The 53,089-nt window shown below is 69.6% G+C and carries 48 protein-coding genes, 1 tRNA gene and 4 pseudogenes; 37 read left to right on the top strand and 16 right to left on the bottom strand.

Going from position 1 to position 53,089, the window contains the following annotated elements; translation table 11 throughout:
* Positions 1–150 precede the first annotated feature (150 nt).
* The gene (locus PUT80_RS39150) at positions 151–1,170 is read left to right on the top strand and encodes a permease (protein WP_275295131.1); all 1,020 of its coding nucleotides are present in this window, start codon (positions 151–153) and stop codon (positions 1,168–1,170) included.
* Positions 1,167–1,922, top strand: a complete 756-nt coding sequence (locus PUT80_RS39145; RefSeq protein WP_037813572.1) for a TIGR03943 family protein — start codon at positions 1,167–1,169, stop codon at positions 1,920–1,922. Before PUT80_RS39150 ends, PUT80_RS39145 begins: the two co-directional genes overlap by 4 nt.
* 643 nt (positions 1,923–2,565) lie before the next feature.
* Here the strand turns inward: PUT80_RS39145 and PUT80_RS39140 are convergent.
* Both PUT80_RS39140 and PUT80_RS39135 read right to left on the bottom strand, forming a co-directional pair.
* On the bottom strand, positions 2,566–2,979 hold the full coding sequence (locus tag PUT80_RS39140; protein ID WP_162473063.1) for a Fur family transcriptional regulator: 414 nt from the start codon (positions 2,977–2,979) through the stop codon (positions 2,566–2,568).
* Between the two features lie 2 nt (positions 2,980–2,981).
* The gene (locus PUT80_RS39135) at positions 2,982–3,344 is read right to left on the bottom strand and encodes a metalloregulator ArsR/SmtB family transcription factor (protein ID WP_037814175.1); all 363 of its coding nucleotides are present in this window, start codon (positions 3,342–3,344) and stop codon (positions 2,982–2,984) included.
* A gap of 900 nt (positions 3,345–4,244) precedes the next feature.
* Between PUT80_RS39135 and PUT80_RS39130 the strand changes: the two genes are divergently transcribed.
* The 13 genes from PUT80_RS39130 (at position 4,245) to PUT80_RS39070 (ending at position 18,584) form a co-directional block, all read left to right on the top strand.
* Positions 4,245–5,354, top strand: coding sequence for a hypothetical protein (locus tag PUT80_RS39130; RefSeq protein ID WP_275295130.1), 1,110 nt, complete (start codon positions 4,245–4,247; stop codon positions 5,352–5,354).
* Between the two features lie 4 nt (positions 5,355–5,358).
* Positions 5,359–5,997: a class F sortase gene (locus tag PUT80_RS39125; protein ID WP_043837428.1), complete on the top strand. Its 639-nt coding sequence runs from the start codon at positions 5,359–5,361 to the stop codon at positions 5,995–5,997.
* Positions 5,998–6,498: 501 nt separating this feature from the next.
* Complete coding sequence (locus PUT80_RS39120; protein WP_043837430.1) at positions 6,499–7,158, top strand: class F sortase; 660 nt, start codon at positions 6,499–6,501, stop codon at positions 7,156–7,158.
* An 85-nt stretch (positions 7,159–7,243) separates the two neighbouring features.
* Positions 7,244–8,632 carry a glycine--tRNA ligase gene (locus PUT80_RS39115; protein ID WP_037813558.1) on the top strand — a complete coding sequence of 463 codons (1,389 nt, stop codon included), beginning with the start codon at positions 7,244–7,246 and terminating at the stop codon, positions 8,630–8,632.
* Positions 8,633–9,088: 456 nt separating this feature from the next.
* Positions 9,089–10,018 (top strand): ABC transporter ATP-binding protein, encoded by a 930-nt coding sequence (locus PUT80_RS39110; protein WP_275295129.1) that lies wholly within the window; start codon positions 9,089–9,091, stop codon positions 10,016–10,018.
* Positions 10,015–10,755 carry an ABC transporter permease gene (locus tag PUT80_RS39105; protein WP_275295128.1) on the top strand — a complete coding sequence of 247 codons (741 nt, stop codon included), beginning with the start codon at positions 10,015–10,017 and terminating at the stop codon, positions 10,753–10,755. The genes PUT80_RS39110 and PUT80_RS39105 overlap by 4 nt, the downstream gene beginning before the upstream one ends.
* A 23-nt stretch (positions 10,756–10,778) precedes the next feature.
* Positions 10,779–12,008, top strand: coding sequence for a sensor histidine kinase (locus tag PUT80_RS39100; protein ID WP_275295127.1), 1,230 nt, complete (start codon positions 10,779–10,781; stop codon positions 12,006–12,008).
* Positions 12,005–12,610, top strand: coding sequence for a response regulator transcription factor (locus PUT80_RS39095; protein WP_037813553.1), 606 nt, complete (start codon positions 12,005–12,007; stop codon positions 12,608–12,610). The genes PUT80_RS39100 and PUT80_RS39095 overlap by 4 nt, the downstream gene beginning before the upstream one ends.
* 52 nt (positions 12,611–12,662) lie before the next feature.
* Positions 12,663–13,319: a YdcF family protein gene (locus tag PUT80_RS39090; protein ID WP_275295126.1), complete on the top strand. Its 657-nt coding sequence runs from the start codon at positions 12,663–12,665 to the stop codon at positions 13,317–13,319.
* 30 nt (positions 13,320–13,349) lie between these two features.
* Positions 13,350–14,648: a deoxyguanosinetriphosphate triphosphohydrolase gene (locus tag PUT80_RS39085; RefSeq protein ID WP_134663000.1), complete on the top strand. Its 1,299-nt coding sequence runs from the start codon at positions 13,350–13,352 to the stop codon at positions 14,646–14,648.
* Positions 14,649–15,054: 406 nt separating this feature from the next.
* Positions 15,055–16,128, top strand: coding sequence for a serpin family protein (locus tag PUT80_RS39080; RefSeq protein WP_037814170.1), 1,074 nt, complete (start codon positions 15,055–15,057; stop codon positions 16,126–16,128).
* Positions 16,129–16,220: 92 nt separating this feature from the next.
* Positions 16,221–17,954 (top strand): glycosyl transferase, encoded by a 1,734-nt coding sequence (locus PUT80_RS39075; protein WP_275295133.1) that lies wholly within the window; start codon positions 16,221–16,223, stop codon positions 17,952–17,954.
* A gap of 63 nt (positions 17,955–18,017) precedes the next feature.
* The gene (locus PUT80_RS39070; RefSeq protein ID WP_275295125.1) at positions 18,018–18,584 is read left to right on the top strand and encodes a carboxymuconolactone decarboxylase family protein; all 567 of its coding nucleotides are present in this window, start codon (positions 18,018–18,020) and stop codon (positions 18,582–18,584) included.
* Between the two features lie 21 nt (positions 18,585–18,605).
* Here PUT80_RS39070 and sigJ read toward each other — a convergent pair whose 3' ends face one another.
* Positions 18,606–19,547: an RNA polymerase sigma factor SigJ gene (gene sigJ / locus PUT80_RS39065; protein ID WP_275295124.1), complete on the bottom strand. Its 942-nt coding sequence runs from the start codon at positions 19,545–19,547 to the stop codon at positions 18,606–18,608.
* Positions 19,548–19,597: 50 nt separating this feature from the next.
* On the opposite strand from sigJ, the gene dnaG reads away from it, so the two are divergent.
* The 3 genes from dnaG to PUT80_RS39050 are packed head-to-tail and all read left to right on the top strand — an operon-like array spanning position 19,598 to position 22,857.
* On the top strand, positions 19,598–21,511 hold the full coding sequence (gene dnaG / locus PUT80_RS39060) for a DNA primase (protein ID WP_275295123.1): 1,914 nt from the start codon (positions 19,598–19,600) through the stop codon (positions 21,509–21,511).
* Between the two features lies 1 nt (position 21,512).
* Positions 21,513–22,037, top strand: a complete 525-nt coding sequence (locus PUT80_RS39055; RefSeq protein WP_051728993.1) for a hypothetical protein — start codon at positions 21,513–21,515, stop codon at positions 22,035–22,037.
* A 52-nt stretch (positions 22,038–22,089) separates the two neighbouring features.
* Entirely contained in the window at positions 22,090–22,857 is a 768-nt protein-coding gene (locus tag PUT80_RS39050) for a trans-aconitate 2-methyltransferase (protein WP_275295122.1), read from the top strand.
* Positions 22,858–23,145: 288 nt separating this feature from the next.
* Here PUT80_RS39050 and PUT80_RS39045 read toward each other — a convergent pair whose 3' ends face one another.
* Positions 23,146–23,325, bottom strand: a complete 180-nt coding sequence (locus PUT80_RS39045) for a hypothetical protein (RefSeq protein WP_037362580.1) — start codon at positions 23,323–23,325, stop codon at positions 23,146–23,148.
* A gap of 164 nt (positions 23,326–23,489) precedes the next feature.
* Here PUT80_RS39045 and PUT80_RS39040 point away from each other — a divergent pair.
* Positions 23,490–23,562, top strand: a tRNA-Asn gene (locus tag PUT80_RS39040).
* 338 nt (positions 23,563–23,900) lie between these two features.
* Here the strand turns inward: PUT80_RS39040 and PUT80_RS39035 are convergent.
* Both PUT80_RS39035 and PUT80_RS39030 read right to left on the bottom strand, forming a co-directional pair.
* On the bottom strand, positions 23,901–24,506 hold the full coding sequence (locus tag PUT80_RS39035) for a response regulator transcription factor (RefSeq protein ID WP_037813532.1): 606 nt from the start codon (positions 24,504–24,506) through the stop codon (positions 23,901–23,903).
* On the bottom strand, positions 24,506–25,717 hold the full coding sequence (locus PUT80_RS39030) for a histidine kinase (RefSeq protein WP_051728992.1): 1,212 nt from the start codon (positions 25,715–25,717) through the stop codon (positions 24,506–24,508). The genes PUT80_RS39035 and PUT80_RS39030 overlap by 1 nt, the downstream gene beginning before the upstream one ends.
* 602 nt (positions 25,718–26,319) lie before the next feature.
* Here PUT80_RS39030 and PUT80_RS39025 point away from each other — a divergent pair.
* From PUT80_RS39025 to PUT80_RS39000, 6 genes are all read left to right on the top strand, one after another.
* Positions 26,320–27,522 carry an iron-containing alcohol dehydrogenase gene (locus PUT80_RS39025; protein WP_275295121.1) on the top strand — a complete coding sequence of 401 codons (1,203 nt, stop codon included), beginning with the start codon at positions 26,320–26,322 and terminating at the stop codon, positions 27,520–27,522.
* A 333-nt stretch (positions 27,523–27,855) separates the two neighbouring features.
* Complete coding sequence (locus PUT80_RS39020; RefSeq protein WP_275295120.1) at positions 27,856–29,217, top strand: glycosyltransferase; 1,362 nt, start codon at positions 27,856–27,858, stop codon at positions 29,215–29,217.
* 58 nt (positions 29,218–29,275) lie between these two features.
* A complete protein-coding gene (locus tag PUT80_RS39015) occupies positions 29,276–29,443 on the top strand; it encodes an LPXTG cell wall anchor domain-containing protein (RefSeq protein ID WP_101438528.1) in 168 nt (55 codons plus the stop codon).
* A 59-nt stretch (positions 29,444–29,502) separates the two neighbouring features.
* Positions 29,503–30,657, top strand: coding sequence for a UDP-N-acetylglucosamine 2-epimerase (non-hydrolyzing) (gene wecB, locus PUT80_RS39010; protein WP_037813530.1), 1,155 nt, complete (start codon positions 29,503–29,505; stop codon positions 30,655–30,657).
* Positions 30,654–31,376 (top strand): class E sortase, encoded by a 723-nt coding sequence (locus tag PUT80_RS39005; protein WP_275295119.1) that lies wholly within the window; start codon positions 30,654–30,656, stop codon positions 31,374–31,376. Before wecB ends, PUT80_RS39005 begins: the two co-directional genes overlap by 4 nt.
* The gene (locus PUT80_RS39000; protein WP_199817681.1) at positions 31,373–31,528 is read left to right on the top strand and encodes a hypothetical protein; all 156 of its coding nucleotides are present in this window, start codon (positions 31,373–31,375) and stop codon (positions 31,526–31,528) included. Before PUT80_RS39005 ends, PUT80_RS39000 begins: the two co-directional genes overlap by 4 nt.
* 104 nt (positions 31,529–31,632) lie before the next feature.
* Here PUT80_RS39000 and PUT80_RS38995 read toward each other — a convergent pair whose 3' ends face one another.
* From PUT80_RS38995 to PUT80_RS38955, 9 genes and pseudogenes are all read right to left on the bottom strand, one after another.
* The gene (locus tag PUT80_RS38995) at positions 31,633–32,004 is read right to left on the bottom strand and encodes a helix-turn-helix transcriptional regulator (protein ID WP_037813528.1); all 372 of its coding nucleotides are present in this window, start codon (positions 32,002–32,004) and stop codon (positions 31,633–31,635) included.
* 46 nt (positions 32,005–32,050) lie between these two features.
* Positions 32,051–32,785 carry a response regulator transcription factor gene (locus PUT80_RS38990; protein ID WP_037813524.1) on the bottom strand — a complete coding sequence of 245 codons (735 nt, stop codon included), beginning with the start codon at positions 32,783–32,785 and terminating at the stop codon, positions 32,051–32,053.
* A 288-nt stretch (positions 32,786–33,073) separates the two neighbouring features.
* Positions 33,074–33,448 (bottom strand): glycosyltransferase, encoded by a 375-nt coding sequence (locus PUT80_RS38985; protein WP_275295132.1) that lies wholly within the window; start codon positions 33,446–33,448, stop codon positions 33,074–33,076.
* Positions 33,445–33,509, bottom strand: a pseudogene (locus PUT80_RS38980) (hypothetical protein); the annotation flags it as partial. The pseudogene PUT80_RS38980 and the gene PUT80_RS38985, both read right to left, overlap by 4 nt.
* Before the next feature lie 143 nt (positions 33,510–33,652).
* Positions 33,653–34,075: pseudogene (locus tag PUT80_RS38975) on the bottom strand (glycosyltransferase); the annotation flags it as partial.
* Positions 34,065–34,555 (bottom strand): annotated as a pseudogene (locus PUT80_RS38970) (M15 family metallopeptidase); the annotation flags it as partial. The pseudogenes PUT80_RS38975 and PUT80_RS38970, both read right to left, overlap by 11 nt.
* A gap of 8 nt (positions 34,556–34,563) precedes the next feature.
* Positions 34,564–35,586 (bottom strand): D-alanine--D-alanine ligase family protein, encoded by a 1,023-nt coding sequence (locus tag PUT80_RS38965; protein ID WP_037813521.1) that lies wholly within the window; start codon positions 35,584–35,586, stop codon positions 34,564–34,566.
* A 19-nt stretch (positions 35,587–35,605) separates the two neighbouring features.
* A pseudogene (locus tag PUT80_RS38960) lies at positions 35,606–35,844 on the bottom strand (NAD(P)-dependent oxidoreductase); the annotation flags it as partial.
* 270 nt (positions 35,845–36,114) lie between these two features.
* Positions 36,115–36,543: a hypothetical protein gene (locus PUT80_RS38955; RefSeq protein ID WP_275295118.1), complete on the bottom strand. Its 429-nt coding sequence runs from the start codon at positions 36,541–36,543 to the stop codon at positions 36,115–36,117.
* Here PUT80_RS38955 and PUT80_RS38950 point away from each other — a divergent pair.
* On the top strand, positions 36,536–36,748 hold the full coding sequence (locus PUT80_RS38950; protein ID WP_037813519.1) for a hypothetical protein: 213 nt from the start codon (positions 36,536–36,538) through the stop codon (positions 36,746–36,748). The genes PUT80_RS38955 and PUT80_RS38950 overlap by 8 nt on opposite strands.
* Positions 36,749–36,779: 31 nt before the next feature.
* Here the strand turns inward: PUT80_RS38950 and murC are convergent, their stop codons facing one another.
* Positions 36,780–38,210 (bottom strand): UDP-N-acetylmuramate--L-alanine ligase, encoded by a 1,431-nt coding sequence (gene murC / locus PUT80_RS38945; protein WP_275295117.1) that lies wholly within the window; start codon positions 38,208–38,210, stop codon positions 36,780–36,782.
* A gap of 457 nt (positions 38,211–38,667) precedes the next feature.
* Here murC and PUT80_RS38940 point away from each other — a divergent pair, with 457 nt between their 5' ends.
* The 11 genes from PUT80_RS38940 to PUT80_RS38890 form a co-directional block, all read left to right on the top strand.
* Positions 38,668–40,449 carry an Ig-like domain-containing protein gene (locus PUT80_RS38940; protein ID WP_158714490.1) on the top strand — a complete coding sequence of 594 codons (1,782 nt, stop codon included), beginning with the start codon at positions 38,668–38,670 and terminating at the stop codon, positions 40,447–40,449.
* A 145-nt stretch (positions 40,450–40,594) separates the two neighbouring features.
* Positions 40,595–42,820 carry a hypothetical protein gene (locus PUT80_RS38935; protein ID WP_275295116.1) on the top strand — a complete coding sequence of 742 codons (2,226 nt, stop codon included), beginning with the start codon at positions 40,595–40,597 and terminating at the stop codon, positions 42,818–42,820.
* Between the two features lie 404 nt (positions 42,821–43,224).
* Positions 43,225–44,430, top strand: a complete 1,206-nt coding sequence (locus tag PUT80_RS38930; protein ID WP_051728987.1) for a histidine kinase — start codon at positions 43,225–43,227, stop codon at positions 44,428–44,430.
* A 196-nt stretch (positions 44,431–44,626) separates the two neighbouring features.
* Positions 44,627–45,493 (top strand): endonuclease/exonuclease/phosphatase family protein, encoded by an 867-nt coding sequence (locus tag PUT80_RS38925; protein WP_158714489.1) that lies wholly within the window; start codon positions 44,627–44,629, stop codon positions 45,491–45,493.
* Positions 45,490–46,749, top strand: coding sequence for an MFS transporter (locus tag PUT80_RS38920; protein ID WP_037813514.1), 1,260 nt, complete (start codon positions 45,490–45,492; stop codon positions 46,747–46,749). Before PUT80_RS38925 ends, PUT80_RS38920 begins: the two co-directional genes overlap by 4 nt.
* Before the next feature lie 392 nt (positions 46,750–47,141).
* A complete protein-coding gene (locus PUT80_RS38915; RefSeq protein ID WP_275295115.1) occupies positions 47,142–48,638 on the top strand; it encodes an aldehyde dehydrogenase family protein in 1,497 nt (498 codons plus the stop codon).
* Between the two features lie 53 nt (positions 48,639–48,691).
* Positions 48,692–49,120, top strand: coding sequence for a helix-turn-helix transcriptional regulator (locus PUT80_RS38910; protein WP_051729830.1), 429 nt, complete (start codon positions 48,692–48,694; stop codon positions 49,118–49,120).
* Between the two features lie 54 nt (positions 49,121–49,174).
* Entirely contained in the window at positions 49,175–49,675 is a 501-nt protein-coding gene (locus PUT80_RS38905; RefSeq protein WP_037820787.1) for a heme-binding protein, read from the top strand.
* A 556-nt stretch (positions 49,676–50,231) separates the two neighbouring features.
* Positions 50,232–50,912 (top strand): HAD family phosphatase, encoded by a 681-nt coding sequence (locus PUT80_RS38900; protein WP_037820786.1) that lies wholly within the window; start codon positions 50,232–50,234, stop codon positions 50,910–50,912.
* A gap of 72 nt (positions 50,913–50,984) precedes the next feature.
* A complete protein-coding gene (locus PUT80_RS38895) occupies positions 50,985–51,926 on the top strand; it encodes a hypothetical protein (protein WP_158714590.1) in 942 nt (313 codons plus the stop codon).
* A gap of 799 nt (positions 51,927–52,725) precedes the next feature.
* Positions 52,726–53,089 (top strand): FAD-binding protein (locus PUT80_RS38890; RefSeq protein WP_275295114.1); only part of this gene is annotated, 364 nt, incomplete at its 3' end.

Here is a 53,089-nt window from a genome sequence, read left to right as displayed (position 1 = left end):
CGCTCTTCCGATCTCATCCCCGCACCGCCGCCCGTTTCCGCCCCTTCCTCCCTCCCAATTGGGTGACATTCACGCAAAACCGGCGCGAGGGGTCCCCTCGCACCACCGGCGGCTGGGGTTCTGTCGGACCCGGCTGGCATCATCGCCTTCGTGGAAACCCTTTCCAACAAGGCCGCCGAGGAACGCCCCCGCACGCGGCGCTTCCGGATCAGCTCCATCGAGATCCTGTGCGCCGTCCTGCTGGTCGCGGTCCTGGCGCAAAACAAGCTCCAAGACCTCTTCGACGTGCCCGCGCTGCGCACCGGATCCACCGTCTTCGTCGCGGTGTGCGTGCAGGCGCTGCCGTTCCTCGTGCTCGGCGTGCTGATCAGCGGCGCGATCGCCGCCTTCGTGCCCGCCCGCGCGCTGGAACGGGTGCTGCCGAAGAAAGCGTCGGCCGCGGTCGGCGTCGCCGGGCTGGCCGGAGTCGCCTTGCCCGGCTGCGAATGCGCGTCGGTTCCCGTCGCGCGCCGGTTGATCGGCCAAGGTGTCGCACCCGCCGCCGCGCTCACCTTCCTGCTCGCCGCGCCCGCGGTGAACCCCGTCGTGCTGGTGGCCACCGCGGTCGCGTTCCCCGGCCGTCCGGAAATGGTGTTCGCGCGGTTCGCCGGCTCGCTCGCCACCGCGATGGTGATGGGCTGGATCTGGGCCCGCTGGGGCAAGCTCTCCTGGATCACCGAACGGGCGCTGCGCCGCTTGCCCGATGTCGAATCGGGACAGCGATGGCGCGTATTCGCCGAAACCGCCCGCACCGACCTCGTGGAAGCAGGCGGATTCCTCGTCCTCGGCGCGCTGATTTCCGCCTCGCTCAACGTTCTCGTGCCCGCGAAGTGGTTTGAAGTGCTGTCCGGGCAGATCATCGTCGGCGTCGTGGTGATGGCGGTCCTGGCCGTGGTCCTCGCATTGTGCAGCGAGGCCGACGCGTTCGTCGCCGCCTCGCTCACCGCCGTGCCGTTGCTGCCGAAGCTGGTGTTCCTGGTGGTCGGCCCGGCCATCGACGTCAAGCTTTTCGCTTTGCAGACCGGCACTTTTGGCCGTTCCTTCGCCGCACGGTTCGCCCCGGTCACCTTCGTGGTGGCGATCGCGTGCGGGACCGTCGCGGGCGTGATCTTCCTCGGAGGCGTCCAATGAGGCGCGAAACGCAGAACGTCCTGCTGATCCTCCTGGGCGGCGCCCTGGTGAAGATCGCGCTCAACGGCGACTACCTGCGCTACGTAAAACCAGCCCAGCAACCATGGATCATCGCTGGCGGCGCAGTGATGCTCGTGCTGGGCGCGACAGCCATCATCCGCGACATCGCAGCCGCACGCGCCGCGGCGAAAGCAGCGAACGAATCCGAAGCAGACACCGAACATCCAGACGCGCACGGCCACCACCATCACCCCGCGCGCTCAGCCTGGTTGCTCGTCGTCCCGGTACTGGCGGTGTTCCTCGTCGCCCCGCCCGCACTCGGCGCGGATTCGGTCACCCGCACCGAAGCACGCCTTCCCGCCAGCGCCGCGACCACCTCGGCAGCCGCGTTCCCGCCGCTCCCCGCCGGAGCAGTGGTGCCGATGGCGATGAACGAGGTCGTCACGCGCGCGGGCTGGGACGCCAACGGCACCATGAACGGACGCACCGTCGAGATCTCCGGTTTCGTCGTGCACACCGGAGGCCAAACCTTGTTGGCCCGCTTGGTAATCAGCTGCTGCGCAGCCGACGCGGCCCCCGTCACCGTGCACCTCAAAGGCGGCGGCGCCGACCGCTTCCCGAGCGACACCTGGCTGCGCGTCGCGGGCCAGATCGTCCCGGGCACCGCGACCCAGGCCAACGGCTACACGCCGGACCTGGTCCCGGTGACAGTCGAACGGATCACCGCGCCGAAGGATCCGTATGAATACTAAGAGGGCCAACGCTGCCGACACGCCCGCCGCACTCGCCTCGGAACGCGGGCCACCGCCTCGACCCGCCCGGTGCGCCTGAGTTTCTTCGGCTGATCCCCGGAGCGTCCTGCTTCGTGCGCTGTTTCAAGCCCGCCGCTTGAGCAGCCCCCGAACGGACCCCGTCCACGATCGGTCCCGAGTTCCTCAGAGTTGCGAAACCCCGCGGCCCGACGGCCTCGCAGCGGCTCCGCTTGCCGGAAGCTGCTCGGACCCTCGACGCCCGCGTCCTCGCCCAGCCCGGAGCGCTTCCGCCGCCGGACACCGGTCGGGTCGCCTGCCCGACGGGCCTGGCCGACGAGAGCTACGGCGCCGAGCGTGGGTCACGTGCGGACGAGAGCCGCGACGCCGACGCAGGCCACGACGCGAGCGCGGTCACCACGCGGACGAGCCCGGCGCCGATAAGGGCCGAGACGCGAGCGTGGGCCACGCTGCAGACGAAGGCTGTGACGCTGACGAGGGCCGCAACGCGAGCGTGGGTCACGACGCGGACAACGCCCGCGGTGCCGACGAGGGCTGCGACGCCTACGAGGGGCCGCGACGCGAGCGTAGGTCACGACACGGACGACGCCCGCGGTGCCGACAAGGGCCGCGACGCGGACGAAGGTCAGCTCGCGTGCTCGGCGCAGGTGCCGGTGATCTCCACGGTGTGGCTGATGTCGGTGAACCCGTGGTCCGCGGCGATCTTCTCCGCCCAGCGTTCCACCGCGGGGCCCTCGACCTCCACCGTGCGCCCGCACACGCGGCACACCAGGTGATGGTGGTGGTGTGACGAGCACCGGCGGTAGATGGCCTCGCCGGAGTCGGTGCGCAGCACGTCGATCTCGCCCGCCTCGGAGAGCGACTGCAGCGTCCGGTAGACGGTGGTCAGGCCGATGCCGTCGCCGCGCTTGCGGAGTTCGTCGTGGAGCTCCTGGGCCGAGCGGAAGTCGTCGACGGTGCTCAGCAGGTCGACCACCGCCGCACGCTGCTTCGTGGAGCGCCGGCCGGGCACCGGGACCGGTTTGGGGGCCGAGGACATCGTCACTTCCCTTCCTGCACGTGGGCGACCGCGTCGACGACGATGTGCGCCAAGTGGTCGTCCACCAGCCGGTAGACGACCTCGCGGCCGCGCCGCTCGCCCTGGACCACGCCCGCGGTCTTGAGAACGCGGAGGTGCTGGCTGATCAACGGCTGGGCGACGTCGAGTTCGTCCACGAGCTCGTGCACGCACCGGTCCGCCTCCCGCAACTGCAGCACGATAGCGATCCGCACCGGAGCGGCGAGCGCCCGGAGCAGTTCGCCGGCGTCGGCGAGCACGCCGGGAGGCATGACCGCAGGCCCGGAACTGGCGGGCCGCCCCGCCGAGCCGCCTGCGTCGACGGGATGCGGCGGGTCCGCGGGCAGTTCTGCCTGACCGTCGGCGGCCGCCTCATCCGCGGCAGCGGAGGTCCCGGTGTTCTCGGTTGCGGTCAGGGCCGGAGCGGCAGGACTGTCTACCCCGGTCTGGTCTGCGGCGGCGGAGGTGCGCTCGGCGGCAGTCGCGGTGTTCTCGGTTGCGCTCGGAGGTGGAGCGGCAGAACTGTCTGCCTCGATGTGGTCTGCGGCAGCGTTCTTCACTGAGGCCTCGGCGTTCCTGGTCGTCGTCGGTCCCGGGGTGTCGGAGTCGCCCGCAGCCGGGCTGTGGTGTTCTGCGAATGCCTCGGTCGTCGCGGAGTGCGGGGCTGCCGGACCGGCTGCGGCTGCGTGGGCTGCTGAGGCCTCACCGCCACCGGTCGATGCCGATACCGGGGCGGCTGAGTCCGCAGCAGACGCTTCTGCCGCACCGGAGTGGTTCACGGCCGAGGTCGCCGCAGCCGGACTTGCGGCACCCGAGTTCGCCGCCGCCGAGCCTGCGGCAATCGAACCTGCGGCACCCGGGCCTGCCGAACCCGGAGACCCGGCCCCCATACCGTCGGACAGGGCGCTCGAAGGTGCCGACGTCATCGCTGCCTCCACTCGCGTCCCGCGTCCGCTCCGTCTCGCCGCGTCCCAGGGCCGGGCGCCGACCAGGGGACGGCGTTTCCGAAGCCGGATGTCATTGCCGATAACCTTCGCCGCCATCGTAGTGTTCCCTTCCCCGGGCGCGGTGATCGCCGGGGCCCGGGGGACCGGCGTTCCGGATTGACCCGATCGGGTGAGTTCGTGAAGATGTGGCTTGTCGGCTTCGCAAGTCGTGACGAACGGTGCAAGGTTGTCTCGGGGGCGATTCGTCGCGTCTCGTACAGTGGCGCATCGCTCGGGGTTGCCGGAGGGCAGTGGGGAGACATGACTCGTTTCGTGACGAAGGCCGCGGTGGCGGCCCTGGTGGCACTGCCGGCGCTGGCCCCGGCCGCCGCGGCGCAGACCCAGGCCGGGCAGGCCGTCGACGAGAAGACCGGTCCGGTGTCGTTCGCCAACGTGGCGTCCGTGCGCCTGGGCGGCGACCCGCAGCACGGCGGCGCGCTGATCACCGAGACCCAGCGGTCCCCGCTCACCCCGGGCCAGTCGCAGCTCGGCACGGACCGCGTGGCGGTGCCGAAGAACGACGGCGAGCGCAATACCTTCGGCCCGAACTACGAGATCGACCTCGGCAAGTACGCGGACAGCTCGGTCAGCCCGTACCCGCAGGGCATCGCGAGCCGCGACCACCAGGTCGTCGCCGCGCTGCAGACCACGCACGTGCCCACCGCCGTCGCGGAGACCAACTACGCGCTGCGCGACAACGGCCGCAAGCAGCTCAAGGCGGTCGGCAACACGATGCTGGTCCTCGAGGGCGCGCGCAGTTCGGTCGACTGCTCCGGCCCCGGCAAGGTCACCGGCACCACCACGGCCGCCCGCGTCTGGGTGCGCGGCGAGGACGACGTGCTGAAGCAGGTCGCGATGCCCGCCACCGGGACGCTCAGCGTCACCGGCCTCAAGATGGGCTCGCCCACCACGGTGCCGCAGAGCGACCCCGGCAAGACGACCTCAGACCTCGTCGTGTCCCGCGTTTCCGCGTTCGACCAGCTGATCAAGCAGGACGGCTGGCGCTCCGGCGACGTCACCGCGCAGGCGGGCTGGCGCGTCGAGATCACCACGCACGCGCGCGACGCCAAGAACACCAAGCTCAGCGACGTGCAGACCACCATGGTGCTCGGCGGCGTCAGCTGCTCGATCCCGAAGAACTTCGTCCCCGCGGCCGGCAACGGCTCGGGCAGCGGGGGCACCGTGCAGCAGCCGACCGTGCCCACCGAGGTCCCGGCCGGCTACCTCGGACCGCAGGCCGCCGCGCCGTCCGACGACCTGCGCCTGCCGCTCGGCTTCGGCCTGCTCGGCGGCGGGCTGCTCTTCGGAGCCGCCGCGATCATGCTCGGCCGGCGCCGTGCGGCGCGGGTCGTCCGCTCCCGCGGCGAATAGGGCCGTGCCGCGCACCGTGCTCACGGTCGCGTCGGCGGTGATCGCCGTCCTGGCGATCGCGGCCGGCGTGATCGTCCTGACCTGGGTGCCCGCGCCGAGCCCGGTCGCCGTCGCCGACCCGCCGCCCGGCTCGCTGCCGGGCGAGGACGGCGCGCCCGCCGAACTGCCCGCGGACGGCCAGGCGATCGGCCTGCAGCGCCCCGGCAGCATCCGGCTGCCCGACGGCTCCGAGGCCCGGCTGAAGCGCACCGAGATCACCCAGAAAGGCATCCTGCCGATCCCGCGCGGCCTCGGCGACGCCGCGTGGTGGGGCGCCCGCCTCGGCGCGCAGCAGGGCGCGGCGGTGCTGTCCGGGCACGTCAACTGGGCAGGCACGAAGGGTCCCTTCGACGACCTGTGGCGCGTCCGCACCGGCGACAACGTCAGCATCGTCGACGCGTCCGGCGGCCGCTGGCTCTACCGCGTCACCGGTGCCACCACGATCCCGAAGGAACAGCTGCCCGCGCAGGCCCCCGGCTGGTTCGCCCAGACCGGCCCGCACCGGCTGGTCCTGGTCACCTGCGGCGGCGACTACGTCGGCGGCACCGAGGGTTACGACGAGAACCGGATCGTCACGGCGGACCTGGTCTCCCGGCCGGACTGAGCCGCCAGACCTGCGGGACCGCGCCGCCAGACCTGCGGGACCGCGCCGCCAGACCTGCGGGACCGCGCCGCCAGACCTGCGGGACCGCGCCGCCAGACCTGCGGGACCGCGCCGCCAGACCTGCGGGACCGGCTGGCCGAGCTTCAGCGACCCCGGTCCGCCCCGCCCAGCACGCCACGACCGCTGCGCCGCCGTCTTGCCAGCCCGCCGCGACCGCGCCGCCTGCACGCTGCGACCGCGCCGCCACCGCCCAGCACGCCGCGCCCGCCCCGCCAGCACGCTGCGGCCGCGCCGCGACTGCGCCGCCCAGCCCGCCGCGACCGCGCCGCCACCGCCCCGCCAGCACGCCGCGACCGCCGCGCGTGACGGGTCCCCTCATCCGCGACCACCCGCGAGCACCAAGATCGCGAACGCATCCGCCGTCCCGGCGAAAGTCCGTGCAACCTCATCCCCGCCCCACCGCATGTCTCCCCAGAGAAACCTCCAGACCAGGGGAGCACGATGCAGGGGACACAGGCACAACCAGCACGCAAACGCGGCGCGGTGATCGTCGTGAGCGCGGTCGTCGCGGTGGCGGCGGTCATCGCCGCCGTGCTGATCTTCTTCACCGGCAACGACAATTCGGCGCAGCCGCCGCAGCAGACCGGCACCGCGCAGGTCGGCGCCGGCCAGCCCGGAAACAGCCAGGCCGGCAACACCCAGCCGGACCCCGGGCAGACCCCCGGCACCGTCAAGCTGCCCGGCGGCGGGCAGGCGAAGCTGATCGCCGAGGAGGTCGGCGCGGACGGCGCGCTGCCGATCCCGAAGAGCCTCGGCGAAGCGGCCTGGTGGGGATCCGGCCTCGGGGCCGCGCAAGGCGTCACGCTGCTGTCCGGGCACGTCAACTGGGCGGGCAAGTCCGGGCCGTTCCAGGAGCTCTGGAAGATGAAGGCGGGACAGGTCGTCACCGTCGCCGACACCGCGGGCAAGGAGTGGGAGTACAAGATCGACGAGGTGCGCACGATCCACAAATCGGACCTGGCCGCCGAATCCGCGAAGCTCTTCGACCCCGACGGCCCGCACCGGCTGGTGCTCGTCACGTGCGGCGGCGACTACGTGGGCGGCCAGGAGGGCTACGACGACAACCGGGTCGTGACAGCCTCGCCGGTCACCCGTTCGTGACCTCCGACCTGCGCGGAGGCTCCCGGGACCGGCCGGATACGCTGGACCTTCCGATAACTGTCCCCGCATGCGTCCGGAGCGTGGAGTGCCCGCCAACAAAATCGAAACCGTCGTCAGTCTGTGCAAGCACCGTGGCTTCGTCTTCCCGTCGGGAGACATCTACGGCGGCACCAGGTCGGCGTGGGACTACGGGCCGCTCGGCGTTGAGCTGAAGGACAACATCAAGCGCCAGTGGTGGAAGACCGTCGTGCAGAGCCGCGAGGACGTGGTCGGCATCGACTCGTCGGTGATCCTGCCGCGCCAGGTCTGGGTCGCCTCGGGCCACGTGAACGTGTTCACCGACCCGCTGATCGAGTGCCTTTCGTGCCACAAGCGGTTCCGGGCCGACCAGCTCGCCGAGGACTTCGAGGCGCGCACCGGCAAGACCACCACCGAGGACGACCTGTCCGAGGTGCCGTGCCCGAACTGCGGCACCCGCGGCAAGTACACCGAGCCGCGCGACTTCAACATGATGCTGAAGACGCACCTCGGCCCGGTCGAGACTGAAGAAGGCCTCGCGTACCTCCGCCCGGAGACCGCGCAGGGCATCTTCGTCAACTTCCTCAACGTGCAGAAGGCCTCGCGCAAGAAGCCGCCGTTCGGCATCGGCCAGATCGGCAAGTCCTTCCGCAACGAGATCACGCCGGGCAACTTCATCTTCCGCACGCGCGAGTTCGAGCAGATGGAGATGGAGTTCTTCGTCGAGCCGGGCGACGACGAGCAGTGGCACCAGTACTGGATCGACGCGCGCACCGACTGGTACAAGGACCTCGGCATCAAGGCCGAGAACCTGCGCCACTTCGAGCACCCGAAGGAAAAGCTCTCGCACTACGCGAAGCGCACCGTCGACATCGAATACCGGTTCGCGTTCAACGCCGGCCAGGAGTGGGGCGAGCTGGAAGGCATCGCCAACCGCACCGACTTCGACCTGACCACGCACTCGAACCACTCGGGCGTGGACCTGTCGTTCTTCGACCAGGCCTCGGGCCAGCGCTACCGGCCGTTCGTGATCGAGCCGGCCGCGGGCGTGGGCCGGTCGATGATGGCGTTCCTCGTCGACGCGTACGACGAGGAAGAGGTGCCGAACGCCAAGGGCGGCACCGACAAGCGCACCGTGCTGCACCTCGACCCGCGGCTCGCGCCGTTCAAGGCCGCGGTGCTGCCGCTGTCGCGCAACGCCGACCTGTCGCCGAAGGCGCGCGACCTGGCCGCGCGGCTGCGCAAGCACTGGAACGTCGACTTCGACGACGCCCAGGCGATCGGCCGCCGCTACCGCCGCCAGGACGAGATCGGCACGCCGTACTGCGTCACGGTCGACTTCGACACGCTCGAGGACAACGCGGTGACCATTCGCGAGCGCGACAGCATGAAGCAGGAGCGGATTTCGATCGACCAGGTCGAGTCGTACCTGGCCGGTCGGCTGCTCGGCTGCTGACCGCCGCGCGACCCGTCCCGGACGGCCCCTTCCCGCACCCGCGGGGAGGGGCCGTTTGGCGTGCGCGATTGCGCACGCGTGGTTTCGGCACGTTGAGCGGATTTCGATTGACCAGACTGAGTCGTACTTGGCCGGTCGTCTGCTGGGCTGCTGACCGCCGCGCAACTGGTTCCGGACGGCCGTTTCCCGCACCCGCGGGGGTGGGCCGTTTGGCGTGCGCGGTTGCGCATGGTTTCGGCACGTTGAGCGGATTTCGATCGACCAGGTCGAGTCGTACCTGGCCGGTCGGCTGCTCGGCTGCTGACCGCCGCGCGACCCGTCCCGGACGGCCCCTTCCCGCACCCGCGGGGGAGGGGCCGTCCGGCGTTTGCCCCCCGGCACCCCTGACACCTGTCACGGTCGGGTCGTGACGCTCGGCCTGCGTACCGGCCGCCCGTGCGCGGCAGGCTTCACCCCATGGACAACACACAGGAAATCGCGGCGGGGGCGGCGATCCGGCTGGGCGGGATCGCCAAGCGCTACGGGGACGTGCGCGCGGTCAGCCACGTCGACCTGACCATCGCGCCGGGGGAAGTGGTGGCGCTGCTCGGGCCCAACGGGGCGGGCAAATCGACCACCGTCGACATGGTTCTGGGGCTCACGAAACCCGACGAGGGCACCGTTTCGGTGTTCGGCCGGACGCCCGCCGACGCGGTGCGCGCGGGGATGATCGGCGCGATGCTGCAGGGCGGCACGCTGCTGGACGACCTGACCGTGCGGGAAACCGTCGGTCTCGTCGCGAAACTGCACCGCCGTCCGATGCCGGTGCGGGACGCGCTGCGTGCCGCCGGGGTCGAGGACATCGCCGATCGGCGGGCCAACAAGCTTTCCGGCGGGCAGAAGCAGCGGGTGCGCTTCGCGGTCGCGCTGGTGTCGAATCCGGATCTGCTCGTGCTGGACGAGCCGACCGCGGCGATGGACGTCGGCAGCAGGCGCGAGTTCTGGAAGTCGATGTACTCGTTCACCGACACCGGCCGCACCGTGCTGTTCGCGACCCATTACCTGGAAGAGGCCGAGGAATTCGCCGACCGGGTCGTGCTGATGCGGGCCGGGGAGATCGTCGCCGACGGGTCCGTCGCGGAGGTCCGCGCGCTCGCCGGCGGGCGCACGATCCGCGCGGTGCTGCCGGCTGGGGTCAGCGATCAGCTCGTCTCGACGCTGCCCGCGGTCACCTCCTTCGAACTGCGCGGCGAGCGCGTCGCACTGTCCAGTTCGGACTCCGACACCACTTTGCGCGCGCTTCTCGCCGCGGTTCCGGCTGTGCGCGACATCGAGATCGGCGCGGTCGGCCTCGAAGGCGCGTTCCTTTCCCTGACCTCCGACGAAACGGAAGAAGCAGTCCGATGAATCCCGCCTACCTGGTCGTCGAAACCCGCAGGCTGTTCCGCTCGCCGCGGTTCCTGATCTTCGTCGTCGCCTTCCCGGTCATCATGTTTCTCTTGCAGGCCACGGTGTTCACCGACAAATCCGCGGCGGACCACGTCGCGGTCGCGGGCGTGCTCATGGTCAACATGATGACCTTCGGCACCTTCGCCGCGGCCACCACGAACGGTGCGCGGCTCGCCATCGAGCGGGCCGGCGGCTGGCAGCGGCAGCTGCGGCTGACCCCGCTGTCCGGCGCGGGCTACCTGGGCGGCAAAGCGCTGTCCGGGATGCTCGCCGGACTGCCCGCGCTGATCCTGGTGCCGGCCATCGCCGCCTTCTCCCAGGGCGTGCACCTCGACCCGGCGGGCTGGCTGCGGGTCTTCCTCGGCATTTTCCTGGGCACCCTTCCGCTGGTGCTGCTCGGACTGCTGCTGGGCCAGTCCGGCACGCCGGAGTCGATGCAGCCGATCAGCATGATCGTCACCCTCGGCGTCGGCTTCCTCGGCGGGCTCTGGATCCCGCTGGAGGGCATGCCGTCCTGGATGCACGACGTCGCGCAGCTCATGCCGACCTACTGGGTCCTCGGACTGGTCCGGCCGGTCGTCGCGAACCAGCTGCTCGTGAGCCTGCCGACGGCGATCGGCGTGCTGGGCGCCTGGACTCTCGTGCTCGGGATTGTCGTGGTCAGGCGATACCGTAAGGACAGTGCCCGGGTTTGACCGGGCGGGGAGGGGAGAACGACGTGTGGCCGCTGGGACGGGAGGTGACGACCGGCGAGCCCGCCGCGCACCGGTTCGGGCTCAACGACCGGTCGTCCTGGTGGGAAGACCCGCTGCCGGACCCGGGGCGCGGTCCGCACAAGGTCGGCTGGCCGCTGTTCTCCGCGGCGTTCCTGCTGCCGTTCCTGATCCCGGCCACCCGGGGCCTGATCGTGGACCCCGGGCCGCTGGGGATCCGGATCCTGCTCGGCGTGCTGCTCTACGCCTACGCGGCTTGTTACGCCTGGTTTCCCGCGATGTTCCGCCAGCCCCGGCGGGCGAAGCTCTGGTTCGGCGCGGGCATGCTGGCGCTGGGCCTGGTGTGCGCGCTGGTCACCGACGCCAGCCCGTACGTCGTGCTCTACGCGACCGCGACGCTGGCCTTCCTGTTCCCGGCCGCCTGGTCGGTGATCTTCAACGGGACGGCGCTGGGACTGCTGGTGCTCGTCCTGTGGCTGCGCGGGGATCTGTCCGAGCATCTCTCCGACGTCATCACGGTCGCCTCGGTGACGTCGGCGATGTTCTTCATGTCCAACCTGATCCGGGTGATCCGCAGGCTGGAGCTGGCGAACCAGGAGATCGGCACGCTCGCGGTCGCCAACGAACGCGAGCGGGTCGCCCGAGATCTGCACGATCTGCTCGGGCACAGCCTCACCACGATCACCGTCAAATCCGGTCTGGCGCGGCGGGTGCTGGAAAGCTCCGGCGACATCGACCGGGCGGTGCAGGAGATCCGCGAGGTCGAGGGGCTCACGCGCTCGGCGCTGTCGGACGTGCGGGCGACGGTGTCGGAGTATCGCGAGGTGTCGCTGCCCGCGGAGATCGCCGGGGCGCGGGCGGCGTTGCGCGCGGCGGAGGTGGACGCCGACCTGCCGCACGCCGTCGACAACGTCCGGGCTGAATTGCAGAGCACGTTCGGTTACGTGCTGCGCGAGGCGATCACCAACGTGCTGCGGCATTCCGGCGCGAAACAGGTGAAAGTGCGGCTGGGGCGCGACTGGCTGGAGATCGAGGACAACGGCCGCGCGACGGGCGACGTCGTGCCGGGCAACGGGTTGCGCGGATTGTCCGAACGGGTGGCCGCGATCGGGGGCACGGTGACGGCGCGGGCGCGGCCCGGGGGAGGATGGGTCGTCCGGGCCGAGGTCCCGGAGCCGAGCCCGGACGGATCCGCCGTCGCGGTGCGGGCCGAACCCGCTGGAGGACTGGCGTGATCCGGGTGCTGCTGGCCGACGACCAGGCGATGGTGCGCGGAGCGCTGGCCACCGTGCTCGGCCTGGAAGCCGACATCGAGGTGGTGGCCCAGGTCGGCACCGGCGACGAGGTGGTGGCCGCGGCGAAGGAAACGGCGCCGGACGTCGCGCTGCTTGACGTGCAGATGCCCGGCATGGACGGCCTCACCGCCGCGGCCGAGCTGAAAACCGCGCTTCCGGCGTGCCGGGTGATCATCTGCACCACCTTCGGCCGCCCCGGCTACCTGGCCAGGGCGATGGCCGCGGGCGCGGCCGGGTTCGTGGTGAAGGACGCGCCGCCGGAACAGCTCGTCGAGGCGGTACGCCGGGTCCACAGTGGACTGCGCGTGGTCGATCCGGCGCTGGCCGCGGAGTCGCTCGCCACGGGAACCAGTCCGCTGACCGCACGGGAACGCGACGTGCTCAGCGCGGCCAAGGACGGCAGTACGGTCGCGGATATCGCGAAGTCTCTTTTCCTGTCGGACGGAACTGTGCGCAACCATCTGTCGTCGGCGATCGGGAAGACGGGTGCGCGCACGCGTGCGGAGGCGGTGCGGCTGTCGGAGGAACGCGGCTGGCTTTAACCCGATGTGACATCGGGGTGCCTTTCCAGCGCCGGACAGCGGCTCTGCGAGGATGGCCGCCATGGAGGCGTGGACAGGTCCTACTGCGGGAAACTGGGTGCGCCGCATCGTTTTCGGTGCGGTGCTGGCCCTCGTCGCGGTCATCGGGGGCACCGCGTTCCGCGTGTGGCAGGTCGCGCGCGAGAACGACCGGACGCCGGCCGACGCGATCGTCGTGCTGGGCGCGGCTCAGTACAACGGCAAGCCCTCGGAAATCTTCACCGCGCGGCTGGAGAAGGCGCGGCAGCTTTACGCCGACGGCGTCTCGAAGACTGTCATCACCGCCGGGGGCAAGAAGACCCGCGACAACTACACGGAGGCGACCGCGGGAGCGCGCTGGCTGACCAAACACGGCGTGCCGGAAGCCGCGACGCTGCCGATCGGCGAGGGCAATGACACCCTGCGCAGCCTGCGCGCGGTCGCCGATCAAGTGAAAGCGCGCGGGTGGCGTTCGGTGGTGCTGGTGAGCGATCCGTGGCATTCCTACCGGTCGCGGACGATGTCCGAGGACCTCGGGCTGGAGGCGTGGACCGCGCCGACGCACAGCGGGCCGATCGTGCAGGAGCGCTCGACGCAGGTCCGCTACATCTTCCGCGAAACCGGGGCGCTGCTGTTCTACGAGCTGACCAAGTCGCCCGCGGACGACCTGTTCGGCACGACGATGGGCTGAATTGTCGGTCCCCGCGCCTAAGCTGACGGGGTGAGTGACGGCTACCGCGAGCACGACCGCGCCCGCGTGCTGGCCGAGGAACCCAAGGGCGCGGCGCTGGCCGGTGCGCGGCCGGACGGGCGCAGCGCGTTCGCCCGCGACCGCGCGCGGGTGCTGCATTCCGCCGCGCTGCGCAGGCTGGCGGGCAAAACGCAGGTGGTCGGGCCGGGGGAGGGCGCGGAGGTCAGCGGCGCGCCGCGGACCCGGCTTACGCATTCGCTGGAGGTCGCGCAGATCGGCCGCGGCATCGCCGAGGAGCTGGGCGCGGACCCGGACCTGGTCGACACCGCGGGGCTGGCGCACGACATCGGGCACCCGCCGTTCGGCCACAACGGCGAACGCGCGCTCGACCAGGCGGCCCAGGCGTGCGGCGGCTTCGAGGGCAACGCGCAGACGCTGCGCATCCTCACGAGGCTCGAACCGAAGGCGGTCGGGCCGGACGGCGGCACGGCGGGGCTCAACCTCACCCGGGCGTGTCTCGACGCCACCACGAAATATCCGTGGCCGCGCCGGTCCGGGGAGCCGAAATACGGCGTGTACCCGGACGACACTCCCGTGTTCGGCTGGATCCGCGAGGGCGCGCCGGGCCTGCGGCGGTGCCTGGAAGCGCAGATCATGGACTGGTCGGACGACGTCGCGTACTCGGTGCACGACGTCGAGGACGGGGTGCTGGCCGGGCGGATCCGGTTGCGGCTGCTGGCCGATCCGGAGGAACGCGCGGCGGTCGCCGAGGCCGCGGCACGGCATTTCTCCACGCTGTCGGTGTCCACTTTGGAGGGTGCGGCGAAAGAGCTGCTCGACCTGCCGGTGGTGGCCGAACTGGTGCGGGCGGAGCCGGACGGTTCCCTGCGCGCCCAGGTCGCGCTGAAGCGGCTCACCAGCGAACTGGTCGGCCGGTTCGCCTCGGCCGCGGTCACCGGCACTCGCGCGGGCTACGGCGAGGGCCCGCTCACCCGGTACGCGGCGCGGCTGGCGGTGCCGGAGCAGGTCGGAGCGGAGGTGGCGCTGCTCAAGGCGCTGGCGCTGCGGTATGTGATGAGCGATCGCCGCAGGCTGGCGATGCAGGACGGGCAACGGGAGGTGATCACCGAGCTGGTGGCGGCGCTCTGCCGCCGCGCGCCCGAGGCCCTGGACCCGCTGCTGGTGCCTGCCTGGAACGCGGCGACGGACGACGCGGCGCGGTTGCGGGTGGTGGTGGACCAGGTAGCGTCGCTCACCGACGCGCAGGCGTACGAATGGCACCGATGGCACACCGGACGGCACGGAACGGCGCCGCCTGCTGAACTGTGAGCTGCGGGAGCGGTGTCGTCTGCCGGACTGTGGGTCGCGGGGCGGTGCTGTCTGCCGAACCATGAGCTGCGTGGAGTGGCGCTGTCTACTGCGCCGTGGGCCGTGGGCCGTGGGCCGGGGGACGGTGCTGTTGGACGAGCAGTGGGCCGCGGAGCGGTGCCGTTTGCCGAGTCGTGAGCTGCGGGAGCGGTGCTCGTTTGCAGGGCTGTGAGTCGCGGAGCGGTGCCGCTTGCCGGGCTGTGAGCCGCGGGGCGGTGCTGTCTGCCAGGCCGTGGGCCGCGGAGCAGGTGTCGTTTGCCGAGTCGTGAGCCGTGGAGCGGTGCTGTTTGCCGAGCCGTGAGCTGCGGAACGGCACCGCCTGACGAACCGTGAGCCGTGGGACCACCCGTTCCGGTACGGTCGCCGCATGGCCCTGGACAGCCACCTCACTTTCACCCTGGCGTTGCACGGTGCGACCGCGCCCCCGGGAAGCGACGCGTGTCTCTCGCCGTACTCGGCGGCGAGTGCGCTCGGCCTCGCCCATCTGGCCGCCCGCGGTCGCACCGCGGACGAACTCCGCGCGGTGCTGGGCGACGACCAGGGCGAGCTGCTGCGCGCCGCGGCCGAGCTGGGCGACGACGTTCAGCTGGCGGTCGCGAACACGCTCTGGGCGGCGGACCGGATCACCGTCGAGGACAGCTTCCGGGCCGAGCTCGTGCGCTGGCCGGGCGGCAAAGCCGAGACCGCACCGTTCGAGACCGACCCCGAGGGTGCGCGCGAGCGGATCAACGCCGACGTGGACCAGACCACTCACGGCCTGATCCCGGAGCTGCTGCCCGAGGGCGCGATCCACCCGCACACACGCGCCAGCCTGGTCAACGCGCTCTACCTGAAGACCGCCTGGCGGCACCCGTTCCCCGACGGCGCCACCGCGGACGCGGATTTCCACACCCCCGACGGCGTGCGCTCGGTGCCGACGATGCACCTGGACGAGTCGGTCGGCTACGCGCACGAAAACGGCTGGCAGGTCGTCCGCCTGACGGCCGAGGGCGGCGTCGAGACGGTGGTCCTGCTGCCGGACGGCGACCTCGAGAGCGCCGAAGCCGCGCTCGACGGGCAGTCGTTGCGCGCGCTCGTGGAAAGCCCGAAGCAGCGCAAGATCCAGCTGTCGCTGCCCAAGATCTCCCTCGACGTGCGCGCCGACCTCGAACGGGCGTTGCAGGGCCTTGGCGTGCGCGAGCTGTTCACCGACGCTGCGGATCTGACCGGTCTCACGCCGGACCGTCCGCTGTGGGTGGACAGCATCCTGCACCAGGCCGTGCTCCGGCTGGACGAACAGGGCCTCGAAGGCGCGGCCGCCACCGCGGTCCAGATGCGCACGATGTCGCTCATCTCCGGCGAGCCGCTCGAGGTCCGGGTCGACCGGCCGTTCCTGCTGCTGGTGCGCCACGCCGAAACCGGCGCGGTGTACTTCTTCGCCCGGGTGGTGCGCCCCGCGTGAGCGTGTTCCGACCCGAAGCAACCCCCGACGCGAAACCCGAAGCACCGCCTCGCGAACCCGGCGCGACCGCGGTCGCCGCCGCCGAACCGCGGATGCGCCGTTCCTGGGCCGACGCCGGGATCATCGGCGCGTACCTGGCATTCTCCGTGCTGCTGTTCGGCGGCCTGTGGGCCGACCTCGGCCAGGGCTACCTGTGGAACAGCGCGTCGGACCAGAACCTGTGGGAATGGTTCTTCGACGTCACCGCGAAATCGGTGCAGCACCTGGAAAACCCGCTCACCAGCGGCTTGCAGAACTACCCGCTCGGCGTGAACATGATGGCCAACACGGCCATGCTGGGCGTCGGCATCCCGCTCACCCCGATCACGCTCGCCTTCGGCCCGACCGTCACCTGGGCGATCGTGCTCACCGGCAGCCTCGCCGGCAGCGCGGCCGCCTGGTACTGGGTGTTCTCGCGGCACCTCGTGCGGTACCGGGTGTCCGCGGCGATCGGCGGCGCGTTCGCCGGTTTCGCGCCGCCGATGATCTCGCACGCCAACGCGCATCCGAACTTCGTCGCGTGGTTCCTGCTGCCGTTCATCGCGCTCAAGGTGATCCAGCTGGCGCAGGGCAAGCGCCCGGTGCGCAACGGGATCTGGCTCGGCGTGCTCACCGCGTACCAGATCTTCCTCGGCGAAGAGCCGTTGCTGATCTTCGCGCTCGGCTTCCTGATCTTCGCGGTTTCCTACTGCGTTTCGCGGCGTCGCGAGGTCAAGGCGATGGTGCGGCCGGTGCTGCTCGGCGGCGGCATCGCGGTGGTGCTGACGCTGGTGGTCGTCGCGTTCCCGTTGTGGTGGCAGTTCTTCGGCCCGGACAGCTACACCGGGCTGGAGCACGGCCAGGTCGGCAACGACACCGCCGCGATGACCCGGTTCGCGACCCAGTCGGTGTCCGGGCAGCCGGAGGCGGCGGCCGCGGTGTCGCTGAACCGCACCGAGGAGAACGCGTTCTTCGGCTGGCCGCTGATCGTGCTGATGGTCGTGGTGACGGTGTGGCTGTGGCGCGAGGTCGTGGCCCGGTCGCTGGCGATCTCGATGTTCCTGATGGCGTGGCTTTCGCTCGGCTCCGAGATCACCGTGCTGCACGAGAACACCGGCGTGCCCGGGCCGTGGAAACTGCTCGCGGACCTGCCGTTGTTCGAATCGCTGCTGGAATCGCGGCTGGCGATGGCGTGCGTGCCCGCCATCGGCGCACTGCTGGCGATCGCGACCGACCGGGTGTTCTCCGCCGCCGCGAAGGGCGACCTGAAGCTGCCGGTACGGCTGATCTGGCTGGGAGCGGTCGCGGCCGTGCTGCTGCCGATCGCGCCGACCCAATTGCTCGTGCAGAAACGCCCGCCGACGCCCGCGTTCTTCGCCGACGGCACCTGGCAGACCTACGTCGCGCCCGGCGGCACCGTCGTGCCGGTGCCGCTGCCGAGTTCGGGGGAGTCCGAGCCGCTGCACTGGCAGATGGACGCCGGCCTGCGGTACGCGATGCCCGAGGGCTACTTCGTCGGACCGCAGGGACCGGACGACAAGCGCGGCCGCTACGGCTCCTACCAGCGGCCGACCTCGACGCTGTTCGACCGCGTCCGCGACTCCAAGCAAGCGCAGGAGATCACCGACGCCGACCGGGACCAGGCGATCGAAGACCTGCGCTACTGGAACGCCAGCGTGCTCGTGCTGATCCCGCGCGAGCACAGCGACGCCTACCGCGCCACCGTCGACCTCCTGCTGCGCAAACCCGCGCAGTTCGTGGACGGCGTGTGGATCTGGGATGTGCGCCCGATCACCGGGCGCCGCTGAGGCTGTCACATCTCGCGCGGCTGTCCCGTTCCTCCTTCGAACCACTCAGAAGGAGGACCCGACATGCCTCGTATCCCGGTCAAACGAGCCACCGACGGCGGCCCGGTGCTCAAGCTCTTCTACCGGATCGCCGGCAAGCGGTACGGCGCGGTTCCGGAGCCGATGGCCGTCGTGGCGCACCACCGCGGGCTGCTGCGGACCAGCATCGCGCACGAACTGATGGCGGAGAAGGCGTCGAAGCACCTGCCCGCCAACGTGCGGGAGCTCGCGGTCTACCGCGTCGCCACGCAGATCGGCTGCTCGTGGTGCGTCGACTTCGGCACCATGCTGCAGCGGCACGAGGGCCTGGACATCGACCGGCTCAAGCACATCGACGAGTACGCGACGTCGCCGCTGTTCACCCGCCAGGAGCGGCTGGCGCTCGCGCTCGCCGACGCGATGTCCGGCCCGGCCGTCACGGTCACCGACGAGCAGATCGCCGAGCTGGCGGCCGAATTCGGCGAGAAGGGCGTGGTCGAGCTGACCTACCAGATCGGCCTGGAGAACTCGCGGGCGCGGATGAACAGCGCGCTCGGCATCGTCGACCAGGGCTTCACCTCGGGCGACGCCTGCCGGGTGCCGATGCCCTGACCGCGCGGCCCGGCCGGAGCGTCACTGCTCCGGCCGGGTGATGCGGGTGAGCTTGTCCGGGTTGACCTGGTCGTAGACGCCGACGATGCGGCCGTCGCGCAGGCTGAACGTCTGGACGCGCTCGTCGAGGGCGAGGTAGCCGTCGGCCGCGGGCAGCTGCGGCAGCCACAGGCCGAGGTCGCCGTTGACGAGCACCGGCCGCCCGTTCGCCATCGTGCCCGGCGCGTATTTCGCCAGCACCCCGAGCACGAAGCGGGCGACCTTGTCCGGTCCGACGATCATCCGGCGGCTGGTGCGCGAGCGGCCGTCGGAATCGCCGATCATGACCACGTCCGGGTGCAGCAGTTCGGTGACCGCGCGGATGTCGCCCGCCAGCAGCGCGACGACGAACTTCTCCAGCACCGCCTGCTGCTGCGCCAGTTCGAGCCGGGCGGGCGGGTCGGAGTCCTCGACCGCGCGGCGGCCGCGGGAGGCGTGCTGGCGCGCGGCCGCCGCGCTGCAGCCCAGGACGTCGGCGATCTCGGCGAACGGCACCGCGAACGCGTCGTGCAGCACGAACGCCACGCGCTGCTCGGGGGTGAGCCGGTCGAGCACCACCATCGCGGCCATCCGCAGGCCGTCGTCGCGCACCGCGGCCTCGAGCGGATCCTCGCTCGCCGGCGCGCCGAACGGCGTGACGATCGGCTCGGGCAGCCATTCGCCCACGTACTTCTCGCGCTGCACGGCCGCCGACCGAAGCCGGTCGAGGCAGATCCGGCCGACCACGGCGGTCAGCCAGCCGCGCAGGTCGCGGATCCCGGCGCGGCCGGCGTCGTCGAGCCCGGACAGCCGCAGCCAGGCCTCCTGCGCCGCGTCCTCGGCGTCCGCGCGGGTGCCGGTGAGCCGGTAGGCCGCTCTGATCAGGTGCGGCCGGTGGACGTCGAACTCGGCGGCGAAGTCCTCCAGCGCGGTCGTGGTGCCCATGTCCCGAGTGTGCCGCACGGCGCGGCGGCGGGGAGAACTATTGTGGTGCCGTGGCAGGACTGATTCGGGAGAGCGATATCGCGGAGGTGCGTGAGCGCAACCGGATCGACGAGGTCGTGGGGGAGTACGTCGCGCTGCGCCGTGCCGGCGGGGGCAGCCTGAAGGGCCTGTGCCCGTTCCACAACGAGAAGACCCCGTCGTTCAACGTGCGCCCCACTCACGGGACCTTCCACTGCTTCGGCTGTGGCGAGGGCGGCGACGTCATCAAGTTCATTCAGAAGATCGACCTCGTGTCGTTCGTGGAGGCGGTCGAGCGGCTCGCCGACCGCGTCGGGATCCGGCTGACCTACGAGGGCGGCGGCGCGTCGGTGCAGCGCGACCGCGGCACGCGGTCCCGGCTGATCGAGGCGCACCGCGCGGCGGCCGAGTTCTACGTCGAGCAGCTCGTCACCGACGAGGCGCGGGCGGCGCGGGACTTCCTGTCCGAGCGCGGTTTCGACGCCGCCGCGGCCAAGCAGTTCGGCTGCGGGTTCGCGCCCGGCGGCTGGGACAAGCTCACCAAGCACCTGCTCAACCGCGGGTTCGAGGTGAAGGAGCTGATCGCGTCCGGCCTGTCGAAGGAGGGCCAGCGCGGCCCGATGGACCGGTTCCACCGGCGGCTGGTGTGGCCGATCCGCGACGTCGGCAACGACGTGGTCGGCTTCGGCGCGCGGCGCCTCTTCGACGACGACCGGATCTCGGCGAAGTACCTCAACACCTCCGAAACGCAGATCTACAAGAAGTCGCAGGTCATGTTCGGCCTCGACCAGGCCAAGCGGGAGATCGCGAAACGGCACCAGGTCGTCGTGGTCGAGGGCTACACCGACGTGATGGCGATGCACGCGGCGGGCGTGCCGACCGCGGTCGCGTCCTCGGGCACCGCGTTCGGCGAGGACCACATGAAGGTCCTGCGTCGGCTGATGATGGACGACGACGCCTTCCGCGGCGAAGTGATCTTCACCTTCGACGGCGACGAGGCGGGCCAGAAAGCGGCGCTCAAGGCGTTCGAGGGCGACCAGACGTTCGCCGGGCAGACCTACATCGCGGTCGCGCCGGACGGGATGGACCCGTGCGAGCTGCGCATCGCGAAGGGCGACGCCGCGGTGCGCGACCTGGTGGCCCGGCGCACGCCGCTGTTCGAGTTCGTGATCAAGAGCATGCTGAAGCAGTTCGACCTGGATTCGGTCGACGGCCAGGTCGCCGCGTTGCAGAAGACCGTGCCGATGGTCGCCGCGATCAAGGACCGGGCGAGCCGGGACGGGTACGCGTCGAAGCTCGCCTGGTGGGTCGGCTGGCAGGACGTCGCGCAGGTGGTCAACCGGGTGCGCGGCGCGGCCGGGGCGGCGGCGCGGCGCGGTCCGGCCGAACCGCAGCAGCGGCGGTCCGCGGCCCGGCAGGAGGCCCCGGCGCCCGAGCCGGACAAGCAGGATCTGCCGCGTCCCGCGTCGAACGACCCCCGGTTCGTCGGACAGCGCGAAGCGCTCAAGGCCGCGCTGCAGCAGCCCGCGATCGCCGGTCCGGAGTACGACTCGCTGCCGGAAGAGGCGTTCACGCACCCGGTGTACGTCGCGGTGCACCTGGCCGTGCTGAAGGCGGGCGGGGCGGCGTCCGGGCTCACCGGGCCCGCGCTGCTGGACGCCGCGTCGGCGCACTGTCCGGAGGGGACGGTCCGCCGCGTGCTCAGCGAACTGGCGGTGGAACCGTTGCGCGCTTTGGGAGAAGTGGACTCGCGCTATATCTCCGGCGTGCTCGCGGGCGTGCAGGAGAACCTCGTCGGCCGGCAGATCGGCGAGATCAAGTCGAAGCTGCAGCGGCTGTCGCCGGTCGAGGCCCCGGACGACTACCGGGCGCTGTTCGGCGACCTGGTCGCGCTGGAGCAGTACCGGAAGTCGCTGCGCGAGCAGGCGGCGAGCGGGTGGGAGTGACGTGGGACTGCTGAACCGGTTCTTCGGCGGCGGCGTGCCCCCGGGATTCCCCGGCACGCTGGACAAGGGCGAGGATCCGGTCGCCGCGGCCGCGGTCGAGGGCGGCGGGCACCTCGTGGTGACGTCGCTGGGCCTCTGGATCCCGTCCGGCGACGGCACGACGCGGCGGGTCGGCTGGCACCTGGTGGGCAAGGCGACGTGGGGCGACGGCGTGTTCACGCTGACCGAATCGGAGGAGACCGGGCGCGCGGGCGCGGTCGCGGTGCTGGCCGACCGCGAGCCGGTGCGGTTCCGGCTGCCGCAGCCGGGGAAGGTGCCGCAGCAGGTGCGCGTGCGCGTCGACGGCTCGGTGCGGGGACGGCACCGGCACGAGTTCCCCGAGGGCGGCGCGTGGTTCGTCCAGCGCAAGGTCCCCGGCCGCGACGGCGTGGAATTGCAGGTCCGCCCCGATCCGGGCACCGACCCGGCGCTGGTCGAGGCGGTCGCGGCTGAGGTCGCGGAGAAGCTGGCCAACCGGGGCGAGTAGCAGTACGCTCGTACTCAGTACGTCTGTACTGTTTACTGGCGGGAGGCTGCTCATGTGGGATCCGGCGAAGTACCTCGACTACTCCGACCTGCGCGGCCGGCCGTTCTATGACCTGATCGGGCGAATCTCGGCGACCGCGCCCCGCCGGGTCGTCGACCTGGGCTGCGGCCCCGGCACGCTGACCCTCGACCTGGCGTTGCGCTGGCCAGACGCGGTGCTGGAAGCGATGGACAGCTCGCCGGAGATGGTCGCCGCGGCCCGCGAACGCGGGGTGGCGGCCGAGGTCGGCGACGTCCGGACATGGACGCCGAAACCGGACACCGACGTGGTCGTCTCGAACGCCGTCCTGCAGTGGGTGCCCGGACACGAAGACCTGCTGCGCCGGTGGGCCGCGGAACTCCCCGCCGGCGCGGTGCTGGCAGTGCAGGTCCCCGGCAACTTCTCGGCCCCCTCGCACGCCCTCAGCCGTCAGCTGGCGGCCTCTCCGGCGTGGGCTACACGCCTCTCGTCGGTGTCTTTGCGAGCCGAAGACGCCGTCGGCGAACCCCGCGACTACGCGAACCTCCTCGCCGACGCCGGATGCCTGGTCGACGCGTGGGAAACCACGTACGTGCAACCACTTTCCGGCCCGCGTGCCGTCCTGGAGTGGATCACCGGAACCGCACTCCGCCCCATCCGCGCCGCCCTGGACGACGAGGACTGGGCGGCTTTCCAGGACGACCTGGCCCCGCTGCTGGACGAGGCCTACCCGCCACGCGCGGACGGGACCACGTGGTTCGAGTTCCGGCGGATCTTCTTCGTGGCCAGGCTTCCCGGCTGATGTGCCGTCCGCGACCACGCTGGCCGTCGGCTGCGGAGACGGCCTGCTGGCTCTCGTGATGCCCGGGGTCACCGGCATCGACAAGCCGAGCCGCCCTCACCCGGATGCGGGACCTGCTGCACCCAGGCGGCGCACCGGTAGTCGTCGGCCTGGCCCGAGACGCGAACGTACCCGCTACCGCGAGGTGCGCACGACAGCTCAGCGGTTGCTGCCAGGAGTGCGGTACCGCAGACACGTGCTGCGCCGGTACTCGCTCACCTGGCAAAAACCGTCCTGAGCTGGGCTTGCTCAGCCGTTCCCGCGCCCGAACCTCTCGCCGAGCTTCGCCCGCGCCACCCCGGCGGCCCCCTGGACCATCGGATGGTCGGCCAGTTTGCGGTAGGTGCGCACGATCTGCTCGTACCGTCCCCGGCCGGCCTTGGTGCCCAGCACGTACCCCAGGCCCACGCCCAGCAGGAACTTCTTCATCAGCGGCCACACCTCTTCCTCAGCAGGCCTTCCGACTGTCCATTGTCCAACACAACCGGCTCCCGTGCGGGCCGCAGAAAACCCACCCCCCTGTGCGAGGCGGGAACGGCATGGGCTAAAGTTCTTCCCGTCAGCCCGGAGAGATCCGGACTGGCGGAGCACGATCCCCTGTAGCTCAACTGGCAGAGCATTCGGCTGTTAACCGGAGGGTTCTTGGTTCGAGTCCAAGCGGGGGAGCTCAAAGCCCAGGTCTGAGACCTGGGCTTTTTTACTGCCCGGAAACAGGGGCGAGTGAGTGTCGATTTCGACAGTCGTCCGGCGGCCAGCCGTCGTGCTGCTGCCCCGGCTGGTTGTCGTGGCCTCCGGCTCGGAGGTGTAGCCCGCATCGGCTCTTGCCGGCGATCATCTGGAGAGAGAGTTGGTGTGCCGAAAGCCGAACTGCTTCGGAAACGCTGGGACTTGCTGACCTCGTACCGCTGCTGAAGTCATCGACGGGCAGGAGCGTGACCATCCGGTTCGCCGTGCTGCGCGGCCTGACAGTCCCGCGAGGCCGCGGCTTCGGCACCGGGCGCGGATCAAAGCCAGCCGTAATGCTGGGCGATCCGTATGGCGTCCGTCGAGTTGCGCGCGCGGAGTTTCGCGATGATCCGCGTGATGTAGTTCCGCACCGTTCCTTCGGCCAGGTGCAGTTGCGTGGCGATCTGCGGGGGAGGAGTGCCCGTCGCGGCCAGCTGGAGGATGCTGCGCTCGCGCGGCGTGAGGGGGTTTTCGCCCGCTGCCAGCGCGGAGGAGACCAGGTCGGGCGAAACGACCCGCTTGCCCGCGTGAACGTCGCGAACGGCTTCGACGAGCTCGGCGGCGGCGACGCCCTTGGGCAGGAAACCGTTCACGCCGAGGGTGAGCGCTTCCCGGACGACGCCGGGCTTGTCGAGCGAGGTCAGCATCAGAATCCGGACCGCGGGGAGCTGAGCCCGGACCCGGGCGGCCACGGCGAGGCCGCTGATGTCGGGCAACCCGATGTCGAGGATCAGCACGTCCGGTTTCAGGCTGTCGGCGAGCTGGGCGGCCTCCTCTCCTCGTTCGGCCACCCCGATCACCTTGATGTCGCGTTCCAGCTGGAGCAACGCGACCAAGGCCTCTCGAAGGACTCGCTGGTCCTCGGCCAGCATTACCCGGATCATCACGCGGTTGCCTCCTGTCGCGACAAGGGTTCTTGGGTGCTGCCCGCACTGAACGGCAAGGCGGGCAATCGTACGTCGAGGGTGAACTTTCCGCTCGCGCGTTCGGCTTTGGCCGAGCCGCCGAGCCGATCGGCCCGATCGGTGATGCTGCGCGGTATCGGACCGGCCGTTTCCCCGTCTGGGCCCGCGCCGTCGTTCTCGAGCCGGAAAACGTACTCGTGGTCTTCTTCCACCAGCGTGATGGTGCATTCGGAGGCCGAAGCGTGTTTGAGGATGTTGGTGGTTCCTTCCCGGACGATCCACCCCAGCGCCTCGGCCGTGATCCCGTCCGGGGACGCGGCGACGCGGAGTTCACAGTGGACTCCGGCCGCCTCGAGAAGCTCAACGGCGCCGCGGAGTTCCCGGTCGAAACTGGTGTTCAGGCCGCCGTGCACGATGCTGCGCAGGTCGTCCAGCGAGTCTTTCGCGATGCGGTTCACCGCGGTGATCTCGGACCGCGACCGCGCCGCGTCGGTTCCGGCCAGCCGTCCGGCGAGTTCGCTGCGCAGCATGATCACGACCAGGCTGTGGCCCAGCCGGTCGTGCAGCTCCTGCGACATCCGGGCGCGTTCCTGCGCCGCGCTGAGGCGGCCGATCTCCGAATGCGCCTTTCGCAGCTCGATCGTCAGCACGGCCATCGTGGACAAGGCGCGAATACTGATTCCGATCGCGATGAATTGGACCAGCAAATTGATGCCGTGATAGATCTGGTCGCCGGTGCTGAGCGGGGCCGGAGCCACGAAGCTGACGATGCCGACGGTCAGCAGCAGGCCGTAGGCCGACCACGCGAGGCGGGGCTCGCGGGCAACGACGAGGCACAGCCAGCCCGTGAGGACGAGCGAGGGAGCCCAGCTTCCCGGAAAGCACAATGCCCTGGCGCAGACCAGGAAAAACTGGACGAGGGCGAGCGTGACGGCGGCCCTGGCGGTGACGGTCGACCGGATCCGGAAGGCGAGGCCGGTCATGCAGACCGCGAGGAACGGGAGATAGCTCGCCCCGATCAGGGCGGCTCCGAGCTCTCCGTGCGTGCGCTTCGCTTGCTGGTACTCGCTCAGCACCGCGGACCACAGGAAGAACGCGCAAATCCCCGATGTCGCCAGCCGGACGCCCGGCCCGTTCGCCCATACGGTCTTGGCGAGGCCGGAAACGGGCTTGAACAGCCTGCTATGCATGAGCGCGGCATCCTCGCGTTCTGCGCGACGGCATGGATTTCCGCGCGGTCGAGCGGGCAGTGGGCGGCAAGCCCGGAGGGACCGCCGTGCCGCGGGACGAATTCGCTCGCTCGGCGACCGGTGGACGTCGCCGTGTCCACCATGAGGTCGCCACGGTCACGCATTCCTCCTGCCCCGGCAGCGGGCCTGCCGAGTCGTGATTCCGCAGCCTGACGAATGCGGATAAGTTCATCCTAGATGCGGGATCAGCTCATACCGGCGCGCTAAACCTACCTGTTCGGGTGATTCGCGGGACCGCGTCCGCCGATCCGCGCCGAAGGCCTTGCGCTCAGCCGCGGCGGGCGCGCCTCGGCGAATCGATTCATTTATTCCCGGCCGGGGCGTGAAAATATCACGGCATTAATCGGTTCGGGCCTGACCCGGTGCGGCGACGGTTTGCCATTCGGTCGCAAACCGTGCCCCATTGTGTGTAGGTCCGCCGCGCTCATCTGGGCATAATTCGATGACAGTGGCCGGGTCGGCAATCCGTCCGGCCCGATTCGGCACGCGATCGGGACGCGGAAATGCGCCACCACCCGCGACGGGAGTCAGGCGAAGGGGTTATGGGACGGGCCAACGATGTGGTGCGGTGGGAATGCGGGACCCGGGTGTACGCGGGCGATGACGTGTGGCGTGCCGTGCCGTCCGGAGCGGCGCTGGGATCGCGTCTCGTGCTCGTGGTGGGCGCTGGGTTCGCCGCGGCGAACTTCCTTCTGGTGGAGACGCTGCGGGTGCATCTGGGCGTCGAGGCCGACCGGGTGCTGTTCGTGCAGTCGCCCTGCACGTTCGCCAAGGTCGAAGAGCTGGCCGGCTCGCTGGAGAGGGCGGCGGCGGACGGAGTGGTGGCGGTCGGCGGTTCCTCGGTGCTGGACGCGACGAAACTCGCTTGCCGCCATCTCGCCGACCGGCGGACCCTGCCGACGGTGCGTGCCCGTGGCGCCCGGCGGGGGGTCGTCCGGTTGCCGCCCGAATCGCCGGCGCAGCTGCATCGGACTTTCGTCCCGACGACGATCGGCGCGGCCGCGGCGGTGCGGCCCTTCGCGTCGGTAGCGCTCCGGGGGCATCCCCGGTTGGTGGAAGGGACGGGACTGACCCCGGACATCGCCGTCGTCGACAGCGCCTTCACCACGTCGCTGCCGCCGCAGGCAATTGTCGAGGGGATCTCCGCGTCGGTCATGCGGGCGGCCGACTGGTATGTCGCGGACGAGGACGCCAACCCGTTGACCGAGGCGGAAACCAGGACCGCCGTGAGCCTGCTCGTGTCCCTCGGCATGCGAGCGGGGAAAGACGGGCTGGACGCGCACGATCGCCTGCTCGCCAGCTGTGCGGACATGGCCCAGTTCGGTCTTCCGCTGGCCGGTCATCAACCGGTCGTCACGGCTTCGCGGGCGGTCTCGGCCGAATTGGCGTTCGAAACGGGCGAGCCGCCGGGCAGCGTGCTGGCGGCGTTGCTGCCTGCCATGTGGCAAGCCGTCGACGACGGCGACGCGTTGCTGGGAAGCAGGGCCAGGCTGCGTCGCGTATGGAGCTGGATCCGCGCCGCGGGTTCGCCGGCGTGGCCCGCGGAACCGGGGCCGGGCTTCGCCGCGATGTTCCGGTCGTGGAGGCTGGGGTCCGGCTTGGCGTGCGACGCCGCGGTCGCGTCCGCGGCGAGCGTGCGCACGCTCCGCTTCTGGGAGGCCGGCGTCCCCGCGCTCGCCGGCCGGTCGGCGCCGGAACTGGCCGGATGGATCGGGAACGCGGTTCAAGCCGAGGTGTGCAGTTGAGCCGCGTCTCGCGGCCATGGGCAGTGTGAATGTTTCACGCGTCCCCTGTTAAAACTGCTATAGCCCGGCGGGGGGGTAAAACGCCGATCTTCTTGATCTGCGTTGACGGCGCTGTCCATACTCTGGGGAGAAAATTCTCGGAATCGTCGAGTGCGAATGGATTGATTGCGTTCTGCGGAGTGGTGCGAGGCAATCACGAGGGGCTGCGGGGAATGTCATGCCGGAAACCAGTCGGATCATTGTCGGCAGTGCGCTCGCCGTGAACCCGGGATCCGGGCTCGCCGAATTCCGGCCCCGTTCCACGCGGTGCGTCACGGAGAGGCTGGTCCGGGCATGCTAGCGACAATTATCGGCGTGTTCACCTTCGTGAGCAGCGGCGTCTTCATCGCTTATGTGTGCGCCATCGTCGTGCCGTTCCTCGGCCGGAAGCGGGCGCCGGCGGGATCCCAAGCCGATTTCTCCTGGCATTTCTTCGTTCCGTGCCGGGACGAGGAAGCGGTGATCGGCGATACCGTCCGGCGGCTGCGGAGGACATTTCCCGAAGCGCACGTGTGGGTCATCGACGACGACTCGCATGACGCCACCGCGCGGATCGTCCGGTCGCTCGCCGCCGGGGAAGACCCGGATCCGTTCGTCCACCTGGTCAGCCGGCGCCCGCCGCACGCGCGCACCGGGAAGGGCGACGCGCTCAACTCCGCCTACCAGCGGCTCGCGACCTGGCTGGGCAGGCACGAGCACTGGGAGAAGGTCATCGTCGGGGTGGTCGACGCCGACGGCGTGCTCGCTCCGGACTGCCTGGACGTGTGCGCGGCGGGCCACCTGTTCGGGGACTCGTCGGTGGGAGCGGTCCAGCTGGAAGTGCGCATGCTGAACCGCTGCACCCCGCCCTCCTCCGGCGGTCGCTGGCAACGCTGGGCGGCGCTGAAGCTGGTGCAGTTGCAGGACATGGAATTCCGCACGGCGATTTCGGCCGTGCAGCATTCCCGTGCGTACGCGGGCACGGTGGCGATGGGCGGCAACGGGCAGTTCACCAGGTTGTCGGCGCTGCGCAGCATCGACCGGGGAACCGGGCAGCCGTGGCGCGGGCTGCTGCTCGAGGATTACGAACTCGGGCTGCACTTGCTGATGGCCGGGTGGCGGACCGCTGCGACGTCGGATTCTTATGTGTCCCAGGAAGGGCTGTACAGCCTCCGGCGATTCGTCACGCAACGCACCCGATGGGGCCAGGGCACGATGCAGTGCGCCCGGTACCTGTCGTCGATCTGGCGGTCTCCGCAGTTCAGCGAACTCGGCGTGATCGAGGCGAGCTACTACCTGATCCAGCCCTGGCTCCAGCTGATCGGCGCCGTCGTCTACCCGGTTCCGGTCGCGCTGCTGCTGGGCGCGGTGATCCGCGACCCGGCGATGCTGGCGGGAGCGGCGTCGATGCGTACCGCATTCCTCCTCCTTCTTTTCGTCGCGATGTCCACCGGGCCTTTCGTGGTGTGGGGAATCATTTACCAATTCCGCTGCGTCGGAAGACCGAATCTGCTCGCCGGCGTCGGCTACGGACTGGCCTTCACGTTGTACGTCGGGTTGTTCTACGTGACTTCGCTGCGTGCGGTGTATCGGATGATGCGAGGCCGGCACGGCTGGGCCAAAACGCGGCGGAACGCCGAATCGTTCAATCAGGAGGAGGTTGCCGTCGAAGCATGAGCAACCGGGGATGCCCGTCGAAAGCCAATAGTCACACACTCGCACCGAAAGGACCTGGATGTACAAGCACGGACGCGTCGGCACGGGCACGGCGGGCGGCCTCGCGGTCACCGGAGCCAGCCTGAGCTGGTGGATCGCACTCGCCGTCGCCCTCGTGGCCTTGGGGACGATGTTCGTCCTGTTCGCCCGGCGGCGACGCAGGATGGCGGAGGAATCCGACAAATGAGCGAAGGTGGCGGGCGCCTGCCGTCACTACGGGCGTCCGCCACTCGCGGAGGGGAAGAAATGACGATGAATCCAGAACTCGTCCTTTTTGCCGGCACCCGGCCGGAAGCGATCAAACTGGCGCCCGTCGCTCTCGCGGCGGGGGAATTCGGGTTCCGGGCCCGGATCGTCGCCACCGGGCAGCACCCGGCCATGGTCGACCAGGCCCTGGCCCCGTTCGGAGTGGCGCCCGACGACCGGATCGTCCTGTCGCGGGCGACCGGCACGCTGAGCGAGCTGTTCACGCGGCTCGTACCCGAAGTGGACCGAGTGCTGGCAGAACGCCGCCCGGCAGCGGTCGTCGTCCAGGGCGACACGGCCACCACCCTGGCGTGCGCGCTGGCCGCGTTCTGGCGGCACATCCCGGTCGTGCATGTCGAGGCGGGCCTGCGCACCGGAGATCTCGAATCGCCGTTTCCCGAGGAAGCCAATCGCCAGCTGGTCTCCCGCATCGCCGCCCTGCACCTCGCTCCCACGCCTGCGGCCGCCGCGGCGTTGCGGGCGGAGGGAATTCCGGACGAGAAGATCGTCGTGACCGGGAACACCGTCGTCGACGCGGCACTGCACATCGCCGGACAGGGCCTGCCGCCCAAGAACGGCGCGGTCGCCGCGGCCTTCGCCGGGCACCGGCCGCGGATCCTGGTGACGATGCACCGGCGGGAGTCGTGGCGAAGCGGCATCGGCGAAGTGCTGGGCGCGGTCATGCAGATCGCCCGCGAGTTCCCCGGCGCGCGGTTTCTGCTTCCGTCGCATCCGAATCCGAAGGTGCGCCAGATCGTGCATCGGATCCTGGGGACGTGCAACGCGGTGACGGTGACCGAGCCGCTGGACTACCCGGACCTGATCTGGGCGCTGTCGAGGTCCACCCTGGTCATCACCGACTCCGGCGGGATTCAGGAGGAGGCGCCGACCTTCGGGGTTCCGGTGCTGGTGGCGCGCGACACGACGGAGCGCCGCGAGGCGGTCGACGCGGGATGGGCGCGCTTGGTCGGCACCGACTTCGCGCAGGTCGTCTCCGCCGCGCGTGCGGTGTTGACCGGGCAGGAAACCGGTCCCGGAACGGCGAATCCGTTCGGCTCCGGCGACGCCGCCTGGCTGACCATGGACGCGATCCGCGGCCGGATCGCCGATCCTGGACGGATGCTGACGGCCGGCGCCGGTCCGGACGCGGCATGACAGTGCGGCGTCTCGCGGAGGAGGCGGAACAACACCCGGGGGACACCCGGGCCGCGCGGCGGCGGGGCAGCGCGCGGTGGCGGATTTTCGGGATCGTCGGGGAAGCGGTCCTCATCCTCGGGCTGGTGATGCTGGGTTTTCTCGGCTATGAGATGTGGGGCAGCGTGGGCGAGCTGAACGCCGCGCAGAGTCAGCTCGGCCAGGAGCGGAAAGCGTTGTGGGACAGCGAGCCCGGTGTCAGCGGCGCACCACGTGCGGTCCCGGAGCCTCCAGCCGACGGCGGTCCGGTCGCGGTCCTCGCGATACCGCGGCTGGGTCTGGAGTGGACGGTCGTCGAGGGGACCGGGTCGAAGGACTTGCGGCACGCGCCGGGGCACTACGCGGGGACGGCGCTGCCCGGCCGGATCGGGAACTTCGCGGTGGCCGGGCATCGGGTGCGCGGCATGTTCTGGGACTTGGACACGATCGAGGCGGGAGACCAGATCACGGTGGAGGACCGGACCCGCCGCTACGTCTACGAGGTCGACGCGAACCGGATCGTCCGCCCGGACGACGTCGGAGTGCTCCTGCCCGTTCCCGGGCAGCCGGGCCAGACCGCGACGGAAGCCCGGCTGACCCTGACGACCTGCAATCCTAAGTGGGATAACTACGAACGGCTGATCGTCGACGCGCACCTGATCGCCAGCGCGGCGAAAGCGGATTCGGAGGGAGCACGATGATCGCGAGCCTCTGGCGGATCCTGCCCGGCCCGGCCTGGGTGCGGGCGGTGCTGCTCGCGGTGCTGGTCGCCGCCGCCTGCGCCGGACTGTGGTTCGGCCTGTATCCCTTGCTGGACGACTGGTTCATGACGACGAGCCCGGTGATGGACTGATCGCGCACCGGTTCCGGCAAGGACAGGCGATTTCCGGCGTCGCCGAAGGAGCGCTGGACGTCGCCGCGGTCCCGTGATCGTGACTGAGCCAGGGCGGTGCGGCTTCAGATGAGTCCTGCTCGGCATCCGATCAGCACCGCATGGGCGCGATCGCGCGCTCCGATCGCTCTGAACAGTGCTTTCAGGCTTGCCTTGACGGTGTTCTCGGACCTGCCGAGCCGGTTGCCGATCTCGGCGTTGGTCATCCCGCCGGCGATCATGCGCAGCTGAAGCAGGGAGGAGTCGGAGATGACGCCCGTCCGCGCCCGCGCTTCGTCGATCGCCGTGGTACGGACGAAAACCTGCAGCGGGCTCACCGGCCTGCTGATCGAGGTCAGTGCGATGCCCTTGGCTTCCAGGTAGTCGCGGGCACGGGCAAGCGCCTCCGGGTCCGCGCCGACAAAAACCGGGCCTTGCCGTCCGGTCTGCTCCGCCATGGTTCAGTTCTCCCGTTCAGACGATGGATTGCGCGGCCGGTGCCGGTCACCGGGCGGCGGAATGCGCGGGCGCCGGTTGCGCCGCCTGGGGGCCGATCAAGTTCTCCAGGTGGCCGAGCGCGACCGCGTGCGCACGGTTGCGGGCGCCCAGCTTCCGGTACACGTTCTTGACGTGGCTGCGCACGGTCTCGGCGGACACGGACTGCGCTTCCGCGATCTCGGCGTTCGTCAACCCGATGCTGATGAAGCCGAGGATCTGCGTTTCACGCAGGGTGAGTTCGTCGCTGTTCCGGCGGCGCGCCCGCGGGATGCGCGGCTCCGGTGTTCCCGGAAGGAATTCGGCGGAGCCGCCCCAGAGGTGGTACTGAACGATCCGTTCGGCGAGCTTGACCGGGCCGACCGCCCGGTCGAGCAGGCAGACGGCGCCGTATTCGGCGAAGGCGCCGACTCGCTCGGGAGTGAGTTCCGCAGAGCTGACCAGGACGATGACGGTCTCCACGGCGGGACTCGAAGTCACGGCCCGGATGAGGTTGCCGCCGACGTCGAGCCGTGCGTCGAGAAGCAGGATGTCGGGCCGCAGCCGGCTGCCGAGCGTCAGCACGCGGTTCCCGTCGTTGATCGCGCCGATCCAGCTGAGCCGGCGCGACCGGTCGACCACCGCTTTGACCCCGAGCTGGAACAGGACGTCTTGATCGGCCGAGCACACGGTGAACGCCGTCTCCTCGGATCGGCGCGTCCGGCCGTTCTGGGTCTTCTGCGCGAGCAGGGGGACCGAAGCCATCAGGTTGTCCTTCCAACGTGCCCGATTCGCCGGGCGAGAATCGCGGCAGCGGGCAGAGCCATGGTTTTTCCCGGACATTCGGGCGAGTGCGAGCCGACTTTAACCGACAATGCGCAGCGATTGGTAGGCGGCGCGACACCCAGTGCAGGAGATGCGCGGAAATTCCTGATCGGCGCGTGAATATCTCATGTCATGACGAGTCGCCGGCAATCGGACGAGTGGGAATGGGAATCGAACAGGATTGCCGCGGCTTGGTGAAATCCTGGAATGAGGAATAGCTCACGCCGCCTAACCGCTGGACATCGCCGCGATCCGGTCCGGGGCAGCGAGCACCGGCAGCAGTGACTTTTCGATCCAGGCCGGGGAAAACTCGGCGTCGTCGACCAGCGGCGCCGCGACCGCCGCTACCGCTGGTTCCGCGTTCAGCCGTTGCTCGCCGCCGCGTTCGGGCAACGGGACGTAAACGGCGGGCAGCCCGACAGCGGCCAATTCGGCGCACGTCATCGCGCCCGAACGGCAGACGGCGAAGTCGGCTGCCGCGTAGGCGCAGCGCATTTCGTCTACGTAGGGGAGGACCACGTACGGCGGGTCGCTTTCGGGCGCCGTGGCCCGGCCCGCTGATGTGCAGCACCTGCGCGTTGGCGGCCCGCAATGTCGCGGCAGAACCGGAGATCGCCGCGTTGATCGTGCGCGCTCCTTGCGAACCGCCGGTGACCAGCAGCACCGGTCCCTTGGCGCGCAAGCCGAATTGCCAGCGGGCCTTGGCGCCAATGCGGCGCGGTCGAGCCCGGCGATCGAGCGGCGCAGCGGGATCCCGATCGAGGTGGCGTTGGCGAGCCGGACTCCGGCCGGCGCGGTGAACACGCGGGTCGTCATCCGGGCGGCGAGCCGGTTGGCGACGCCGGGCCGGACGTTCGATTCGTGGACGACAATCGGTATTCGTCTTCGCCGGGCGGCGAGAACGGCCGGTGCGGCTGCGTAACCTCCGAAGCTCACCACGACCTCGGCCCTGGTGCGGTCCATGACTTCTCCCGCGGCGCGGACCGCGTCGCGCAGCAGTCCGGGCGTGCGCGCCAGTGCCCGGTTCACCGCGCGCGGCAACGGCGCCGGCGGGATGAGCTCGAGCGGGTAGCCGCGGGCCGGGATCAGGGTCGTGTCGGAGCCTCGTACGGTGCCGAGGGCGGTGATCTTGGCACTGGGATTCAGCCGGCGCACCGCGTCCGCGAGGTTCATCGCGGGTTCGATGCGCCCGGCCGAATGGCCGCCCGCGACGACGATTCTAGGCGACAACGAAATCAAAGCAGGTGTCCGGATACGGTTCGTCTTTCAGCGGGTAGTGCCACCATTCGGCATCGTATGCGGCGAACCCGCAGGATTCCATGACCGACCGCAGCAGCCACCGGTTGTCCGCCTCGGCGGAGGTGATTCCCGGTGCGCCGTGGTGCGAGACGGCGTCCATCATGGCAGCCAGCTCGCTGGTGCCGAGGCAATAGAGTCAGATCGACGGTGCTTCCCCTGCTGTGCCCGGATTTGCGGGCCACGTAGCCGCGCTCGAACATTTCCGCTCGCTCGATATTGGGGTAGTGCTGGGCTTTTTTCCGCCCGTCCTCGGGCTGCCCGGTCCATCGGGCGAAGCGTTCCACCGCGCGCTGGGGCCGGTATCCGTCCCACAGCAGCAGGCCGTACCCGAGCGACGAGGCCCGGTCCCGTGCGTTTCGCAGCGCCGTGCACAACTCCGGCGATCCGGTTCGCCGGGTACCCGTCGACTGGTCCGTTCTTCACCGGGCCTCCCCGGACAACGCGAGCGCGACGATCCGGTCCAGCATGGCCGGGAACGGCAGCCCGGAAGCCGCCATCATCCTGGGATACCGGCTGTATGAGGTCATGCCGGGAAACGTGTTCACCTCGTTCAGCACCACTGTTCCGTCGTCCTTGAGGAACATGTCGACCCGGGCGAAGCCTTTGCAGCCCAGCGCCCGATAGATTTCCCGCGCGGTCTGCCGGACGTGCGCGCGCAGTACGGCCGGGACGATGACGGCCGAGTTTTCGGAGCCGCTTTCCGGGCTGTCCTCCTGATGGATTTTGAAGAAACCGTGCGACAGGCGGATCCGGTCCGGTTCGCCGACGATCAGCTCCGATCCGTTGCCCAGCACCGCGCAGCCGATCTCGCTGCCCTCGACCGGTTCCTCGATGATGACCTTCGCGTCGAACTCCGCCGCGGCCGCCACCGCGTCCGGCAGGTCCTCGGCGCGGGAGACCTTGCTGACCCCGAACGACGAACCCGACCGGGCGGGCTTGACGAAGACCGGATAGCCGAACCGTCCCGGATCGACGCCGGTCGTCACGGTCCAGAAGTTCGGCGTGGCGATGCCCGCGGCGGAGACGGCGAGGTAGGCGAGGGATTTGTCCATGCACAGCGCGGAACTGGACACGTCGCAGCCCGCGTAGGGGATGCCGGACAGCTCCAGCAGGCCCTGCGTCGCGCCGTCCTCGCCGAACCTGCCGTGCAGCACGGGCAGCACCACGTCAAGGCCGAGCACCTCGTACTGTCCCCGGTCCAGCAAGAGCAGTCCGCCGACGCCGCGGTCCGGCGAGAGCATCGCGGACGGGCAAGGGCGGTCTTCCCATCCGTCGCCGGGGCCGTCGCACAGCTTCCACGCGCCGCTCTTGGTGATCCCGACCCAGTGCGGTTCGTACTTCGCCGGATCGAGGTGTTTCGCGATCTCCTGCGCGGACTTGACCGAGACCGGGTGCTCCTCGGACATCCCGCCGAAGAGGATGCCGAGCCGGATTCTATTCATGGTGCGTCCCGTTTTCGAAGTTCCGGCAGCCGGCGTAGAACGTGCCTTCCTCGCCTTCGAGGACGTCCAGCGCGGCACCGCCGAGGCGCCCGCTCTCCAGCGCGAAAAGCAGGGCATCGGTGTCCAGCAGCGGCCCGCGTCCGGTGTTGATCACGAACGCGGGGCGGACGTCGCAGGCGAGTATCCGGCAGCGAAGCCGCGCAGCCGCTCGATGACCGCCGCGCCGATTCGCCCGGCGCCGATCACACCCACGGTCAGGTCGCGCAGTTCTTTCCCTGGTGCTTCGTTCAGCCGGTAGTCGTGCGCATCCGTCCCCGATCGGCGTCTTGTGGCCGACGCTGACGGACCGGGTTCCGGCCGCCAGCTCGGCGCTCGCTTCGGACACCGCGGCTGCCGTCACGGCCGGTGCCACGCCGCGGCGACGGGCCAGTCGACGGACCAGCTCGGCCCCGGCCGGTTCGCAGTCATAGACCGTGGTTCCGGTCGCCGGGGGCGCTTGCGCCGCGGAACGAGCCGGTTCGAGGTAGGTCATGCCGCCTCGCCGGCCACTCGCAGGAGTTCCCCGCCGATCAGCGCCATGGTGCCACCCGCTTCGGCGAGTACGAGCAGCGTGGGCGGAAGGCTGTCACGGATGCTTCGCAACGTGGCGAGGTCGGAACCCGCCACCACGGTCACCTGCGCGCCGAGATCGAGAGCGACTTCCGCGTCTTCCCCGTCGTAGACCTCGAAGACCGCCGTCATTCCCAGCTCCTCGGCGAGTGCCGCGAACCGCGCCAGCTCGGCGGGCTCGACCAGCGCCGGCAGCAAAGTGACCGCGTCCGCGCCGAAAGCACGGGCTTCCCATACCTGGTACTCGGACGCGATCAGATCGCGCTGAAGCGTCGGAACGCTCGTCGCCAGGCAGACGTCCGCCAGCTCCGCGAACAGGTCGAGGTCGCGGTCCTGCCAGGTGCGCACGCTGAGCGCGGGACAGCCGCGCGCCACCGCGGTCCGTGCCTGGCCCGCGGACCTGACTTCGCAGACCGCCGAGAGCCGGCGGGACTGGCAGACGCGCCGGAAGTTCCGGCTGGGCTGGCTTTCCCGCGCCAGCGTGCGGATGCTCGCGGCGCTGCATACGCGACGGCGGGCGTCCGTCCTCGCGATGGTCGATTCGCGGATGTAGCTGGGAAGTTTCATCTCGCGGCCTTTCTCGGTCAGCGGGTGCGTTCGAGGGTCTGGACGATCTGTTCGGCGACGCGCACCACGCCCGGCGCTCCCAACGTGACCACCAAGTCGCCGGGGCGCGCGAAGGCGTCGACCGCGCGAGCCGCGGCGTCCGGAGTGCGCGCCAGGAATTTGTCGTGGTCTGGCAGGCTCACCAACGACGTCAAGGCCTCCGACGGCGCAGCGTGGTCGAAGGAGTCGTCGGAGTCGAAGACCGGAAGCACGACGACGCGATCGGCGACGGACAGCGCATCGGCGATCTCGGCCTGGAATTGGTCCATGCGGTACTGCCGGCACGGTTCGGCGACCGCGATCAGCCTGCCGCCCGTCGCGGTCCGCCGCAGGGCGGTCAGCGAGGCGCGAATGGAAGTGTGGTGGCAGGCGTAGTCGTCGTAGACCCGGATTCCGCGGGGCGCGCCTTTCACCTCGAATCGCCGGGCGACCCCAGCGTATTGAGTGATGCCGAGGATCGTTCCCGACCGGGACGCCCCCAGCCGCATGGCGGTCAGCATCGCGGCGCCGGCGTTCAATGCCATGTGCCGTCCAGGGACCGGAACCTCCACCGCCGCGTCGTCCTGATCGGGGAACCGGGCGATGAAGCGCACCGAATCGGGGAATTCGCCTTCGACGTGAACGGACAGGTCGGCCGGGCTCCCGTCGCTGAAGGTGTACACCCGGATCCCCTTGGCGCGAAGACCTCTCGTCACCCGCCGCGAATAGGGATCGTCTTCCGGCATGACGACGAAACCGCGCTCGCCGACCCGTTCGGCGAATCCGGAGAACGCGCGGGCCAGCGTGTCGATGTCGCGGTAAAGGTCGAGGTGGTCGGTGTCGATGTTGGTGATGACGACCGCGTCGGGCCGGTAGGCCAGGAACGACCCGTCGCTCTCGTCGGCCTCGACGACAATGGCGGACGTCTCGCCCGCGCCGGCCCCCGACTGGTCGGCGAGCCGGCCGCCGATCACGTACTCCGGCGCGACTCCCGCCGCGGACAGTGCGCTGACCAGCATCGCGGCGGTCGAGGTCTTGCCGTGCGTCCCCGCGACCGCCACCGAAAACCGGCCCTCCATCAGCGCCGCGAGCGCGACCGACCGATGCACCACCCGGATGCCTCGGTCCGCGGCCGAACGCAACTCGACGTTGTCCGGCGGCACGGCGGTGGAATGGACGACGGTGTCGACGCCGCGGAGATTGCTCTCGCTGTGGCCGGCGTAGATCGTGCATCCGGCCGCGCGCAGCCGCGCCAGCTCAGGCCGGTCTTCGACCTCGCTGCCGCTGACCCGCACTCCGCGCAAACACAGCGCCTCGGCCAGGCTGGCCATGCCCACCCCGCCGCACCCGACGAGGTGGACCCGGCCCAGCTGCGCGACGAGGCCGAGACCGTTGTCCCGGATGCCGGCCGTCTGCGACGAAAAGCTCATGCCGATAATGCTCCGTTTCCCATTCGACGAGCGCGTTCGGATTCTGTCACCGTTGGGTAACACGCGTATGTGCGGTGTCAATTCCTGGGAAAGATGAAAAATTTCACGGAATGCCGGTGAATAGTTGCACTAACGGCCGGTGAGCGATCTCCCAGGAGTCCGAAGCGGAGTGAATCCCGGCCTCTTCTCCTTCTGCGCGGCGGTGGACGGCCCGGTCGGGGCGTTCGCTGGTTCGCGGAGCGGCCGGCAGATCTGTGCGGATATAGTCGTGGCAGAGCGGGTTGGCGGCCGAGGAGAGTCGGACGGATTCCTGGCCGCGGGCAGCCTGACTGGCTCCGGCGGGTCGCGGCGAGGCGACCGGAAACGCGCTTCGCGGTTTCGCCGAAAACCGGATCCGGACCAGGGGCGACGTGAAAGCTTCACGGCCGGCCCGGTGATTCTGGTACACCCCAAGTGAGTGGCGATTTCCGGTTTTGCTTGTCGGGAACGGCGGGCCTGGTCAGAATTATTGCAATCCCCCGCGGAGTGGGGGTTCCGAGATTACGGGTGGGATATACCTATGACGAATAAAGAACGGAAGCGCAGGGGAATGAAAACTGCCGCTCGCGCGGCCGTCCTCACCGCGCTGAGTGCCGCGACGATCGGCGGCGCGATCGTGCCGAATGTCGCCTCGGCGGCCGGCCGCGGCCCGGACGGCTGGACGGAACTGACTCCTCTGAACAACGTGCCGGCCCGGATGCACATCACCACGAACGCCAAGGGCGGTTACGGGGTGCCGGGCGAAAAAGCTACCGTCGCGGTCGAGTGGGATCTGTGGAACATCTGGAGCCAGTTCCAGTCCGACAAGGCCAACGGGAATGTCAACGGCCTTCAGGACGTGCTGAAGATCTTCGCTTCTCAGACGCCCAGCCTGACTCTGGACGGCGTGAAGTGCGAAGACTACGGCGACCGCGACGGCAAGACGGCCCTGGGCAAGGCGGAGGGGGGCACCAACTACGAGCCGGTCGACATCGGCGGGCTGGTCGCCCAGGTCCGGAACCTGCTGTCCAAGGCGGCGGCGCTGCCGACCGGCGGCAACGACAACGCCATTTCGAAATTCTTCCAGTCGAGGGTTCGCGCCACTTGCGAGTTCACCGTCAAGAAGAAGCAGGCGACGGACATCAACGTCGGCGGCAACGTCGCGCTGAGCAACATGTTCATCTTCAACACGACCGAGACAGGTGTCGCGGTCTTGCCGGTCAAGCCGCCGGACTCGCCGAACGCCCCGCAGTGGTCGACCTCGGCCGCGAGCGTGGAAGTCAACGAGGGCGGCGAGCTGACCGGGAAGGCCGACCCGGGTACCACGATCCGGTTGGAAGTGGACGGCGCGCCGAGGGAGAATCCCAACGTAAAGGTCGATGCCAACGGCTACTTCAAGATCAAGTTGCCGGATGACCTGAAGGCGGGCTCGGGGCACCAGATCGTGGCCACCTCCGAATCCGACAACGGCGGCAAGCCCGCCAAGTCGCGGTCGCTGTTCGTCAACATCAAGTCGGCCGACGAGCCGAAGCCGGTAGTCGACAAGCCCGTGATCACCTCGCCGGCCGGCGACGTGAAGGCGGGCGACGAACTGACGGTGACCGGGGCCGACGGCAATCAGGTGAGCGCGGTCGACCAGAACGGCAAGGTGCTCGCCGGTCCGGTCACGATCGCCAACGGGCAGGCCAAGATCAAGCTTCCCGCGGACCTCGGCGGCGCCACGCAGATCAAGGTCGTCGCGAAGCCGAAGGACGGCAGCGGCGAGGGCAAGGCCTCGGACCCGAAGAACGTCGGCGTCGAGAAGCCGGAACTCAGCCAGACTTTGGCGCCTGCCCTCAAGGCGGGCGAGAAGGGCGCCCTTGACGTGAGCTTCACGCCGAAGGACGGCGACTTCGCCAAGCTCGCGGGACAGAAAATGGTCCTGACGGCTCCGGAAGGTTTCACCTTCAAAAAGGAGGCTTCCTACCGGTTCTTCGGCGCGAACAACACTCCCGTCGGCGAGGGTGTTTGGCTCGGTGAGGAGTCTGTCGTCAGCCCCGACGGCAAGACGCTGACGGTGCCGATGCCGTCCGCCGACAAGCTGCAGGGCGTCAAGGCGCTCACGTTCAAGGTCACTGTCACGTCCGAAGCGAACCAGGACGTGACGGCGGGCACCAAGACTGGCGGCGAAGCCAAGGTCGGCGGATACACCACTCCGCTGACGGCCGAGGTAAAGCAGTAACGCCGAGGAAATCTCCTCCCATTAAATGAAGTTCCGCCGATGTGGCCGTAACCGTGGTCGGGAGTCTGCCGTGGTTACGGCCACATCGCTTCGTTCCGGCCGGACTTTCCGACCGGCCTCCGTTTGGAAAGTCCCTGGAGAAAACATGTCCGCAACGGGTAATCCGGCGTCCGGCCAGACCGGCGCCCCCGAACAGCCGGAGTCTTCCGGTCCCGCGCCGTCCTCGGCCGCCGCCACGGCGGTGGTCAGCGGGGATTTGATGGCCGAGTTGGCCGACAGCTGGGCGAGTGCCGGCGATTCCGCTCGGCTGGCCGGGTTTTTCGCGCTCGCGCCGGACAATCCGGCGGCCGCTTTCGCGGTGTACGGCGACGACGAGGACACCCCGCAGGTGTTCGGCCAGCCGATCGCGGCTTGGACCGCGTTCCGCGAATGCGGGCCGGGCGCCAGATTGCTCGCGGTCGGCGACGCGCTGAACCGGAAGATCGCCGTCATCCGGCTGGACGGAGTCACCGAGTTCGTACCCGTCGACCAGGAGTCGGTGACGGGGGCCGGTGCCCCGGAGGCGTTGCGCGCGTGGCGGGAGCACGACGCGGCCGAACAGGACGACGAAGCAGAATCCGCACCGGAGAGCCCGGCGGAGGACGACGCTTCCCAGGGAATGGGCTTGTGGCGGCTGGGCTATGCGATGCTCGGCCTGGTGGCGCTGGTCCTGGCGTTCCTGTTCTTCCGGGTGACGATCGACGATTCGTTCATCACCTGGCGGTACGGGGAAAACCTGATCGAGCACGGGGTCTGGGGCTGGAACGCCGACGGTCCGCCGGTCGAGGGGTACAGCAATCCGCTTTACGCGTTCCTGTCGATCATCCCGGCATTGCTGGGCATGTCCGCCGAACTGTTCTTCAAGATCGTTTCGGTCGCGCTCGCGGTGGGTTACATAGTGGTGGTGCGCCGGGCCGGACTGCCGCGGGTCCAGGAATTCGTGCTGCTGGCGGTCGCTTTGGCCAGCCCGATCTTCTTTCTTCAATTGTTCATGGGCCTGGAGACCGCCTCTTTCGCGCTGCTGATCGGCTGGCTGTACGCGATCGTCTACCGGCGGGGCGGGCTGGGGCGCACCGGTTTCGCGGTCGCCGGCGCGGTCGCGCTGAGCCGGCCGGAGGGAATCGCGCTGGCCGCGGTCGCGATCGGCTGGTCGCTGCTGATCGACCGGAGCCGGGGAAACCGGCGCGGCGCGATCGCGGTGCTGGCCGGCTGGGCGGTTTACTGGTGTGCCCGATGGTGGTACTTCGGGTCGTTCTTCCCCAATCCCTATTACAAGAAGGTCGCCGGCGACATTCCGCTGCCGACGAAGATCCTGGACGCGATGCCCGTGGTGGGGCCGATCCTGCTGCCGATCGTGCTCGGCCTGGCAATGGGGGTCGCGCTTTACCGGAGGAGCGCCAAGACGTCGATTCTGGCGCGCCCGGATCTGCTGCGGGACGCGGTGCCGGTACTGCTCGCGGCGACCTCGGCCGTCGTCGTTCTCGGTCTCTACCGGCCGTCGATGCTGGTGATGGACCCCGGGCACCGCTTCTACTGGCAGCTGCTGTTCCCGGTGGTGCTGGTCGTGCTGAGCCGGCGGATTCGCCTCTCCGGCCCGCGCGAGCCGGACCGGTCCGCGCTCCTGGCTCTGATCGCGGTCGCCGTCGCGGCCGGCGCCGCGGTGGCCTGGGATCCGGGAAACCTGACGACGGATGTCTGGGTAGGCGCCGGCATCGTGGCGATCGCCCTGTACGCCGGCGGTGTCCGGAAGATCGCCGGGGCCGCCCTGTTGGGCGCGATCGGGCTGGCCGCGGTGCTCGGTTTCGGGAATTCCGCGGAGACGACGAACCTGCTGGCCTATCGGTACCGGATCATGGCGCATCAGGAAGTCGGCGAGACGATCCGCGAGACCAAGCTGCCCGGCGGTGCGATCGCGATCGGCGACTCCGGCGTGCTGCCCTACGAGGCCGACCGGTCCACGATCGACCTCGGCGGCCTCGCGAGCCGGGAGTCGTCTGCCGGCAGTCTCAGCCCGGAATGGCTGCGGAGCCGGAACCTGCAGCTCGCGGTCATGCTGTCCGGTTCGGACGACGCGGGGTCGGCGTGGACCGGCGGGGCTTCGACCTCCGTCCTCGATTACGTGCGCGACCCGCGCAACGGCTTCTGGTCGGCGAACGGTGCCGTGGCCGGGCCGGGCTATTACCTGAATTACTGGATCGGCCCGCAGTGGCAGAAGACTCCTCTGTCCGATCGGCTCGGCGCCGTCTTCATGCGCACCAAGGCACAGAACGACAAGCCTGACGCACAGGTGTTCCTGGACAACCTCTGGAACTTTTCGTTCCTGACGAAATAGCGGACCCGCCGCGCGGGGCGGCTTGGCGGCAACCGGCGGCTCCGCTGCGGTGTCCGGGTATTCGCTCTTGCGCGGCTGGTGTGTTCTCCTGCCCCCTGGGGAGCGACGCGGGCCGCCGGTCAGGCGGTCGTGCCCGGATCCCCGTGCTCGCCGCTGATTCCTCCGGAGGTGTCCCGGCAGCAGGCGAACCCTTCCTCGCCGCCGAAGGCACGGGTGAATCGTGGTGCCGGTCAGCGCCGTCGCTCCCGCGTGAGGGTCATGCCGGACCCGACATCAGCGGTGCCGAGCGGCGTGTCTTCAGCTGGTTCCTGCCACCCGAACGGATGATCCGATTCGTGGGGACGCCCGCGGCGCGGTTAGCATCGCGCTCCGGTGAAGGCAGGCGGAGGGGGACAGGACACCAGGTGAACCGCTTCCCGTGGCCGGTGCTGGGCAGGACTCGTTACTGGCGGACCGTTCGCATCGGCGGCCGGGCGTTTTTGCTTGCCGGGGCCGGGATCGTCGGGGTCGTCATCGGCGGAGTCGTCGCGCCGGGCACGGCGAAGGTTCTGTCGGAGACCGCCGACCTTCCGCTGTCCGCCTGGTATGCCGTGCTGACCTTGCTGCAAACGCTGATCTGCCTGCACGGGCTGGTGTTTCGCGCCGCCGGGATGCCGTTCCGGCAGACCTGGCCGCTGACCGTGCCGAGCACGCTGATCGCGGCGGGCGTCACGATCGCTTTTCACGATGTGCAGAGCCCCGCGGGTTCCATCTTCATGGTCGGTCTGCTCTTGCTCGTCCTGGTCCGCAGCGAGTGGGTCTGGGCGGTCATCGCCGGGATCGGTCTTTTCACGATCGGACTGCTCTGGTGGTGGTCGATGCCCGAAGCGTCGAGGCCGGACGATTACGCGGTCGTGCAGGGGATCGTCGTCGGGATCGTCGGTGCGGTCGGCGTGCGGGCCACGTCCTGGCTCGCGATCCGCACGGTCGAACTGGCGGCGGCGAACGCCGAGATCGCGCGGCTGACCCTGCATCAGGAACGCACCCGGATTTCCCGGGATCTGCACGACCGGCTCGGCCACAATCTCGTGTCGATCATGCTGCGCACGGAACTCGCGGAGCGGCTGGCGGCCGGGGACCGCAGGCAGGCCGAACGGGAAAGCCGGGCCGCGCATCGGCTGGCCCGGCAAACCCTGCAGGAGATGCGCAGCATCGCGCACGGCACCCTGGTCGCCGACCTGGACGCCGAACTCGCCGCGGCGATCGACCTGCTGGAGTCGCGCGGAGCCGTCTGCCAGATCAGGATCGGCGAACAACCCGAGGGCGCTGTCGCCGAAGTGCTGGCTTGGGTGCTCCGGGAAGCCGTGACGAACATCCTGCGCCACAGCCAGCCCGTGAACTGCACGCTGGAGCTGGTCCGGACAGGGGACCAGTTCGAGTTCATGATCGGCAACGACGGCCTGCTCTCCTCGGAGTCGGCGGCGCCGGGGCACGGGCTGGGCGGCATCGCCGAGCGGGTCGAGCGGATCGGCGGGACGTACGGTGCGGAAAGCGCCGGCGACCGTTTCGTGCTTCGCGTGACACTTCCGGCGAACGGCCCGGCACCGGACAACGGGACAGCTCACGAATGAGCGCGGACCGGGCGCGCTTTCCGCCTGGCGCTTGACGTCGAGCACACGCCGGGCTCACCCGCAGGGGTATCGCGCACCGAAAAACTTGAATCAGATTCACATTCTATCTACGGTGTGGTTCTGCGGCCCAGTGCGGGGCCGCCCTTCGAGCAAGGCAGGAGGCGTGCATTCCATGCTTCGTCTACTGACATTCAACGTGCTGCAGCTCCCTTTCATCTCGGCTTCGCCTCGCGGCTGGCGCCGGGCGGGCTGGGCCGTCGACGCCGTGCGTGCCGTCGATCCGGACATCATCGTGCTGAACGAGGCATTCGCGCTGTCGGCCGCCGGACGGCTGGTCTCGCGGCTGAAACGGCGCGGTTATCACGCGTCGCCCCAAATCGGCGCGCTGCGGGGCCGTCGTGGCTGGGTCGGGACGGTGCCCCGGGTCTCGCCGGTGCGAACGCTGGTGGGCGGCGGAGTCCGGGTGCTGAGCCGGTACCCGTTCCGATGGTGCGGCCAGCATCTGTACAGCGCGGTCCAGCGGAAAACCCAGGACGCGTTGTGCGCGAAGGGAGTCGCGCTGGTGGAGCTGGACACCCCGGACGGCCGGGTGTGGCTGGCCGCGACCCATCTGCAGGCCGACGAGCCGCCCACGCCGGTGTCCGCGACCCGTGCGGTGCGGTTGGAACAGCTGAAAGAGCTGCGCGAGTTCGTCGCCAGGACGGCACCGCCGGAGGCGCCCGTTCTGCTGGCCGGGGATCTGAACGTCGAGTACTACGCGGCGGACGCGCGCGGCGTTCCCGGCGATCGCGGCCAGGACCTGGCCGACGCGGCCGCGGCGGTCGGCGGCCGTCTCGAACCGGACGGCGACATGCACGAGCACACGTTCGACAGCGCAAGCAACCGCTTCGTGGCGCGATCCCAGCCGGGCTACCGCAATGTGCTGGACTACGTGGGGTCGATCAACGAGAACGGCCTGCGGCCGGTCCCGAGCATCACCACCTGTACCGTCCCGTTCCGGCCTCGCCGGCCCGCGAGCGACCACTTTCCGGTGCTGGCGAACGTGACCTTGGGGCCGGCGTGACCGCGGGCGTGGCGGCGCCAGGCGGCCGGTCCGCTTTGGACGAACCGGTACGTCCGGTCACTCGAGCTTGGACGCTCTGCTGGTCGATCGCGAACCTGGGGCTGTTCCTCGCCAACTACGGCACGCAGCAGATCTTGCTGCCGCGGCAGACCAACGCGATCGCGGGCGAGGGGAACGCCGCGGTGGTCGCGCAGAGCTGGGCCAACGGCTGCGCCGCGGTGGTGACCGTGGTCGCTTCGATTCTGGTCGGGGCGCTGTCCGACCGCACCCTGCACCGCACCGGCCGCAGGCAGGTGTGGATCCTCTACGGCGCCGTGCTGTCCGCTGTCGCGTTCGTGTTCCAGGGCTTGCAACACGGCATCGTGGGGGTTGTCGTCGGATGGGCGCTCTTCACGGCGGGCTCTTCCGCCGTCATGGTCGCGCTTTCCGCGGCGGTGCCCGACGACGTGCCGGTCAACCAGCGGGGCAGGGTTTCCGGCTATTACGCGGTGGGCACCGCGGTCGGGCCGCTGCTCGGGGTCGCCGTGGTGACCTTTCTGTTCACCGGAATCCTCGACGCCTACGTCGGATTGGCCTTGCTGCTGTTGCTGTGCGTGCTCCCGTTCGGCCTCCGCGTCCGCGGAACACCGTTGCGGCGAGCGGAACGTCCTCCGCTGGCGCTCGGCGCGATCGTCGTCGGCATCTTCGCGCCGCTGCGCAGCCCGGATTTCGCTTGGGCGTGCGGGCAGCGGTCGCTGATCAATCTGTCGAACGCGCTCGCGCAGATCTTCCTTTACCAGTATCTAAAAGACGCGGTGCACGTCGATCCCGACTTCGGCACTTTGATCCTGATGGTGTGTTACACGGCCGGAATCGTCGTGGTCGCGATCCCGGTGGGCCGCTCTTCGGACCGCAGCGGAAAGCGCAAACGGGTGGTCGTGTGGTCTTCGGCCATCCAGGGCGCGGCCGCGCTGGTCCTCGCTTTCGTGCCGACCATGCCTGCCGCGATCGCGGGCGCGTCGCTGCTCGGAATCGGTTACGGCGCTTACCTTTCCGTCGACCAGGCCCTCGTGACGCAGGTGCTGCCCCGCTCTGAAGACCGCGGCAAGGATCTCGGCGTGCTGCAGCTCGCGAGCGCGCTGCCGGCGATCGTCGCCGCGGCTATCGGCGGAGTCCTCATCACCTCCCAAGGCGGTTTTCCTTCGCTGTTCCTCGCCTCCGCGGTCACCGGATTGGCCGCCGCGGCGTGTGTGCTGCCGATCCGGAGCGTGTCCTGAATTCCGGCTCGGAGCCGTGCCGGGCATGAAATATTCACGAGTTTTCCCGAGGAAGTGACAGGGCGCGCCGATGCGGGCAGCCTGTTATTACGCCTGTGGGCGGAAAAGCGCTTTTCTCCGATCGGGGAGCTGAGCGCTCGGGACCGGCGGTTCGACGGGCGGCAGAAGCGAACCGGGCGGGTGCCTTTCGCGGTCTTTCCCCGCAGGAGGTTCGACCGCGATTCAGCCGGGAATTTTCCCCTGCGACGATGATGAAATTTTGCCTCACTTTTCTTGTCGCGAAAGCTGAATCGCTGGTCGGGGCGGGGCGGGGCGTTCGGGGAGTCGGGGAAATGTTGGCAGTGTGCTGGCAAGCTCGTAATCTGGGGGTTCACTGAAATGGGGAGGTGCCGATGACCGCGGTTCAGCCGAATGCGGCGCAGGTCGGCGAGACGTTCGATTCGCTCGATCCGGCGACTGGCGAGGTCGTCGGCACCTACCCGGTGCACACGGCCGAGCAGGTCAGCGCCGCTGTCGAGCGGGCGAGGGCGGCTGCGCGCTGGTGGGACGGTCTCGGTTTCGCCGGGCGCGCGGAGCGGTTGCGGCGCTGGAAGGGCGTGCTGACGCGGCGGTTGCCGCAGTTGTGTCAGGTGGTGCGCGAGGAGACCGGCAAGCCGATCGCGGACGCGCAACTGGAGAGTGTGCTGGCGATTGAGCACATCGCGTGGGCGGGGAAGCATGCCCGCAAGGTGCTCGGCAAGCAGCGTCGCACGCCTGGTTTGTTGACGGTGAACCACACGGCCTCGGTCGAGTATGTGCCGTTGGGCGTTGTTGGCGTGATCGGGCCTTGGAACTACCCGGTGTTCACCCCGCTCGGCTCGATCGCGTACGCGCTGGCCGCGGGCAACGCGGTGGTCTTCAAGCCGAGCGAGTACACCCCCGGTGTGGGGAAGTGGCTGGTGGACGCGTTCGCTGAGATCGTGCCGGAGCAGCCGGTGCTGCAGCTGATCACCGGCTTCGGCGAGACAGGGGCCGCGCTGGTCGGCTCCGGCGTGGACAAGATCGCGTTCACCGGCTCGGCGGCTACCGGCAAGAAGATCATGGCCGCGGCCGCGAACACGCTGACCCCGGTGGTGATCGAGGCGGGCGGCAAGGACGCGCTGCTGGTCGACACGGACGCGGACCTCGAGGCGGCGGCTGACGCCACCGTGTGGGGCGCGTTCTCCAACTCCGGCCAGACCTGCATCGGTGTCGAGCGCGTCTACGTGCACGAACGCGTGGCCGACGAGTTCGTCGCCAAGGTGGTGGCGAAGGCGAAGAACGTGCGCGCCGGCTCGGACGAGGACGCGCAGTACGGGCCGATCACTATGCCCTCGCAGCTGTCGGTGATCCGCGGTCACATCGAGGACGCGCTGAAGCGGGGCGGGAAGGCGCTGGTCGGCGGCGTGGAGAGCGTCGGCGACCGCTACGTGCAGCCGACCGTGCTGGTGGACGTCCCGGAGGACTCCGAGGCGGTGCGCGAGGAGACGTTCGGCCCAACCGTCACGATCGCCAGGGTCCGCGACATGGACGAGGCGGTGGAGAAGGCCAACGCGACCAAGTACGGCCTCGGTTCCACGGTGTTCTCCCGGGCGCGCGGTGCCGAGCTGGCGTCGCGGCTGCGCGCGGGGATGACCGCGGTGAACGCGCCGCTGTCGTTCGCCGGCATCGCGTCGCTGCCCTTCGGCGGCGTCGGCGACTCCGGGTTCGGCCGGATCCACGGCCCGGAAGGGCTGCGCGAGTTCGCCCGCCCGAAAGCGGTGGCCCGGCAGCGGTTCACCGCGCCGCTCACGCTCACGTCCTTCTCCCGCAAGGAATCCACGGACGCGCTGGTCGCCAAGCTGGTCACCGTCCTGCACGGCAAGCGCTGAGAAGGACACGAGACCGACGCAGGCCGGAAGCCGAGCGGTGAGGAGAGATCAGGGTGCGGCTCCGAGAAGACACGAAGAATTTTGGTCCGGCGCTGCTGGAAACGGCGCCTGGCACAGAATCGCCGGGCGGCTTCGTCGCCGCTTATCTGGTTGCCGGCGAGGCTGCGGCGGTCGCGGCGAACGCGCTCCATTCGGCGGGCCTGTCCGTCGAGCCGCATCACGGCGGGCCCAGCCAGATCCCGCGCTACTCGATCACCGGCTCCCGTCGGCAGGCAAAGGCGGCTGCGCAAGGGCTCTCCGTGCGCGAGCGGCAGATCGTGGCGTTGATCGCCGTCGGCGGGGACAATCAGTCGATCGCCCGGGAACTGGGCTTGTCCGTCGACACGATCAAGGCCCACGTGCGCAAGGTCTTGGCCAAAATGGGTGCGCGGAATCGTTCGCACGCCGTGCACATCGCCCATGAATGGGACATCCTGCGGTGATTCGCGGCCCTCGGGAGCGACGAGGCGACCGAAGCCGGCGCGTCCGGCGAGGATATGACGGACGATCGGAAGGATCATGGTGTTTTCTTCGGGTGCCGGACAGGTTCACGGGTCCTGATCATGCCGGAACCAGTCGGTGAATACCCCGATTACGATTGGCTTTCGGTCCTGATCGACGTGGCGAAGGCGGAGGCTCGGGACCTGGGCGTGGCGTTCAGCTTCGCTGTCGTCGACTCGCGCGCCGATCTTCTCTACTTCGAGCGGCAACCGGAGGCGCCCCTGTACACCTGCCTTCTTTCGCAGGACAAGGCGTACACCGCGGGGAGGACCGGGCGCTCCACCTCGGACTGGTCCGAGATGCTTCCGCACGATCTCGTCGTTTCCCGCGACCTCATGGCCCTGGAGCGATTCGTGCCGTTGCCCGGGGGAGAACCGATTTCGCTGAAAGGGCGGCACCTGGGGGCTCTTGGCGTTTCCGGCGGAACCTGGCGGCAAGACGTCGCGGTCGCGCGATCGGCGGTTGCCTCCCTGAGAAATTTCGACCAGCAGGTGTAGTTTTCCTCGGACTGCCGGTCACGTGCCCGGCCGGGCCGTCTCGGCGCCGCAGAGCTTGTTCGCTGCGTACGCCCAGTGGCGCGGTGGCCTCGCCCAGCGACAGGACCTGAGGACGGCGCGGCAGCGCCCTCGCGACCGCCGCCGGAGCGGGCGGGAAGATACGGCCATAGCACCTTCCAGCTTTCGCGCGGATCGTGAATTCTCCTTCGTTGGCCATGAATAATGTCTCGGGGCGGGCGGGAAAAATACACTGGATTTCTTCGGGTGGTGACATGCCGCTTCACGTCGTGCAGACTGCGCGTAAAGCTGTGGCAAGAATGCCCCGTCCCCGGTTCGGGGCCTGAGCATTCACAGCGGCAGCACTTCCCGTTCTCACAGCAGCCCGGTCGGCGTATGCAGGCCCCTCCCGTGCGCCGGCCGGGTGTCGACTCCCTCGCGAAATGGGGACGTGTCGCGACGGGAGCGGGCACCCGCCATGGGGCAGGCGGGTGCCCTTTCGGCGCGCGGACCGCGATGCCGGTGCAAACGCATTCGACGACGAAGTGACGGTGCCCGCATGACCCTGCCCCGAGCGGTCCTCCTCGACCTCGACGGAACGCTGATCGACACGGAAGAGCTCTATCTCGAGGTCGCCGGCGAACTGCTGGGCGCGCACGGCTTGACGTTGAGCGAGGAGGCCCGGATCGCGGCCATCGGATCGTCGATGGAGACGCTCGCCGCGCTCGTCCGGGCGGCGGGCCTCGACGTGCCCTCGGAGGTCGTCATCGAGGACATCGTGGCCGGGGTCGTGGCCAGGCTCCGGGAATCGGTGCCGTGGCGAGATGGCGCGCGCGACCTCCTGGCGGCACTGGTCGCGGCTGGAATCCGGGTCGGTCTCGTCACGATGTCCTACCGCGTGGTGGTCGACCGGGTGCTGCGGGACGTGGGGTTCGGCTTCTTCGCGGTTGTCGTGAGCGGCGACGAGGTAGCGGAGGGAAAGCCCGCACCGGAAGCGTACGTGCGCGCGGCCGGCCTGCTCGGCGTCGATCCGACCGACTGCGTCGCCGTTGAGGACAGCCAGACCGGTGCGGCATCGGCGCGAAGTGCCGGGATGTGGGTCATCGGGGCCCCGTTCTACCGTCCGCTGCCCTCGGACGCGGTCGACGAACTGTGGGATTCGCTCGTCGGACGGCAAGCTGACGACCTGATCAACAGGCCGCTCCGGGACAGGTCCGCGCGCATGGGTATCGCCCCCTGACGTAATGCTCGCGGTCATCGGCGAACGTGATTATTTCACTGCTCGCCGCTGATTTATTCATTGGCTAAAAGGATGATCTTCTGGAATTTACTTGCCGTTTTCGACGTGAAATCGGCAATATGTTTTCCGACCAAGCTGGGGAGGTTCGCACAGCGGGTCGTCAAATTCCGTCCGAGTGACGTAAGGACTGTACGCATGAGATTCACAAGGATTGCCGCGCTCTCCGCGACGGTGGGCGTGGTCGGGTTCGCCGGAGCCGTCGGCACGGCCGGTCTGGCCAATGCCGCCGCCCAGGAACCAGTCGCTCCCAGCTCCTACGGGTACGTCCTCGGAGGGCAGGGCGACATCGTCGGGCAGGTGCTGTCGACGAAGTACGTGTCGGCGGCGTCGCCGCGGCCGCCGGCCTCCGACCCCGCCGCCACGGCTCCGACCAACGCACTGGCCGGAAACAAGGAGTTCAACATCGGTTCGGGGACGTTTCTCAAGGTCGACGGCAACCTCGCGTTGCTGAAGGTCGCCACGACAGCAGACCCGGCCACCGGCGTCTCGACGGCGAAAGTCAGCGGTGGCTCCGCGACGCTCGACGCGAAGGCGGAACTCGGCGGCATCATCAGCGCGCTTCCCGTGGTTGGCCCCGTCCTCCGGACCGCGGCCGAGTTCGTGGGGTTCAACACGAAAGCCGACGTCTCGCTTTCCCTGACGGCACTCGATGCGAGCTGTCAGGCCGGTCCGTCCGGCGCCAAGCCGACCGCGGCCGCGACGGGGGTGAAAGCCACTCTCACGGTCACGCTGCCGGGCGTCGGGAAGGTTCTCGACCGCGCGCCGATCGACCTGGAATCGCCCCTGAACCTCGAAGCCAACGGGAAGCCGTTCAGCGTCAAGAAGAATACGGTGACCCAGCTGGACGGCGGGGGCATCTCGGTCGACGCCGTCTCGGCAGGCTTCGGCAGCGAGCGGGTCAACCTCGGGCATGTCGAGTGCCGCCCGGGCACGCCGGCCGCGGACGCTCAGTGAGGTTCCCGGCCGGTTAGCAGCTCTGTCGGCGGACACGCTGGCGCCGTCCCGGCGTCGGGCATGCTGAGTCCTCCGGCAGTTGATCGGCAAGCGGTGGGTGAAGCGCGGCCTCGTCGCGCTTCACCCACCGCGTTCGGTTCTCGCACGCACTGGATTCACCATGCTTGCTTTCTCCTGACGGCCCTGGCGTTGCTGGTCCGGGATGTTCGCCGACGAGGACGCGCGGAGGGCACTTCGAATCGCCCGCGCGACACGATCGCGTTCAGCTCCCGATCCACGACGAACGCCTTGGCTTCCTGCTGGACGCCACGATGTGGGAGCACCTCCGCACTGTCAACGGAATTAACGCGCGGGCACCGGTAATCTTGTGCGGATGCGACGTGCGGGCGGCCTCGGCGCCGACACTCGCTGCTTGCGCCCTGCTGAACAAAATCGGCGATGAAGAAGGCCGGGGTCGGCTTGCTTGCCGCGGAGCGCAGGCACCGGCTCTCCTGAGCGCTAGGTCGTCCGCACGACCGGACAGTTGTCTTCGCGGTGCGAGCGACAATGGGCGAAGTGCGTGCTGGGCCGGAGAATCCGAGTGCGGCAGGAAGACGGGCGGGAAGGTCTGTCCACGCTGAACACCTCGTAATCAGGACGTTCTGAAGGCGAACGTGAAATTGTCAACTGGCGGTAGTGCAATTCTTCATGGATACGCGAGTCTCGCCTGCGTTGTGCCGCAACGGTGCGGCACCATCGATTGATACGCGAATATCATTCATCTATGGTGGGAACCTTCCAGCGAAGAACAGGTGCCGCAATGACGTGGAGCAACTGGGCCGGAACGGCCAAGGCCACCCCGCAGCGGGTGCACCGGCCGCGCAGCACGCCCGAGATCGCCGAGGTCGTGGCCGGGGTCGCCGACGCCGGGCGCCGCGTCCGCGCGTGGGGCAGCGGGCATTCGTTCACCGCGATCGCCGCCGCTGATTCCGACGCGCTCGACCTGACCGCGTGGACCGGCATCGAACGCGCCGACCTGGAAAACCAGCAGGTCACGGTCCGTTCCGGCACTACTTTGCGCACCCTGAACGCCGCTCTCGACGCGCTCGGGCTGGCCATGACGAACCTCGGCGACATCGACGCGCAGACCATCGCGGGCGCGATTTCCACCGGCACGCACGGCA

The organism is Amycolatopsis sp. La24 (assembly GCF_029087445.1).
GTDB lineage: Bacteria > Actinomycetota > Actinomycetes > Mycobacteriales > Pseudonocardiaceae > Amycolatopsis > Amycolatopsis nivea.
This window is presented reverse-complemented; position numbering and strand designations above follow the sequence as displayed.

Bases quoted from the DNA above. Each gene is read 5' to 3' on its own strand.
- PUT80_RS39145 (WP_037813572.1), top strand. From the start codon at position 1,167: ATGAGGCGCGAAACGCAGAACGTCCTGCTGATCCTCCTGGGCGGCGCC.
- PUT80_RS39140 (WP_162473063.1), bottom strand. From the start codon at position 2,979: ATGTCCTCGGCCCCCAAACCGGTCCCGGTGCCCGGCCGGCGCTCCACG.
- PUT80_RS39130 (WP_275295130.1), top strand. From the start codon at position 4,245: ATGACTCGTTTCGTGACGAAGGCCGCGGTGGCGGCCCTGGTGGCACTG.
- PUT80_RS39120 (WP_043837430.1), top strand. From the start codon at position 6,499: ATGCAGGGGACACAGGCACAACCAGCACGCAAACGCGGCGCGGTGATC.
- PUT80_RS39110 (WP_275295129.1), top strand. From the start codon at position 9,089: ATGGACAACACACAGGAAATCGCGGCGGGGGCGGCGATCCGGCTGGGC.
- PUT80_RS39105 (WP_275295128.1), top strand. From the start codon at position 10,015: ATGAATCCCGCCTACCTGGTCGTCGAAACCCGCAGGCTGTTCCGCTCG.
- PUT80_RS39090 (WP_275295126.1), top strand. From the start codon at position 12,663: ATGGCCGCCATGGAGGCGTGGACAGGTCCTACTGCGGGAAACTGGGTG.
- PUT80_RS39080 (WP_037814170.1), top strand. From the start codon at position 15,055: ATGGCCCTGGACAGCCACCTCACTTTCACCCTGGCGTTGCACGGTGCG.
- PUT80_RS39075 (WP_275295133.1), top strand. From the start codon at position 16,221: ATGCGCCGTTCCTGGGCCGACGCCGGGATCATCGGCGCGTACCTGGCA.
- PUT80_RS39070 (WP_275295125.1), top strand. From the start codon at position 18,018: ATGCCTCGTATCCCGGTCAAACGAGCCACCGACGGCGGCCCGGTGCTC.
- sigJ (WP_275295124.1), bottom strand. From the start codon at position 19,547: ATGGGCACCACGACCGCGCTGGAGGACTTCGCCGCCGAGTTCGACGTC.
- PUT80_RS39050 (WP_275295122.1), top strand. From the start codon at position 22,090: ATGTGGGATCCGGCGAAGTACCTCGACTACTCCGACCTGCGCGGCCGG.
- PUT80_RS39045 (WP_037362580.1), bottom strand. From the start codon at position 23,325: ATGAAGAAGTTCCTGCTGGGCGTGGGCCTGGGGTACGTGCTGGGCACC.
- PUT80_RS39035 (WP_037813532.1), bottom strand. From the start codon at position 24,506: ATGATCCGGGTAATGCTGGCCGAGGACCAGCGAGTCCTTCGAGAGGCC.
- PUT80_RS39030 (WP_051728992.1), bottom strand. From the start codon at position 25,717: ATGCATAGCAGGCTGTTCAAGCCCGTTTCCGGCCTCGCCAAGACCGTA.
- PUT80_RS39025 (WP_275295121.1), top strand. From the start codon at position 26,320: ATGGGACGGGCCAACGATGTGGTGCGGTGGGAATGCGGGACCCGGGTG.
- PUT80_RS39020 (WP_275295120.1), top strand. From the start codon at position 27,856: ATGCTAGCGACAATTATCGGCGTGTTCACCTTCGTGAGCAGCGGCGTC.
- PUT80_RS39015 (WP_101438528.1), top strand. From the start codon at position 29,276: ATGTACAAGCACGGACGCGTCGGCACGGGCACGGCGGGCGGCCTCGCG.
- wecB (WP_037813530.1), top strand. From the start codon at position 29,503: ATGACGATGAATCCAGAACTCGTCCTTTTTGCCGGCACCCGGCCGGAA.
- PUT80_RS39005 (WP_275295119.1), top strand. From the start codon at position 30,654: ATGACAGTGCGGCGTCTCGCGGAGGAGGCGGAACAACACCCGGGGGAC.
- PUT80_RS39000 (WP_199817681.1), top strand. From the start codon at position 31,373: ATGATCGCGAGCCTCTGGCGGATCCTGCCCGGCCCGGCCTGGGTGCGG.
- PUT80_RS38995 (WP_037813528.1), bottom strand. From the start codon at position 32,004: ATGGCGGAGCAGACCGGACGGCAAGGCCCGGTTTTTGTCGGCGCGGAC.
- PUT80_RS38990 (WP_037813524.1), bottom strand. From the start codon at position 32,785: ATGGCTTCGGTCCCCCTGCTCGCGCAGAAGACCCAGAACGGCCGGACG.
- PUT80_RS38965 (WP_037813521.1), bottom strand. From the start codon at position 35,586: ATGAATAGAATCCGGCTCGGCATCCTCTTCGGCGGGATGTCCGAGGAG.
- murC (WP_275295117.1), bottom strand. From the start codon at position 38,210: ATGAGCTTTTCGTCGCAGACGGCCGGCATCCGGGACAACGGTCTCGGC.
- PUT80_RS38935 (WP_275295116.1), top strand. From the start codon at position 40,595: ATGTCCGCAACGGGTAATCCGGCGTCCGGCCAGACCGGCGCCCCCGAA.
- PUT80_RS38915 (WP_275295115.1), top strand. From the start codon at position 47,142: ATGACCGCGGTTCAGCCGAATGCGGCGCAGGTCGGCGAGACGTTCGAT.
- PUT80_RS38905 (WP_037820787.1), top strand. From the start codon at position 49,175: ATGACGGACGATCGGAAGGATCATGGTGTTTTCTTCGGGTGCCGGACA.
- PUT80_RS38900 (WP_037820786.1), top strand. From the start codon at position 50,232: ATGACCCTGCCCCGAGCGGTCCTCCTCGACCTCGACGGAACGCTGATC.
- PUT80_RS38895 (WP_158714590.1), top strand. From the start codon at position 50,985: ATGATCTTCTGGAATTTACTTGCCGTTTTCGACGTGAAATCGGCAATA.